Below are 57671 nucleotides of genomic sequence, written 5' to 3'. Positions count from 1 at the left end.
ATCCCCGGGACGATCCTGGGCTCGCGTCCCGCATCTGCTCCGAATATGCTGCACGTCGTGTCGAATCTGCGGATCAGTGAAGTAGCTGCCTTGATGGGTGTCAGTGATGACACGGTGCGCCGGTATATCGACCAGGGCAGGCTTACGGCGATTCAGCTCGACAGCGGTCGCAAGGGTGTCGACGGGCGGGAGCTGGCGGAGTTCCTGCGGGAGGGCGCGGACGCGCCCGATCCGGGAACCACCGTCGCGAGCTCGGCGCGGAACCGGATGCGCGGGATCGTCACGCGGATCGTCAAGGACACCGTGATGGCCCAGGTCGAGATGCAGGCCGGGCCGTTCCGGCTGGTGTCGCTGATGAGTCGCGATTCTGTCGACGAGCTCGGTCTCGAGGTCGGCAGTGTCGCGGTGGCCTCGGTCAAGTCGACTCATGTTGTTGTAGATATCCCGGAAAGCTGATGAGGTTGAACATGATTCGTACGGTGCGCGCGTTCGCGGTAGCCGGCGTGGTGGCGCTGGCCGCGGTCGGCTGTGGGACCGACAAGGCCGATGAGCCGGCCGCCGCGGGGGGCGAGGTCACCGGGACCGTCACCGTCTTCGCGGCGGCGTCGCTGACCGAGACCTTCACCGAGCTGGGCAAGCAGTTCGAGGCGGCGCATCCCGGCGTGAAGGTGGTCTACAACTTCGGCGCCAGTTCGGCGCTGGCCGAGCAGATCAAGCAGGGTGCGCCGGTCGATGTGTTCGCCTCGGCGGCGCCGAAGAACATGCAGCAGGTCGTCGACGCCGGTGAGGTCACCGCCAAACCGGTGACCTTCGTGCGTAACCGTCTCGAGATCGCCGTGCCCGCGGGCAATCCCGCGCACATCACCGGTTTGGCGGACTTCGGCAAGACCGAGCCCAAGATCGCGCTGTGTGCCGAGCAGGTTCCGTGCGGTGCCGCGGCGAAGACGGTGTTCGAAGCCGCGGGTGTCAGCCCGCAGCCCGACACCCGCGAATCCGATGTGAAGGCCGTGCTGACGAAGGTGACCCTCGGCGAGGTCGACGCCGCGCTGGTCTACCGCACCGATGTGCAGGCCGCCGGGACCAAGGTGCAGGGCATCGACTTCCCCGAGTCGGGCAAGGCTGTCAACGATTACCCGGTCGCGCCGCTGGCCAAGGCACCCAATGCCGCCGCCGCTGCCGCGTTCGTCGAGTTCATCGGCTCGGACCAGGCCAGCGCGGTCTTCACCGAGGCGGGATTCGACACCCCGTGACCCGGGTCGCACGACGGCGGGCGGCAACGGGTCGGCGTCCGCTGATCCTGATGGTGCCCGCCGTGTGCGGTGTGGTCTTCCTGACCCTGCCGCTCCTGGGGATGCTGCTGCGCGCGCCGTGGCGGACGTTGCCCGAGCGGTTGGCCAGCGCCGAGGTCGGCCAGGCGCTGCGGCTGTCGCTGGTCTGCGCCACCTCGGCGACCGTGGTGTGCCTGGTGCTCGGTATCCCGCTGGCGTGGCTGCTCGCGCGTGGCGATGTGCCCGGCCTCGGGTTCGTGCGCGCGCTGGTCACGGTGCCGCTGGTACTGCCACCGGTGGTCGGCGGTGTGGCGTTGCTGCTGGTGCTGGGGCGGCGCGGACTGGTCGGCCGGTACCTCTACGAGTGGTTCGGGTTCTCGTTGCCGTTCACCACCGCCGGGGTGATCGTGGCCGAGGCGTTCGTCGCGATGCCGTTCCTGGTGATCGCGGTCGAGGGCGCGCTGCGCGGGGCGGATCCGAGGTATGAGGAAGCGGCCGCGACACTCGGGGCGTCGCGGTGGCTGACCTTCCGCCGGGTCACGTTGCCCTCGGTGATGCCCGGAGTGGTGGCGGGTGCGGTGCTGTGCTGGGCTCGCGCCCTCGGCGAGTTCGGCGCGACGATCACGTTCGCCGGTAGTTTCCCCGGCACGACCACGACCATGCCGCTGGCGGTGTATCTCGCCCTGGAAACCGATCCCGAGGACGCGATCGTGCTCAGTGTCGTACTGCTCGCGGTGTCGGTGGCCGTGCTCGCCGCGCTGCGAGACCGGTGGACGCGAGGCCCCCTGTGACCCTGAACGCCGAAATCCGTATCACCCGTGAGTCTTTCGAGCTCGACATCGCCATCGAGGTCGCCCGGGGCGAGGTCGTCGCGCTGCTGGGACCCAACGGCGCGGGCAAGTCCACCGCCCTGCGGGCCCTGGCCGGGCTCACCCCGTTGAACGAAGGGCGGATCGTCCTCGACGACCACGTCTGGGACGCCCCACCGGACCGGTTCGTCCCGGCGGAACGCCGTGAAATCGGCGTCGTGTTCCAGGATTATCTGCTGTTCGCGCACATGAGCGCACAGGAGAATGTCGCGTTCGGCCTGCGTGCTCGCGGACAGCACCGCACCGAGGCGCGCGAACAGGCAGCGCGCTGGCTCGAACGAGTCGGCCTCGGTGCCCATCTGCACGCGAGACCCCGTGCGCTGTCGGGCGGTCAGGCCCAGCGGGTCGCGCTGGCGCGTGCGCTGGCCACCGACCCGCGGCTGCTGCTGCTGGATGAGCCGCTCGCCGCGCTCGACGCGGGCACTAGACTGCAAGTGCGGGCCGAACTGGCCCATCACCTCGCCGACTACCCCGGGCACACCGTCCTGGTCACCCACGATCCCTTCGACGCGATGGTGCTGGCAGACCGGCTGATCATCGTCGAGAACGGCGCCATCGTCCAGGAGGGTGCGCCGACCGATGTCGCCCGCAGGCCGCGCACCGATTATGTCGCCGACCTGGTCGGGCTGAACCTGTATCAGGGCACGGCACAGGGAAACTCGGTCGATCTCGGCGGCGGCGCGGTCTTCACGGTCGCCGAACCCGCGCACGGCGCCGTCCACCTCGCCTTCGCTCCCACCGCGGTGAGCCTGTACCCGGAACGCCCCAGCGGCAGTCCACGAAACACCTGGCAGGTCACCGTCACCGGCCTCGAACAGCACGCGCACACCACTCGGGTCCGGCTGTCGGGCACCCCGGCCGTCCTGGCCGAGGTCACCCCGGCCACCGTCGCGGACCTGCGCCTGCACAGCGGCTCCCAGCTGTGGGCATCGGTGAAAGCGACCGAAATCCACACCTATCCGGCGTGATCGACACCGGCCGGAGCCTCGGCCGCCAGGACGTATACCCAGGCCTTCGCGCCTGAGCGCAGCGGCAGCAGAACCCGGGTGTAGTCGTCGACTTCATAGGCGTCGGCGGCCGCGAGATCCGTTGTGGTGAGGGTGAATACGGCCCCAGGAACCCCGGATTCCGCAGCGGCGGGCAGCAGCACGGGGTGGACGGCGCTGCCGCTGGTCGCGATGACCGCCGGATCGGTGATGGTCACTTCACCGAGCCGGTATCCGGCGATGGCGTCGGGTCGGCCGTCGAGCTCGCGGCCGAACACGGTGCGCTGCACTTCGGGTTGACGCAAGGTTCCGTAGGAGAACAGCAGGATGTCGGTCATAGTGTCGACTCAAGCAGATCCGCATCCGCGGCCGAACGTGATCTGAGTCTCCTCTTCTGCGGTGTTCGCTCACCTTTGCGCCGATGGCGCCCAGGCAATACCGGCCGTGACCTCGCGATTCGAGGCCGTCGCCCGAGCGACCGCACAGTGGTTGGCAAGTGCGGGTGAGAAGTCGGTGATGAACGAGCAATTGCGGTGATATTGGCCAGAAATATCCGATAATGAGGATATTGGCATGGTCGGAGTCGATGGGTTGGAGCAGGTCGCGGCCGGTGCCGTGGGGAAAACCACCGCGGATCCGGTACCGGAATGCGTCCCGCAGATCTCGGTCCCGGACCTGGCGCCGGCGATCCGGCGCGGACTGCACCCGGTCGCACCGACGACTCGACTGCTCTGCGACGCGGTCGGCGCGACCTTGGCGCGGCCGCTGCAGGCCCAGACCGCCGAACCCTCCGTCGACGCCGCGGCGCGCGATGGCTACGCCGTCAGCGGTCCCGGTCCGTACTGGGTGGTCCGAGCAGGGAAAGTGAGCTCGACGACGCCGGCGCTCGCGGTGGGGGAAGCCGCACGGATCACGGCAGGGACACCGACACCGCTGTGCACCACCGCCGTGATCCGCGACTCTCACGTGGAGTTCGCACGCGTCCTGGGCCGGGCGGTGCTGATGCGAGCCGCGGGAGCGCCGAAGTCCGACGACACCCTGGTCCGTGGTGCGCAGTGGCACGCGGGAATGGTGCTGGCTTCGGCCGGTGTCCGGGTCGGCCCCGCGGTGGTCTCGGTCGGCTCGAGCGCACAGGTCGGTCACGCCGCGGTGCGCGGCCCGCTGTCGGCCGATGTGCTCGTCGCCGGTGGCCGATTGGGTCGGGGCATCAACCGCAGCGCGCGGTGGGCGCCCGATGCGGTCGCCCCCGTGATCTCGGATTTCCTGCGGGCGTGCGATATCCGGTCCGGGAAGGTGTGGCAGATGAGCGACGGCGAATTGCTGCGCTCGTGGTTCACGCTACCGACCGAAGCCGAGGTCGTGGTTGTCGTAGGCGCGCTCGAGGAAGTCCGTTTCCTGCTGGCCGAGATCGCCGCCGACATCATCGTCGATGGTGTCCGGATGCGTCCCGGTGGCAAACAGCTCCTGGCCCGGCTGCCCGATGGGCGCACGCTGCTCGCGGCACCGGCTGATCCGTTCGAAGCGATCGCCGCGCTCATGGTGACGGGACGGTGCGTGCTGGCGGCGTTGACCGCGCGTGATCCGGTGGCGCCGATGCTCGGGCGCCTGGTCGACCGATCCGCCGCGACCGAGGACCTGACCGAAGTCGTTCCGGTCGGACAGGTCGGTGGCGGGGTATGGCGGGCCACCGGCCCGGTCGGCATCCCGCACCTGGCCCACCTGGTCGAGGCACAAGCTCTCGCGCTGTTACCGCCGGGCGGTACCCGTGGCGCGCTCGCCGAACTGATCCCGCTGCCGCGATGACCGAACCGATCCGCACGGTGTGCTCCTACTGCGGCGTCGGCTGTGGCATCGCGCTCGAGGTCGAGACCGGTCCCGACGGCGCCACGCGCGTACGCAAAGCCCCTGGCGACAAACAACATCCGGCCAACGGTGGACGCCTGTGCACCAAGGGCGGCAGCCACCTCGACCTGCTCGGTGTCGACGGCCGCCTCGACACCGCACTCGTGCGCGCCGAGCGTGGTGCCGAGCCGGTCGCGCGACCGGTGGACGCCGCCATCGCCGACACGGCACAGCGGCTCAGGCAGCTGATCGACACCAACGGCCCCGACGCGGTGGCGCTCTACGTCTCGGGTCAGATGACGCTGGAAGCCCAATACCTGGCGAACAAACTGGCGAAGGGGTTCATCGGGACCAACCAGATCGAGTCGAACTCGCGGTTGTGTATGGCCAGCGCGGGCAGCGGCTACAAGCTGTCGCTCGGCTCGGACGGCCCGCCCGGTTCCTACGAGGACTTCGATCACGCCGACGTGTTCTTCGTGATCGGCGCGAACATGGCCGACTGCCACCCGATCCTGTTCCTGCGCATGATGGATCGCGTCAAGGCCGGTGCCAAGCTGATCGTGGTCGATCCCCGCCGGACGGCGACCGCCGACAAAGCCGACCTGTTCCTCCAGGTCACGCCGGGTAGTGACCTGGCACTGCTCAACGGCCTGCTGCACCTGCTCGTCGAAAGCGGGCACGTCGACGAGGAGTTCATCGCCGAGTTCACCGAGGGCTGGGCGGGAATGCCCGAATTCCTCGCCGATTACACCCCGGCGACCGTCGCCGCACTGACCGGAATCGCCGTCGAGGACCTGCGCCGCGCCGCCGAGCTGATCGGCACAGCGGGGGAGTGGATGAGCTGCTGGACAATGGGATTGAACCAGTCCACCCACGGCACCTGGAACTCCAACGCCCTGATCAACCTGCACCTGGCCACCGGTGCGATCTGCCGTCCCGGCAGCGGCCCGTTCTCCCTCACCGGTCAGCCCAACGCGATGGGCGGGCGCGAAATGGGGTACATGGGACCGGGTTTGCCGGGACAGCGGTCGGTCCAGGTCGAGAGCGATCGCGAGTTCATCGAGAAACTGTGGCAGGTGCCCGCGGGCACGCTGCGCACCGAGGTCGGCAGCGGCACCATCGACATGTTCGCGCGCATGGCGGCGGGCGAGATCAAGGCATGCTGGATCATCTGCACCAATCCTGTTGCGACAGTGGCGAACCGCAAGACCGTGCTGGCCGGGCTGGAAGCCGCGGAGCTGGTGATCACCCAGGATGTGTTCGCCGAGACCGAGACCAACGCCTACGCCGATGTGATCCTGCCCGCGACGCTGTGGATCGAAGGCGAAGGGGTGATGATCAACTCCGAACGCAATCTCACCTTGATCCCCAAAACCCTCCCGGCACCCGGCCAGGCCATCCCGGATTGGCAGATCATCGCCCGAATCGCCTGCGCGATGGGCTATTCCGAGGCATTCACCTACAACAGTGCCGAGGAGATCTTCGAGGAGATCAAACAGGCCTGGAATCCACGCACCGGCTACGACCTGCGCGGCGCCACCTACGACCGGCTGCGGGAAGGCTCGGTGCAGTGGCCGGTCGCCCCGGACGGCCCGCGCCGCAATCCCATCCGCTACCGCAACGACGGGATCAGCCAGGAACTACGCACCCGCGAGGACGGGACCACGCCACGGCTGTGGTTCCCGACCGCGTCCGGCCGGGCGGCGTTCTTCGCCCGGCCGAATCTGGAACCGGCCGAGCTCCCCGACGACGACTACCCGTTCGTGCTGAATACCGGTCGCGTGCAGCATCAATGGCACACCCTGACCAAGACCGGCAAGATCGCCAAGCTCAACAAGCTCAATCCCGGCCCGTTCGTCGAAGTCCATCCCGAAGACGCCGCCCGGCTCGATGTGTCGGCCGGTGACTGGGTCGAGGTCGCCTCGCGACGCGGTCGCGCGGTGCTGCCCGCCGTCGTCACCGACCGCGTACGGGTGGGGGATGTGTTCGCCCCGTTCCACTGGAACGACCTGTTCGGCGAATACCGGGCTGTCAACGCCGTCACCAACGACGCCGTCGACCCGATCTCCCAGCAGCCCGAATTCAAAGTCTGCGCAGTGCGGCTGATGAAGGTGCCCGCGCCGATCGTCGTCGAGCCCACTGCCGACGGCCCCGCCATCGTCGACTCCGCATCCGCACCACCGGCACCCACCACCGCGCCGCCGGTGACCGTGCCCGGCGTCAGGGCATCGGCAGGCTCGGTGGCCGATGCCGCCGCCGCGCTCGGCCTTGGTGACCTGGCCGTTCCGGCACTGTCGGACACCGACCGGGCCTACCTTGCCGGGTTCCTGTCCGGCATCGATCGCCTCGACGTGGCTGTACTGCCGGTGCTGCCACCGAGCGCACCACTACCGACACAGGCCACGTCCTGGGTGAACGGGATGCTGGCTGGGGTTTTCGGGCCGCATCAGAGCGTGACCTACCAGCTCGGGACCGCCGTCGAACACACCCGCCCGGTCGAGGTCGCCGACTCCGCGCCTGCGGAGACCGCGGTGCGGCCGTTGGTGGTGTTGTGGGCCTCGCAGACCGGCAACGCCGAGGACTTCGTCGCAGGCACCGCCGTTCCCGCGTTGGTGGGCACCGGCCGCACGCCGCAGGTTCACAGCATGGATTCCGTTGTGGCGGGTGAACTTCCGCCAGGATGCGATCTCGTTGTCGTGTCGAGCACCTTCGGTGACGGTGACGCCCCAGACAACGGTGCCGAGTTCTGGGAATCACTGGCCGCCGCCGGTGACGCGGCACTGATCGGGTTCCGATTCGCCGTCCTGGCCTTCGGTGACTCCAACTACGACGCCTTTTGCGGCCACGGCAAGCGCTTGGACGAGCGGCTCGCCGCCCTGGGCGCCGAACGGCTACTGGATCGCGTCGACTGCGAACCCGACTTCGAGGACACCGCGCGGGCCTGGCTCGACCAGTTGCTGCCCGCCCTGGCAGTGACGCGGCTCGCGGCGGAGTCGACGGCGGTTCCCCTTGCCACGCCCGATCCCGCTCCACGGCCGGGGCCGGGGACCACCCGAACCGATATCCGCACCGAGACACCGACAGGCCGCCTGGTCGGCAACCGATTGCTGAGCCTGTCCGGCGCGCAGAAAGAGGTGCGCCAGTTCACCTTCGACCTCACCGGTTCCGACCTGCGCTACGACGTCGGCGACGCCCTCGGCGTGCGCCCCGCCAACGACCTCGGCCTGGTCTGGGAATTCCTCGCCGTCACCGGAATGGATCCCGCGGCGGTCATCGAGGTCCCCACAGCGGGCCCGATGCCGCTGTCGATCGCGCTCGAGGGCTACCTCGATCTCACCCGGCCCACGACGGAGCTGTTGCGCTTCGTCGCCGAGCAGACCGGGGACCGACAGATGAAAACACTGCTGCGACCCGACAACAAAGGTGAACTGGCCAAATGGCTGTGGGGCCGCCAACCGGTCGACATCGCGACCGAATTCGCCTTGGCAGCGGACCCACAGCAGTGGGCGACCCTGTTCAAACGCCTTCAGCCCCGGCTGTATTCGATCTCGTCCAGCCCACTGGTCGACCCGGCCATCGTGCGGACCACCGTCTCGGTGATCCGCTACGACAGCCCGGCCGGCCGGCCGCGCGGCGGACTCTGCTCGGCCTACCTCGCCGACGCCGAGCTCGAACAGCCGCTGGTTCTCCATGTTCAGCCCGCCCCGCACTTCCGGCCACCAGATGATCCGGCGACCCCGGCCATCATGGTCGGACCAGGCACCGGGGTCGCGCCGTTCGTCGGTTTCCTCGAACATCGTCGTGCCCGCGGCGACCAGGCCGCGAACTGGCTGTTCTTCGGCGAACAACATCAAGCCACCGACTTCTACTACCGGGAAGAACTCGGCGAACTGCAGGCCAACGGTGTCCTCGACCGACTCGACGTCGCCTTCTCCCGCGATCAGCGAGCCAAGATCTATGTCCAGGACCGGCTGCGTGAACACGGTGCACAGGTGTGGGGCTGGCTCGAAAACGGAGCCCACTTCTATGTCTGCGGGGACGCGGCACGAATGGCCAAGGACGTCGACGTCGCACTCCGCGAAATCGTGTCCCACCACGGCAGCCTGACCACCGAGGAAGCCGATGCCTACGTGAAGAAGCTCGCCACGGACAAACGCTATGTCCGCGACGTGTACTGACCGGAACCGGAGACCGATCGATCTAGGCTGAGCTATGCGCCTGAGCACCCGGAACCAACTCGACGGCACGGTCCTTTCGGTCACTCGCGGCGAGGCCATGGCCGTCGTCCGCATCCGCCTCACCGGCGGCGACGAGATCACCTCCTCGATCACCCGCGCCGCCGTGGACGACCTGGAACTCGCCGAGGGATCCGCGGTAAAAGTCCTCATCAAATCGACCGAGGTCACCCTCGGCATCGAGTGACACTCCCGGCCGGGACTCACGCCTATGGTTCGGTAGGAGCGGGGTCGTGGTCGCGGAAACGCTTCACGTCCGCGTAGTGCGCGCACTGCTGCGTACACGATTGTCCTGGAAGAGGGCACCGGCCATCACCTGCGTGAGCTGATCAGTGGGCGGCTGCTTGTCGCCATTTGGGCCCAGATGCGTCCGGCGCGACAAGTCCAGGCGCTGTGGGAGCAGCGGTTTCCGCAGCTGCGCGCGGCTGCCTGATGGATCTTCGCCAACTCGAGTTGGCTCGCATCGCGCTTCACACGGTGGGCAACCGCGGGTTCGTGCTCGGTGGCGGACATGCGGTCGCGTTGCACGGGATGGGTTCGCTCCCGTCCGAGGACGTGGACCTCTCTCCGATCAGCGCGGCAGTCCGGGCGAGGTCGCCGATGATGTCGCCGCTGCCTTCGTGCACGCGGGTCTCGATGTTTCGGTCGTGCGCCGAACGCCTGATTTGGTGCAGCTGACGGTTGCTTTCGCAGACGGATACGTCGCCAAGGTGGATCTCGGAGTGTTTGGAGATCAAAGTCGCCGGTCCTGCTCGAAGTCGGGCCGGTCTTGCATCCTGATGATGCGGTCGCGGGCAAGATGGATGCGCTGTTCAATCGTTGGGCGCCGCATGATTTCCTGGATATCGACGCGATCTTGTCGGCCGCGAGAGAACGATCGCGCTTCCTGCGTAGCCCGTCGGGCTGTCCGGGGACGACACCACCCGTGGCAGCTCATCGCGCAGGTCGGCTACCACGGGACTCTGGACGGGGGAGTCCCGGTGCCGAGGTGACACTTCGGCACCGGGACTCGGTCCGGGACGGAACCGCCCGCAGCCGTCAGGCGGCGTCGAGGGCGGCGGCGATCTTACGGGCCATCGCTGCCACAGCCGGGGTGGGCTGACCCTTGTTGGCCTGGGTGGCCGCTTCGACGGCGACCAGGACGGTGTCGCGGAAGTTGCCTGCTTCGGCCGGGGCCTGCTCGGCGAGCAGGCTCATGGCCGCGGTCAGGCTCGGCAGCACCTGGTCGGCGAGTGCGGCGACGGACTTGCCGGGCAGGTGGATGTCCTTGGACTTGGCGGCGAGCACGTGCCCGACCAGGCCGGTCGCCGAGGTCAGGGCGATGGAACCGTGCGAGATCCCCTTGTGCGGCGCACCGGCGGCGGCGATCAGCGAGACGGCGCCGTAGGCGGCGGTGCGCAGGGTGCTCTTGTCCTGGTCGGTCAGGGTGATGGTGGTGGACATGGTGTGTACTCCTCGAAATCTGTTGTGGCACTGACGGTGTCGGTGCCCGCTGGTTTGTTCGATGTACACACTGTGGTCGGGCCGGCTGACACCGAGCTGACACACACCTGACGTCTCCACTGACAGCGGCACCAGGCCCTGCTGCCGACCGGCGCCTGGTGGTGGAAGTCGATCGTGCTGTCCCTGCTCAATATCGGCGCGTTCTTCCCGCTCGTATTCATCGCCGCATCCCGGGCTCGGCAGCAGCCTGCCGACACCTACTGCTCAGCGCTTGCGGGGCAGGTCGGCGGCGAACGCCACGCCGCGTTCGACCCACTCGCGCAGCACCGTGTCGTCGGCGACGAGTTCCGGTACCACGCGCAGCCAGCCGGTCATTTCGCGGCCGCCCATCGTCATCGGCGCGACCGCCGCACCGTCGATCAAGGTCTCGCTCGCAGTGGGGTCGACCCGCACGAGCAGCCCGCCCTTACCGCTCACCGCGACAGCCATATTGCCGCCGACCAGAAAAGCGAGTCCACCGAACATCTTCTTCTCGTCGACGTCGCCACGCGGATACACCAGCTCCCTGACCCGATCGGCAAGCTCCGCGTCATACGCCATGAGCGCCAGTATGCGCCAGGGCACCGACAACCCCCTGTGACCTGGCACGCACGCCGGAAAATCTGTGCCTCCGCCAGTCCACCCCGAATCGCGGTACGTTTGTTAGGTAACGCTAACTATTGGAGGTTTCCTTGGCTCGCCCCCGTACCACCCTGACGGTGCTGCGCACCGAACGTCTGTCCCCGCATATGGTGCGCGTGCACCTCCTCGCTTCCGGCCTGGCGGTCGGCGCGACCACCGATTCCTACGTCAAGCTCATCTTCCCGATAGACGGCGCCGAGGTGCTGCGCACGTACACCCTGCGCTCGATCGACCGGGCCGCCGAACAGGTCGCGATCGACTTCGTCTATCACGGTGACGAAGGCATCGCCGGACCGTGGGCAGCGCAGGCAGCCCCGGGCACCACCATCGATGTCTATGGTCCAGGCGGTGCCTATGCCCCACGCGCCGAGGCGGACTGGCATCTGCTGGCGGGTGATGATTCCGCGCTGCCCGCCATCGCCGCCGCGCTCGAGTCGATGCAGGCGACGGCCGTGGGTATCGCCTTTGTCGAGGTGGCTGGGCCCGAGGACGAGCTCCCTGTCGCCAAGCCCGACGGGGTGGAGCTGACCTGGTTGCATCGAGGCGACCGTGCGCCGGGCGAAGCGCTGGCCGAGGCTGTGCGCGCCGCGGCCTGGCGGGAGGGACAGGTGCAGGTCTTCATCCACGGCGAAGCGCACGCCGTCATGCACGATCTGCGCCGCTACATCCGCAGAGAACGGGAAGTTCCCGCCGAGTGGGCCGCATCCATCTCCGGTTACTGGCGGCGTGGCCGGACCGAAGAGGGATTCCGGGAATGGAGGGCCGATCTGGCCACCCGCGAGTCCGCGCCCACTTCCAGCTGAGCGGCCATCCATCGCCGGGGGAGGTCCCGTGCCGAGTCGCCGCATCGATCGGCCGGAAACCGTGGACGTGCCCCTACCTGCGGTGGGAAGCTCGAAGGAGCCGGATCCCGACCCGAGGGAGCGTGCGACATGGTGGACCGGACGAACGGGGCGCAGCGACCGGAGAGCATCCGGAACGTGGCGCTGGTTGGCAGCAGCGGTGCGGGGAAGACGACGCTGGTGGAGGCGCTGGCGTTGGCGACCGGGACGGTGAACCGGGCAGGCCGGGTGGAGGACGGGACATCGCTGTCGGACTACGACGAGGTCGAACGGCGACAGCACAGATCTGTGCAGCTGTCGGTGGTCCCGGTGATGTGGGGCGAGGTGAAGATCAATCTGATCGATACGCCGGGATGCCCGGATTTCGTCGGCGAACTGCGGGCCGGGTTGCGGGCGGCCGACGCGGCCCTTTTCCTGGTGTCGGCTGCCGACGGAGTGGAGGGCGTGGCGGGGCCGACGCGGGAACTGTGGGCCGAATGCGCGCGGGTGGGGATGCCGCGGGCGATCGTGCTGACACATCTGGACACGGCGCGGGCGGAGTACGCGGAACTGGTGCAGACCTGTCAGGCGCTGCTGACCGACGGCGCGAGCGATACCGTGCTGCCCCTGCACCTGCCGGTCTACGGGCAGAAGAGCCCCGACGGGCACCGGCCCGCGATCGGACTGCTGGAACTGCTCGAGCGCCGGGTCGCCGACTATCGCAGCGGGAAACAGGTGCGCACCGAACCTTCCGCGGAACAGCTCGCGGTGATCGACCCGGCCCGCGACCGGTTGATCGAGGCGATCATCGCCGAGAGCGAAGACGAAACGCTGATGGACCGGTACCTCGACGGCGAACCCGTCGAACTCGACACCCTGGTCGACGACCTGGAACGAGCCGTGGCGCGCGGAAGCTTCCATCCGGTGCTGTTCGCGGCACCGGCCGCCGAGGACGCGGAGCAGGGCCTCGGCACGCTCGAACTGCTGGAACTGGTCACGGCCGGGTTCCCGACGCCGATCGAACACCCGCTGTCGGCCGTGCCGCGCGGCGACGGCGCCGGCCCAACCGCACTGCGCTGCGATCCGGCGGGGGAACTCGCCGCGGAGGTCATCCGGACCTCGTCCGACCCGTATGTGGGACGGGTATCGCTGGTGCGGGTGTTCTCCGGCACGCTGCACAGCGAGGACACCGTCCGCGTCTGCGGACCCGACCACGATGCCGACGACCGGGTCGGCGGGGTCACCGCGCCGTTGGGGAAACAACAGCGGACACTGACCGAGGCTGTCGCCGGCGATATCGCGCTCGTGAGCAAACTCGGCCACGCGGAAACCGGCGACACCCTGTCCGGCACCGGGAATCCCCTGCTGATCGAGCCGTGGCAGCTGCCGGAATCCCTGCTGCCCGTGGCTATCCGGGCGCAGGGGAAGGCCGATGAGGACAAGCTCTCGCAGAGCCTGACCCGGCTCGTCGCCGAGGATCCGACCCTGCGGCTGGAAAACAACGAACACACCCATCAGCTGGTGCTGTGGTGTCTGGGGGAAGCCCACCGGGATGTCGCGCTGGAACGGTTGCGCGGGCGGTTCGGGGTGCGGGTGGACGTGGAACCGTATCGGGTGGCGTTACGGGAGACGCCCGCCGCGGCGGCCGAGGGACGCGGCAGGCTGGTGAAGCAGTCCGGCGGGCACGGGCAGTACGCGGTGTGCCAGATCGAGGTGGAACCGCTGCCGGCGGGGACGGGATTCGAGTTCGTCGACCGGGTGGTCGGTGGGGTAGTGCCGCGGCAGTTCATCGGATCGGTGGAGAAAGGGGCAAGGGCGCAGGCCGCGCGCGGGGTCACTCCCGGATATCCGCTGGTGGATGTGCGGGTGACACTGGTTGCCGGGAAAGCGCATTCGGTGGACTCCTCCGACGCCGCCTTCCAGACCGCGGGTGCCCTCGCCCTGCGCGACGCGGCGGACGCGTCCGGAACCCTGCTGCTCGAACCGGTTGCCGCGGTGCGGGTCACGGTCCCCGACGACCAGCTGGGCGCCGTCCTCGGCGACCTGTCCACCCGGCGCGGCCGCATTCTCGGCACCGAACAGGCCGAGACCGGCCGCACCCAGATCCGGGCCGAGGTACCCGAACTCGAACTGAGCAGGTATGTCATCGACCTGCGATCGCTCACCCACGGGGCGGGATCGTTCGCCCGCGGGTATCTACGGCACGAGCCGATGCCCGCCGCCGTCGCCGAACGGGCACGCAAGGAAAGCGCCGCGGCGTCGGCCTGAATCACGTGTTCTCCGCCTGGATCGCCCTGCCGAGTATGCGGAGCGGCGTGGCTACGATCCCCTGGTGAATGTGGATGTGATTCCAGGCCGGATGATCGAGGTGCCGACGGCGGATGCGAGTGGCATGGATCGGCGGGCATTCGGTGAATTCGTCGGGCCGCAGGGTGAACTGGCGTCCTACGCGCTGGGGTGGACCACCGGGTCCGATCCACACGCGGGGCGGATCACCATCGGCATCGGGGCGGGCAATCCCGGAGGCGCGACCTTCCACGCCGTGGTCTTTCCGCACCAAGGCTCGCACGCGTACGGTCTCGTGGACGATCCCTTCGAGCAGGTTCCGCAAGGTGGTCCGGATCTGACCGCCGAACAGGCACGGGCGCACGAAGATCTGCCGTTCGTGTGGTGGGTGGTCGACCGGGTGATGGAGCGGGATCCCCGCGCATGGTGGATGCGGCATTGGGTCGTCGGCACCCAATGCATCCAGACCGCACAGGTATTCGAGCAGCAGGAACCGATCCTGCACGTCGGTCACGACGAGGACGGGTGGTGGCAGCTGATCGGGTTGTCCGACGCCGGGCCCGGCGGCAAGATCGGGCACCTGTGGCACGCCATCGATGAGGACCCGACCCTGCAGGACGTGCTGGATCTCCCCGCAGGTAGTCGCGCGACCCGCGAGGGTGTCGCGCGGAGGTGGACCAAGACCTGATCCGCCGGGGAGGGCGGGGGGTGATTGCAAACGCCAGTGTTCATGGCGTTAACCATGCGCAAGTCGTTGACAAGGCGGCATGCATAGCGGAGGGTATGTTATCGCAAGTTTGACTAGCTTTAAATCGAGAGGATTGGTCGATGCTGACCAGAAGAAGCTTCATCGTCCGTGCGGCCGGGGCGACGGCCGCCACCGCGGCGGTTGCCTACGCCGGGATGGGAAGCGCCTTCGCCTCCCCTGGAACGCCGGCAGCCGGGCTGCGGACCTACATCGATGGTCTCTTGATCGATCAGGGCAAGGTCGCCGAGTGGGAACGCCGCCGGCTGTCGGTGGCCGCGGCGCGGCTGCGCAAGGACTACGTCGGCCTGCTGACCGGTGAGCTCGACTCACTGCTCGCCCGCTTCGAGGTGAGCGTCGACGACATTCCCGCCGCACGAGCGGCGATGGCACGGGCTCGCGTGCTGATCGGCCCCGACGGATTGCGTGAACTGCTCGCCGCCGAGCTCGTCGCCTCCGAGGCCGCCACCCGCGCCACGCTCGCGGCGTCGGATGGCCGCTGGGTGGTGGCGACCGTCGAGATCGCCAGTGATCGCGGTAGCGCGCAGGGTTTCATCGACACCTTCGACCGGGCGCGGGTGAACAACGACCTGGCGTTCTGGACCGACGCGTGCCCGGACCACTACATCATCGCGACCCTGGACGACGGGCGGCAGGAGGTCATCGAGGTAACCGGTGGAGCAGTGCTCCCCAGCCGGTTCCTCGTCGACTACGCCGACCAGTCGAAGGTGGTGGTCCCCGCGGATCCGGCGTATCCGCTCTCGGTCGCCGGTGCCGCCTTCCTCCCCGACGGTGAGCTCATCGGCGGGGTCCGCCATCAGTTCCGTGATGAACCCGGTGGCGGGTTCCGTAGCCAGCTCAAAGTCGCATTCCCCGCGGCGGTGCCGGGCCTGTATGTCAGCGAGCACCAGTGGCATCTCGCGACCGAATTCGGCAACTGGATCGAGGCATATCTGCGCTGACCCGGATCTCACCGGGCAGACGCGTTGGCGAGAGCTACCGTGAAATCTGCTCCGGTGGCCGCGCGGACGTCGGATTCGCCGACTCCCGGCGCGGTTTCGACGAGCGTCAGCCCGTCGGGACCGACGTCCAGCACGGCCATCTCGGTGATGATGCGGTGCACGCAACCCAGCCCGGTCAGTGGCAGGGTGCACTCCTCGACGATCTTGGGTTCGCCGCCGCGGGAACGGTGTTCCATCATCACGATGACCCGTTTCGCGCCGTGGACCAGGTCCATCGCGCCACCCATGCCCTTGACCATCTTGCCCGGGATCATCCAGTTCGCCAGGTCACCGCGGGCGCTCACCTGCATCGCGCCGAGCACGGCCACATCGACGCAGCCGCCGCGGATCATCCCGAAGGACTGGGCGGAGTCGAAGTAGGAGGCGCCGGGCGCGACGGTGATCGTCTCCTTGCCCGCGTTGATCAGCTCGGGATCGACCTCGTCCTCGGTCGGATACGGGCCGACGCCGAGCACGCCGTTCTCCGAATGCAGCACGACCGTGACGTCGTCGGGCAGATAGTTCGGCACCAACGTCGGCATACCGATGCCGAGGTTCACGTACTGGCCGTCGCTCAACTCGGCGGCCACCCTGGCTGCCAGCTCCTGGCGTGTCCACGTCATGCCCGTACCGTCCTGTTCTCGATTCCGACCTCGACCTTGCCCACGTGCACCACGCGCTGCACGTGGATGCCGGGGGTGTGTACTTCGTCCGGGTCCAGTTCGCCGGGTTCCGCCAGCTGCTCGACCTGGGCGATGGTGATCCGGCCTGCCGCGGCCGCCGGTGGATTGAAGTTGCGTGCGCTGCGCCGGTAGACGAGGTTGCCGTGCCGGTCGCCCTTCCACGCGTGGATCAGCGCGAAGTCGGTGACGATCGCGTGTTCGAGCACGTAGGGCACGCCGCCGAAGACCCGCGTCTCCTTCGCCGGGCTGGCCAGCGCGATGCCGCCGTCGCCGTCGTAGCGCAGTGGCAGACCGCCGTCGGCGACCTGGGTGCCGACACCCGCCGGGGTGTAGAACGCCGGAATGCCTGCCCCGCCCGCCCGCATCCGCTCGGCGAGGGTGCCCTGCGGCGTCAGCTCCACCTCGAGTTCGCCCGCGAGGAACTGGCGCGCGAACTCGGCGTTCGAACCGACATAGGAGCTGGTGGTGCGCCGGATCCGGCGTGCCTCCAGTAGCACGCCCAGTCCGACACCGGCTGTGCCGCAGTTGTTGCTGACGACCTCGAGATCGGTGGCGCCGTGGGCGAGTACGGCGTCGATGAGTACCTGGGGCACTCCGACCAGGCCGAACCCGCCGACCGCGAACGACGCACCGTCGTGAATATCGGCGACGGCCTCCGCGGCCGTCGCAATGACTTTGTCCATCACGCCAGCGATGCTAGACGAGATGTTCGCATGGCGCACCTACGTTCGTATTGCGAACACTTGCGCCGAGCGGAGTCATGGACGTAGCGTGTTCGATATACGGACAAACGTTCGCATTGTGAACAACGATGCTTCGCGCATGCCGAGCCGCCGATCGGACCGTCGCGACGTAGCCTCGGGCCCGGCCCGGTGCACCGACGTCCGCCGCGGGGTGGACGCCATCGGGCCGACAGGGAGAAGGAGTTACGGCAGCCATGACAGAACCGTCGCCGGATTACGTGCAGTCCCTCGGACGCGGCTTGGCCGTCATCCGGTCGTTCGACGCCGAGCATCCCCGCCGCACCCTCAGCGAGGTCGCCCATGCCACCGACCTGACCCGCGCCACCGCGCGGCGTTTCCTGCTCACCCTCGTCGAACTCGGCTACATGCGCACCGACGGAAACCAGTTCTGGCTCACGCCAAGGGTTCTCGAGCTCGGCTACAGCTTCCTGTCCAGCCTGAGCCTGCCCGACCTGGCGGGCCCGCACCTCGAGGCGCTGGCAGAGAAGGTCCGTGAGTCGACCTCGGTGTCGATCCTGGACGGCGCTGACATCGTCTATGTCGCCCGCGTTCCCGTGAGCCGGATCATGACCGTCTCGATCAACATCGGTACCAGGTTCCCCGCGTTCGCCACCTCGATGGGCCGGGTTCTGCTCGCCGACCTCGACGCCGGCGCACTGTCGGAGTACCTCGCGGGGATCGAACTGACGCCGCTCACCGACACGACCGTGACGACGAAGCGGCAACTGCGCGCCGAACTGGCCCAGGTGCGCGCCGACGGGTACTGCGTCGTCGACCAGGAGCTGGAACAAGGACTGCGCTCGATGGCGGCACCCCTGCGCGACCAGCACGGCACCGTCGTCGCCGCGGTGAACATCTCGACCCAAGCGGCCCGCTACACCCTGCGCGAGGTCCGCGACTCCCTCATTCCCGCCCTGCTCGAGACCAGTGCCGCGATCGAGCACGACCTGACCCAGATCCGATCCAACACCTGACGTCGACGAGGAATATCCATGCCCGAAGCTGTTATCTGTGAACCTCTGCGCACCCCGGTCGGCCGGTTCGGCGGAGTGTTCAAAGACATCGCCCCCCAGGAACTCGCCGCGACCGTGATCATCGAACTGATCGCGCGCACCGGCCTCACCGCCGAGGCCGTCGACGACGTCATCCTCGGTCAGTCCTCGCCCAACGGCGAGGCGCCTGCGATCGGCCGCATCGCCGCGCTGGACGCGGGGCTCGGCATCGGCGTGCCGGGTGTCCAGGTGGACCGGCGTTGTGGATCTGGTTTGCAGGCCGTGCTGCAAGCCTGCATGCAGGTGCAATCCGGGGGCAGCGATCTCGTCCTCGCTGGCGGCGTGGAATCCATGAGCCGCGCCGAGTTCTACGCCGACGACATTCGCTGGGGCATCCGTGGTGACGGGCCTGTCCTGCACGACCGCCTCGCTCGTGCGCGAATCACCGCTGGTGGCAAGAACTTTCCGGTCGACGGCGGCATGATCGAGACCGCGGAGAACCTGCGCGCCCAGTACTGCATCAGCCGCGCGGACCAGGACGCGCTCGCCGTGCAGTCGCACCAGCGCGCCGTCGCCGCGCAACGCGACGGCCGCTTCGCGGCAGAGCTCGTGAGTGTCGCTGTGCCACAACGCAAACGGGAACCTGTGCTGGTGCACGCCGATGAGCACCCGCGAGCCGATACCGACTTCGGCACGCTGGCCCGGCTACGCCCGATCCGCCTCGGCGTCGATCCCGAATCCACCGTCACCGCGGGAAACTCCAGCGGGCAGAACGACGGCGCGGCCGTCTGCGTTGTGACGACACCGCAGCGTGCGCGGGCGCTCGGGCTGCGCCCGCTGGCTCGGCTGGCCTCGTGGGCGGTCGCGGGTGTGCCGCCTGCGATCATGGGCACCGGACCGGTGCCCGCCACCGAAAAGGCGCTGGCGCGACTGGATCTCACGCTCGACGACATGGACGTGATCGAACTCAACGAGGCCTTCGCCGCGCAGACCCTGGCCGTGCTGCGGACCTGGAAGATCGAACCCGACGACCCGCGCGTCAACCCCAACGGTTCGGGGATCTCGCTCGGACATCCGGTCGGCGCCACCGGCGCCCGGATCCTGGCCACCCTGCTGCGCGAACTGACCCGCCGCGAAGGCAGATTCGGCCTGGAGACGATGTGCATCGGTGGCGGACAAGGTTTGGCCGCCGTTTTCGAACGCCTCTGATCCGGTAGCGCCGGGCCTGATTCAAAGTCCGCCTACTGCTTCGAGATAGGTCCTAGCTGTCGCGGCCGTGTCTTGTGGCGGGTGGTCGCACGGTGGTGGCACCGAGCAGATCCAGTGCGTCGACCGCATTCGTCACGCGCAGGGGTGATTCGGTGCCGGTCTCACCGAGCTGTGCGGCGACCCACGCCCGGGTGGGGCCGGACTCGTGGCGGCCCGCGACGAACCACACACCCCGCGCGGGTTCGTCCGACTGGTTCACGTACATGTGTGGCCGGGTGGAATCGAAGCACAGCGAGTCGCCCGCGCCGATGGTGTACCTGTCGAAGTCGAGCAGCAGCGTCAACTCCCCGCTGAACAGGTAGGCGTATTCGGTTCCGGAGTGACGCATCGGCATTCGGTCCACCGAGCTCGCGGCACCCGGCTCGTAGGTGACCAGCAGGGCGTCGACGCCCGCGTCGGGGGCGACCGCCAGCTTCTCCCACCGGACCCCGTTGGCCATCTCCAGCACAGGGTTGTCCACGGCGCGTTGCACCACCCCGCCGGACCGGCTCGTGCCCGGCTCCCCGGACGATCCGGCGCTCGGTCCCGCGGCGGAATCGTTGCGGCCGTACCGGATCCCGAGCAACTCGTCGAGGGAGACCTCGAGGTGGTTGACGAGGGCATACAACGTGCTCACAGACGGCTGGGACTTGTTGTTCTCGATCTGTGACAGCTGGCTGGCGGAGATCCCCGCCGCGGCCGCCAGCCCGCGCAGGCTCAGCCCCCGATCCAGGCGCGCCTGCTTCAACGCCGGCCCGATCCTGTCCTGCATCAGCGCACCTCTGTCCACTCGCCGAATCAAATCAACTATCAGTGAACGCTACGTGTTCACTTTCTATGAACAGTACCGGCGGCTGGTGTGGACCGCGAGACCTTGCCCGGACCGGCGAGTATGGCGACGTCATTAGCGCTCATGGGTGCCGGGTCGCCCGCTTCTTGGTGCAAGCAACTGTTGTGTAGTGGTTGACATCACTCGCTGAATGTTTAATTATACTGAACACATTCTCGGTGGCTTCCGCCCCGTTCCCCGTCACCGACGACGAAGGAGATCCGTGTCATTCTCGATTGCGCGACTTCGGTCGACCTGCCCGCCACCACTGTCCGCGGCCGCTCGCCGGTTCGGCGCGACGACTGCCGCAGCGGGGGAGATGCGGCAGTGCTGATCGGATTCGCGGGCCTGGGCCGAATGGGCAAGCCGATGGCCGAGCACCTTGCCGCGGCAGGGCATACCGTCCTCGCCTACGACCCACTGGCCCACCCGGGGCTCGAGCGGGTCACCCGCGCCGACACCGCCGACGCGCTGGCCGGGACCGAGCTGTCGATCAGCATGCTTCCCGACGGCGACTCCACTCGCGCCCTGGTCGTCGATGACCTGCGCGCTGCCGCGCCCGGCCACCTGCACATCGTGATGGGCACCGTCGGCCCGGAAGTCGTCCGCGAACTCGCCGGCCTACCGCATCTCGCGGTGATCGACGCACCTGTGTCGGGCAGTGTGTCGATGGCCGAAACCGCCTCCATCACCACGATGGTCGGTGCAACGCCCGACCAGTTCGAGCGGGTGCGACCCGTGCTGGCGGCGATGACCGCGGCGCAATTCCACGCCGGTCCGGTCGGTGCGGGATCGACGGCCAAGCTCGCGGTCAACGCGGTGCTGGCCGGCCTGAGTCAGGCTGTCGCGGAAGGGGTTCTGCTCGCCGAGGCCGGAGATCTCGACCCCGCCACGTTCTACGACATCCTGCGCAACAGTGCGGCCGGGGCACCCTACGTCGGCTACAAGCAGCAGGCCTTCCTCGCACCGGAGTCGACCCCGGTCGCGGCGCCTGTCTCGCTCATCCGCAAGGACCTCGGCTTGGCGCTGGAGCTGGCCCATCGCCGCCGGCTGACGCTGCCCGGCGCCGAAGCGGCGCTGGCCGTGCTCGACGACGCTGTCGCCGTCGGGCTGGCCCAGGCGGATATGGCCGAGGTTCTCACCGCTCTGCGCCGCAGCAACCAGCTGGTGCTGCGCGAAACCCTCTCCACCCCACAGCAGACAGGAGCACGCTCATGACCGGCGACACCCTCGCCACCGTCGAGATCGAATCGACGATCCGCTCGCTCGAGGACGCCCGCTACGCCGCCGTGGTGGCCGGTGACATCGACGGCTTCGCCGCCCTCGCTCATCCCGGCCTCGTCTACACCCACTCCAACGCCGAAGTCGACACCCTCGACAGCTACCTGGCCAAACTCCGTGCGGGACACTACGTCTACCACCGCATCGACCACCCGGTCGACCGGATCGTCGTGGTCGGCGACACTGTCGTGGTCTCCGGGGAGATGCACGCCGACATCACCGCGGGTGGAGTGCGCAAGCGACTGGCCAACCGTTCGGTCGCGGTCTGGGTACGCGAGGGCGACCGGTGGCTGCTGCTGGCTTACTGGCCGACCGTCATCCCGGGGGAGATCCGCTGATGGCGTTCACCTATGACGGCCTGCCCGGCCGGGTCGTGTTCGGCGCGGGCGTTGCACGCACCAGGCTGCTCGGCGAGCTCGATCTGCTCGGCGCCGACCGTATCCTGCTCATCGCGTCCGGCGCCGAAGCCGAGATCGCCACCCAGCTGTGCGCGTCGTTCACCGACCGCGTGGCGGCCACCTTCACCGAGGTCCGCCCGCATGTTCCGGTCGAGGTCGCCGAGCTCGCCAGAAAGACGGCCGCCGAAGCCGACGTCGACCTGGTGCTGTCGGTGGGCGGCGGATCCACCACGGGCACGGCCAAAGCCGTCGCGCTGACGACCGGGCTGCCAGTCCTCGCCGTCCCGACGACCTACGCCGGTTCCGAGGTCACCCCGGTGTGGGGCATGACAGAGCGGGGCCGCAAGACCACCGGGACCGAGCGCCGGGTGCTGCCGCGCACGGTGATCTACGACCCGGAGCTGACGCTCACGCTGCCCGTGGATCTTTCGGTGGCCAGCGGCCTGAACGCCATGGCGCATTGCGTCGAAGCGTTCTGGGCACCCCGGCGCAGCCCGATCTCCAGCGCGGTCGCCGAAGACGGCATCCGCCACCTCGTCACCGGGCTGACCACGATCGGTGCCGCCCCGACCGGCCTGGCCAGTCGCGGTGAGCTCCTGCTCGGTGCCTATCTCGCCGGATCGGCGTTCGCCGTGGCCGGTTCGGGCCTGCACCACAAGATCTGCCATGTACTCGGTGGCGCGTTCGATCTGCCGCACGCGCAAACGCACGCGATCGTCCTGCCGTATGTCCTGGCCTACAACGCCCCCAACGCCGACGACGCCACCGACCGGATCGGCCGGGCACTGGGCCGCACCGACATCGTCGAGGCGCTGCGCGAACTGGGTGCCGGACTCGGCGGCCCCGCTGGCCTGCGCGAACTCGGCATGGACGAATCCGACATCGACACGGTGATCGACGACATCCTGGCGATCGCCCCCGCCGACAACCCGACGCCGGTCACCTCCGACGGGGTACGCGCGATCCTGCACGGGGCGTGGGCCGGATCCGGCCCGGCGGGGCCCGCGTCATGAGCGGCGACCACACCATCGCCATCGATCGGGAACATGCCGTCACCGCCGAGGTGCTGGCCAGCTTCGACGCCACCCCCGATCCCCGGCTGCGCGAAGTCCTGCACAGCCTCGTGCGGCACCTGCACTCCTTCGCCCGCGAGATCCGGCTCACCGAGACCGAATGGACGATCGCGATCGAATTCCTCACCCGCGCCGGGCATATCACCGATGACCGGCGCCAGGAGTTCATCCTGCTGTCCGACGTACTCGGCCTGTCCATGCTCACCGTCGCCATCAACGAAGCCGCCGCGCCCGGCGCCACCGAGTCGACGGTGTTCGGGCCGTTCTTCGTCGACGACGCCCCCGAGATTCCGCTCGGCGGCGATATCGCCCGGGGCGCAACGGGTCTGGCCTGCTACGTGTCGGGCCAGGTGCGTTCGGTGACAGGGGAGCCGATCGCGGGTGCGCGGATCGAGGTGTGGGAAGCCGACGCCGACGGCTTCTACGACGTCCAATACCCCGACGGCCGCTCGGCCGGTCGCGGCAGGCTGCGCTCCGGCGCGGACGGCGAGTACCGGTTCTGGTCGGTCCTGCCCGCGCCCTATCCGATTCCCCACGACGGTCCGGTCGGCGATCTGCTGGCGGCCACCGGCCGCGGACCCATGCGGCCCGCGCATCTGCACTTCATGGTCACCGCACCGGATTTCCGGCCGCTGATCACCCACATCTTCGTCGCCGGTGACCCTTATCTGGACTGCGACGCGGTGTTCGGTGTGAAGGAGAACCTCGTCGTCGAGGCCGTGCACCACACCGACACTCCCGCCCCCGACGGTTCCCATCCGCGGGGCGGCTGGACGAGCATCACCTTCGACCTGGTGCTCGCGAGCCACTAGCGCGGCGATAAATATCCCGGGATTCGCACCCCGGTTCGCACACGACCGGACCCGTCGAGGTCCGGAACTTCGAAGATCACCGCTGCCAGGGCCCGAGCCCGGCAGCTCACACTGGAGGTACAACGATGCGACGTACTCGTTGGATCGTGCTCGGCGGGTGTTTCCTCGCCTACCTGTTCGATGCCCTGGAGATCGTCCTGCTGTCCATGGCGCTACCGTCCATTCGCGAGGACTTGGGCCTGACGATCACCCAGGGTGGGCTCCTCGCTACCGCCACCCTGGTCGGCATCGGCGTCAGCAGCGTCTTGGGCGGTTATGTGGCCGACAACTTCGGTCGCAAGAAGGCACTGCTCGCCTCACTGGCCACCTTCGGCGCCTTCACCGCGGCGATCGCGGTCGTGCCGAACTTCGAGCTGTTCCTGCTGCTGCGGTTCCTCGCCGGTATCGGGCTCGGCGCGGTGTGGAGCGTGGTCTCGGCGTATGTGGTCGAGACCTGGCCGGAGAAGCACCGTGGCCGCGCGGCCGCGTTCGTGATCAGCGCCTTCCCCGCCGGCGGCGCGATGGCCGCCACCATCTCCGGCTGGTTCCTGCCGGATTGGCGGCTGATGTTCCTGGTGGCGGGCACCGCGGTGGTGCTGCCGATCGCGATCGTGGTGATCTTCTTCGCCGAATCCGCCAGCTGGGCGGCGCAGAAGGCAGGCAATGCGGGCGACGTCGTCTCGGTGCGCGATGTCCTCGGCTCCTCGCTGCGCCGCCGAACCCTGCTCGGCACCCTCATGGCGGCGCTGGCGCTGTTCGGTTACTGGGGAGCGATGACCTGGCTGCCCACCTACCTCACCACCGAGCGTGGGTTGCCGTCGACCTCGGTGGCCCTGTTCGTCACGATGGTGAATCTGGGAATGTTCGCCGGCTACAACGGTTTCGGTTACCTCGCCGACCACATCGGCAGGCATCGCACGATCATCATCACTTTGCTCGGCGTCGCGCTGACGCTGCCGATCTACGCGCTCACCACCCAGGAGACCGCCCTGTTGTGGATGGGACCGCTGTTCGGCGCGTTCACCGCCTTCTTCGGCCTCTTCGGCTCCTACCTCGGCGAATTGTTCCCGACCAGGGCTCGCGCCACCGGTGCCGGATTCTGTTTCAACGTCGGTCGCGGCGTATCGGCGCTGGCGCCGTTCGCCCTGGCGGGGCTGGCGGCGAGCATCGGTTTCCAGGGCGGGCTGATTGTGTGCGCGGGCTTCTTCGGCCTCGCCGCGGTGGTGGCATTGTTCTTGCCTCGCAGCAGCACTGTCGCCGATGACCGTCTCGCCCAACCGGTTACCGACCCCCGCGACGACGCACCCGCCACGGTGTGACACCGCTGACCCGGGTCGGTCGACCGGCCCGGATCACGCACCGGCGCCCGACTCCGATCCACCATCTCGACGAGGAAGACACTGCTGTGCCATCGACGATGCAAGCCGCCGTCTATTACGGCGCCCGCGACATCCGGCTCGAAGAAGTCGGCATCCCCACCCCGGGAACCGGGGAAGCGCTCGTGCGCGTGCTGCGATCGGGAATCTGCGGGACCGACGCCTCCGAGTGGACCGCCGGGCCGAAAACCTTTCCCGTGCACCGCCGTCACCCCAGCAGCGGTCACGTCGGCCCCATCATCCCCGGCCACGAATTCGTCGGCGAGATCGTCGCGGCGGACCCGCGATCCGACCTACCTGCGGGCGCCCTGGTCGCCAGCGGTGCCGGGGTCTGGTGCGGGGACTGCAGGCGATGCCGCGAAGGTCGCACCAATCAGTGCGCGCGGTACCGCACCCTCGGACTCAATGTCCACGGCGGCATGGCCGAATACGTTGCGGTGCCGACGAAGACGCTGCGCCCGTTGCCCACCGGGCTGCCGGTGGACCACGCCGGACTCGCCCAGCCTCTCGCCGTCGGCATCCACGCGGCCCGCCGGGCCGGTGCGCACGAGGGCGACAACGTCGTCGTCATCGGCGCGGGCGCGATCGGCTCCTTCGTCCTCGCCGGTCTGCGCCACCTCGGCGACTTCGACATCACCGTCGTCGACTTTCCCGGCAGCCGCCTCGAACGCGCGCGACGCCTCGGCGCCGATCGCACTCTCGTTCCGTCGGAGTCCATCGCGGCCGATGTCGCCGACGCGCTCGGTGGCCGCAAACCCGACGTGGTGATCGAGGCGAGTGGGGCGCCGGGCCAGCTGGCGGCGGCACTCGAGATGGTCGTCGACGGTGGCCGTGTCCAAGCCGTCGGCATTCCCAAGGAGAAGCCCGCCCTCGACCTGCACTCGATGATCTTCCGGGAGGTCACCCTCGACACAACGCTGGCGCACGTCTGCGAGACCGATCTGCCTGCCGCGCTGCACATCCTGGCAGGGCATCCCGTGCTCGGCACCGAATTCGCCGAAGCCCCGGTAGGACTCGCACATCTCGGTGCGTCGCTCGACCGGCTGGCCACGGGCCGGGTGGAAGGCAAAATCCTCATCGATCCCGGAGCCTGACCGCGGCTCACCTCGCCCGGCCGGACCGATGCGCTACGACGTGGCTGTGAACGGGGCGGCCGCGATGATCCAGTTGCTGAATTCGCAGGCCAGGTGCCACTCGTGCTGGGTGATCAGCCGGCCGGGCAGCGTGGCGGGGAACTGCACGGTCAGCTTCGCTTGGAGGGTGCCGTCGCGGTCGCGGAACTGGTGGCGGACACCGCCGATGGCCAGGCCGTCGTCGAGCAGGGCGACACCGGCGATCTGAAGGGGATAGCCGGGGTCGATCGGGATCGTCAGGGAGTCGGTCCGGGTGTAATCGACGACGAAGCGTGAGGCGGCCGGGGATCCGCCGGTGGTCTCGACGACTTCCTGGCGGCCGTCGTCGAGCCCGCGCAGCAGATAGTGGTCCGGGTGCGCGTCGACCATCTCGGTTTCGGCGTTGTGGGCGACGAGGTTGTCGAACCAGGTGGCGAAGAGTTCGGCGGAGCAGCCGGGGACTTCGAGGTGGGTGATGGATTGCTTGGTCCGGCCCCGGCTTGCCGCGATGCCGACGCGCGCCATTCGTTCGGACAGCGCGAGTTCGTGCCGGAGCATCGCGTAGACGCCCGCGTGTCCGAGCCTGGTCTTCATGGTGGTCAGTGCCCCGCGTCGCGCGTCGAGCGGGCCGGCGAGCAGCTCGTCGAGGGTCTGCTCCGGCATGACCTCGGCCATCCCGTAGCCGCCCAGCCGCGAGGCGAACTTCTTCAGGACCGTGTTGGCCCGGCGGGATTCCCATGCCCTGACCTGGTCACGGGACACCTGCTGGTTTCCCACGATCGCGTGGATCTCGATGGGATCGGCCATGGCGATTCTGCCTCTCTCGTTGTGGCTCAACTCGGCGAGTGACGCCTATTGTTAAAGCTAGCACAACTTGCATTAGCGGCCTGGCGGGCGCGCGCCGGTCTCCGGGTGGTCCGCGGCGGTGGGCATCGAGTAGAACGGGTCCATGGTCGAACGAGAGCCCAGCCTGGAGAGCGACTCGCCCCCCGAGCCGCGACGGCGGACCGGCGGGCGCTCGGCCCGGGTGCGTGAAGCCGTGCTCGCGGCGGCGCTGGATCAGGTCGCCGAGCACGGCATCGAAGGATTGACGATCGGCGACGTCGCGGCCCGCGCCGGGGTCGCCGAGACGACGATCTACCGCCGCTGGGGCACCCGCACCGCACTGCTCGCCGACGCCGTCACCGAACTCGCGGCCGTCGGCAACCCGGCACCCGACACCGGAAGCCTGCGATCGGACCTGCGACAGCTCGCCGACCAGATCTCGCACCTGATCTCGCGCCCCGGCATCGCCAGGCTGCTCGGCACGGCCATCGCGCTGTCGGTCGACCCCGAGGTCGCCACCGCCCGCCGCCGCTTCTGGGACAACCGCTTCGAACGCACCGCACCCGTCATCGACAAGGCGGTCGAACGCGGCGAACTCCCCGCAGGCACCGACCCGAGTGAGGTCATCGAAACCCTGTCCGCCCCACTGTATTTCCGCCTGATGGTCACCGACCTACCCCTGGACGACACGTTCGTCACCCGCTGCATCGACCAGACCATCGCCCTGTACGGGAAGACAGACTGACCCGGACCGCCTCCCGACGTGATGGCCCCCGCGACCACCAGCTTGCGGTCAGCGCCGGGATCGAGGCGACGGGCCGCAGTATGGCCCCCCGCGGTGAAATCCAGGGCACAGCGGGCAGGTCTTCGGACTCGCGGGCACCGGCCTGGCTCGGCCGACCTACTGGCCGTCGCTTCCCGGGGGAGGCACCGAGGCCGTTCGGTATCCCGGCCCCTCCGGGTATCGGGGCGCGGATGGCCGTATGCTGTCCGGGCAGCTGGTTCGCCGGTGGCGAGGACGACGGGAGCCCCCGCGCCGCCGCCGGTGTCGACACCTGGCGCGACAGAACTGTCGTGTGGTGGAGAGGGAACCCGGTGGAAATCCGGGACTGTCCCGCAGCGGTGAGCAGGAACGAACGCCGTCAACGGCACTGGGCTACCCATGCCCGGGAAGCGATGGTCAGTAGGTCGGCCCGGGGGAGCCCCGGTCGGCGCCCGCGAGTCCGAAGACCTGCCACTGTGCCGGGCGCGCCGCGTCCGGCGGTCGTCGCCTCGTGGATCGGGCGTACACCGGCGAACTCTCGAATCGTGTTGTGCGAGTGAGGTTCGCTGTGGTGCGTCGCTAGGGCGGCGGCCGTTGCTGCCAGTCGACGGAGAACACATCGTGGCCAAGTTCGCTACCACCGCCCGCTCGGTGAATACCCAGTCTCTCGGTGAGCTCGATCCCGAGTTGGCCGCCGCGATGGCGGGCGAGCTCGCCCGCGAACGCGACACCCTCGAGATGATCGCTTCGGAGAACTTCGTGCCGCGCGCGGTCCTGCAAGCGCAGGGTTCCGTGCTCACCAACAAATACGCCGAGGGCTACCCGGGCCGCCGCTACTACGGTGGCTGCGAAGCCGTCGACGTGGTGGAAACCCTGGCCCGTGACCGCGCCAAGGAACTCTTCGGTGCCGAGTTCGCCAACGTCCAACCCCACTCCGGCGCCCAAGCCAACGCCGCGGTGCTGATGGCGTTGATGAACCCGGGCGAAACCCTGCTCGGCCTGGACCTGGCCCACGGCGGTCACCTCACCCACGGTATGCGCCTGAATTTCTCGGGCAAGCTTTATGACGTGCACTCCTACGGTGTGTCCAAGGAAGATCACCGCATCGACATGGACGAGGTCCGTGACATCGCGGTCAAGGCCAAGCCGAAGGTGATCGTGGCCGGTTGGTCGGCGTATCCGCGGCATCAGGACTTCGCGCGGTTCCGTGAGATCGCCGACGAGGTCGGTGCCTACCTGTGGGTCGACATGGCGCACTTCGCCGGTCTGGTCGCCGCCGGTCTGCATCCGTCGCCGGTGCCCTATGCCGATGTCGTGTCCTCCACCGTGCACAAGACCCTCGGCGGCCCGCGTTCGGGTCTGATCCTGGCCAAGCAGGAATTCGCCAAGAAGCTGAACTCGGCGGTGTTCCCGGGTCAGCAGGGCGGCCCGCTCATGCACGTGATCGCCGCCAAGGCCGCCGCGTTCAAGATCGCCGCGACCGAGGAGTTCGCCGACCGTCAGCAGCGGACCCTGTCGGGCGCCCGGATCCTGGCCGAACGTTTGACCGGCGCCGACGTCAAGGACAAGGGTGTCTCGGTCCTGACCGGCGGCACCGACGTGCACCTGGTCCTGGTCGACCTGCGTAACTCCGAACTCGACGGTCAGCAGGCCGAAGACCTCCTGCATGAGGTCGGTATCACCGTCAACCGCAACGCGGTCCCGTTCGACCCGCGTCCGCCGATGGTGACTTCGGGTCTGCGGATCGGTACCGCCGCCCTGGCTACTCGTGGTTTCGGTGATACCGAGTTCAGCGAGGTCGCCGAGATCATCGCCGCTACCCTCGCGGGCACCTCGGACACCGAGTCGCTGCGGGCGCGGGTGTCCAAGCTGGCTCAGAGTGTCCCGCTTTACCAGGGCCTCGAGGACTGGGCGCTCATCTGAACCGCTGCGCACTGCCCGATGCCGGCCGAGCGAGTACGGGCGAGCCGAGGACACGATGGGGCTGAGGAGACCAATCATGACGACAACCAGTTCGGGGCGGCCGTACTGCGGTGAAACCGGCGGCGGCACCGGCCATTCGGTGGCCGGTAGCCTGCGGATCCACGCCGGCGCGATCGGGCGCGTGCCGTTCTCCGTGGAGTTCAACCCGCCACGCGATGCCACGGGGGAGGCCCGGCTGTGGCGAGCGGTGCGCGAATTCGAGCGGATGCACCCGGCTTTCGTCTCGATGACCTACGGTGCGGGTGGCTCGACCAAGGACCGCACCGTCCGGATCACCGGGGAGCTGGCGCGTGAGACGACGCTGCTGCCCGTGGCGCATCTGACCGCGGTCGGGCACAGCGTCGAGGAGTTGCGCGCGCTGGTCGGTTCCTACGCCGACTCCGGCATCCGCAATCTGCTCGTCCTGCGTGGGGACCCGCCAGGTGACCCACTCGGCGACTGGACCAGGCACCCCGACGGCGTGGAGTACGCCGAGGAACTCGTGCGGATCGTGCGCGATCTGGGTGACTTCCACGTCGGTGTCGCCTCGTTCCCGCAGGGGCATCATCGCTCACCGGATCTGGACCACGACACCCGCTTCCTCGCCGCGAAACTGCGTGCGGGCGCGGAGTATTCGATCACCCAGATGTTCTTCGACGTCGAGCACTACCTGCGGCTGCGCGACCGGGTGGTGGCCATGGACCCGATCGAGGGCGCCAAGCCGATCATCCCGGAACTGATGCCGATCACCTCGCTGCGCACGGTCACCCGTGCCGAGGAGCTGTGCGGTCGCCGGTTGCCGGCCGCGGTCATGACCAGGCTCCGCAAAGCCGCGGGTGATGGACCGGAGGAGAACCGCGCCGCCGTGCGTGCCGAAGGCATCGAGATCGCCACCGAGATGGCGCAACGTCTGATCAGCGAGGGCGCGCCCTGTCTGCACTTCATCACGCTGAACTTCGCCAAGGCGACCAGCGAGGTGCTCACGAACCTCGGCTACGGCGTGACGGCGGCCCCGATCGGCGCCTGACGCGTCGACCACCGGGCTGATCACGCACGGGCAGTTGCTGATTCAGCTCTCGTCGCCGGTCCGGTGGTCCGCGGGCGTGTACGGGACATTGGTGGCCCGGTTGTCGTCGACCCGGATCGAACGGCCGAGCTGGGGGAAGGCGCGCTGCGCGCAGTTGGGGCGCTCGCAGACCTTGCAGCCTGCCCCGATCGGCACGGCCGTCGACTCGTCGTGCAGCGGTAGTCCGCTCGAATAGACCAGACGCTCGGCGTGCGCGATGTCGCAGCCGAGCCCGATCGCGAAATCGCGTTTGGGAGAGAGGAATCCGGGAGTGCTCTCGTCGGTCGTGCGAGCCAGCCACAGATATTTGCGGCCGTCGGGCATCTCCGCGATCTGGGTACGGATCCGTCCCGGCGTGGTGAACGCGTCGTGCACCACCCACAGCGGACAGCTACCACCGACCCGGGAGAAGTGAAAAGCGGTGGCGGACTGTCGCTTCGAGATGTTTCCCGCGCGGTCGGTGCGGACGAAGAAGAACGGAACGCCGCGCTGATTCGGGCGTTGCAGCGTCGAGAGCCGATGGCAGACCGTCTCGAAACCGACCTCGAACGTCGACGACAGCAACTCGATGTCGTAGCGCAGTTCCTCGGCGGCAGCGCGGAACCGGCCGTAGGGCAGGATCAGCGCGCCCGCGAAGTAGTTCGCCAGCCCGATCCGCAGCAGATCCCGTGACTCGGCGGGCATACTCACCGTCGACGTGATGGCCTCGATGGTGTGGCTATGCGACAGGAAGGCGAGCTGCGTGGCGAGCTGGAACGCGCGCTGCCCGGCCGAGAGCCTGCGCGCCAGCACGATGTGCCTGGTCACCGGGTTGTAGACGCGCTTGGGTCCCGGGTCGGCGGGATTGTCGGAGCGGATCGTGACGGTGACGCCGTATTGCTCGCTGAGCAGCCGCGACAATTGCAGGTCGAGCCCGCCGATGCCGAGCCGGTTCTCGGTGAACAGGGCCTCCGCGGCGAGATCGAGTTCGGGGATGTGGTTGCGGCGGTCGTAGAAGAAATCGCGCACGTCCTCGTACGGAGTGACGGCCCCGCCCGGTGGTGACTCGATCCCGGCGGCGAACTGCTCGATCTGCTGGGTGCTGCTGCGCAGCCGGCGATGCAGGCTGACCAGCAATCGAGCCGCGGCGGGGACCCGCACGGTGAGATCGTCCAGTTCGGCGTTGGTGATCGTGGTGGCGTCCGGATCCTCGGCGAAGATGTCGTGCAGGTCGGCCAGCAGTCGCGCGTCGGTATCGGCCGCGAAGAAACCCATGTCCAGATCGAAGGTGGCATTGAGTTTGAGCAGGACCGGCACAGTCAGCGGGCGCTGGTCGTTCTCGAGCTGGTTGATATAGCTCACCGATAGCTCGAGCAATTTCGCCATGGCCGTTTGCGACAGGCCACGCTGGTCGCGCAATGTGCGCAGCCGGGCGCCCGCGTACATCTTCTGCATACGGCCAATCTAGCACCGGCGACTTTCACAACTTTCACAGATTCACCGGTCACGTTCCGCAAATTTAGGCATTTGTGAGGCATTTTGCTGGGGTTCTGTGCTGTGTAACGTGCGAAATGTCCGGTGAATATTCGACGTCTTGGAGGCCACCGCTGTGAAGCATCACCTCGTTCGCACCTACCGTTCCGCTGAGGACTTCCCGCGCACGGAGCACCTGGCCTGGCGGATCGCCGAGGTAGCGGCCGACCCGGTCGCGGTCCCGGCGGACGCCGAGGAGATGATCGTCAACCGCATCATCGACAACGCCTCGGTGGCCGCGGCCTCGATCACCCGCAGGCCGGTCGCCAACGCCCGCGCTCAGGCACTGGCCCACGCGTACGGTCCTGGCGCGACCGTGTTCGGCGTGCCCGGCCGGTTCTCGCCGGAATGGGCCGCCTGGGCCAACGGCGTCGCGGTCCGCGAACTCGATTTCCACGACACCTTCCTGGCCGCGGAGTACTCGCACCCTGGCGACAACATCCCGTCGATCCTGGCCGCCGCCCAGCACACCGGCCGCAGCGGCGCCGACCTGATCCGCGGTCTGGCCACCGGGTACGAGATCCAGGTCGACCTGGTCCGCGCGATCTGCCTGCACGAGCACAAGATCGACCACGTCGCCCACCTCGGCCCCTCGGCCGCGGCAGGCATCGGCACCCTGCTCGCCCTGGACACCGAGACGATCTACCAGGCGATCGGGCAGGCCCTGCACACCACGACCGCCACCCGTCAGTCGCGCAAGGGCGAGATCTCGAGCTGGAAGGCCTACGCACCGGCCTTCGCCGGGAAGATGGCCGTCGAGGCCGTCGATCGCGCGATGCGCGGTGAAGGCGCCCCCTCGCCGATCTGGGAGGGCGAAGACGGTGTCATCGCCTGGCTGCTCGGCGGCCCGAACGCGGAGTACTCGGTGCCGCTGCCCGCACCCGGGGAGGCCAAGCGCGGCATTCTCGACACCTACACCAAGGAGCACTCGGCCGAGTACCAGAGCCAGGCGCCGATCGACCTGGCGTTCCGCCTGCGCGAGCGGGTCGGTGATCTGGACCAGATCGCGACCGTCGTGCTGCACACCAGCCACCACACGCACTACGTGATCGGCACCGGCTCGAACGATCCGCAGAAGTTCGATCCCCAGGCCTCGCGCGAGACCCTCGATCACTCGATCATGTACATCTTCGCGGTCGCCCTGCAGGACGGCACCTGGCACCACGAGCGTTCCTACGCCCCCGAGCGCGCGCAGCGCCCCGACACCATCGAGCTGTGGAACAAGATCTCCACCGCCGAGGACCCGGAATGGACCCGGCGCTACCACTCCACCGACCCGAACGAGAAGGCCTTCGGTGCCCGCGCCGAAATCACCTTGAAGAGTGGTGAAGTCATCGTCGACGAGCTGGGTGTCGCCGACGCGCATCCGCTGGGCGCCCGTCCGTTCGCGCGGGAGCAGTACATCGCGAAGTTCCGCACCCTGGCCGATGGCGTCATCGACCCCGCCGAGCAGGACCGCTTCCTCGACGTCGCCCAGCGCACGCCGGAGCTGACCGCCGAGGAGCTGGGCCAGCTGAACTTCACCGTCTCCGACGAGGTCCTCGCCCGCGCGCCGAAGCTGCCGAAGGGGCTGTTCTGATGAGCGGCCTGCTGGCATCGCCGACCTCGGCCGCCGACAAGCGCAGCGCGTTCAGGGCAGGCCTGGCTTCGGACCGGATCCAGCGCATCCCCGGCGCGTTCAATCCGCTGGTGGCCAAGCTGATCCAGGAGATCGGCTTCGAGGGCGTCTACGTCTCGGGCGCGGTGGTCTCCGCCGATCTCGCGCTGCCCGATATCGGGCTCACCACGCTGAGCGAGGTCACCGAGCGCGGGCGCCAGATCGCCCGGGTCACCGACCTGCCGGTCCTCATCGACGCCGACACCGGCTTCGGTGAGCCGATGAGCGCGGCCCGCACCGTCACCTTCCTGGAAGACGCGGGCATCGCCGGTGCCCACTTCGAGGACCAGGTCAACCCGAAGCGGTGCGGTCATCTCGACGGCAAGGCCGTTGTCCCCGTCGAGGAAATGGTGCGGCGCCTCCGGGCAGCGGTCGCGGCGCGGCGCGATCCGAACTTCGTCATCTGCGCCCGCACCGACGCCGCGGGCATCGAAGGCATCGACGCGGCGATCGACCGAGCGAAGGCCTACACCGACGCGGGCGCGGATCTGATCTTCACCGAAGCCCTGCACACCCCGGCGGATTTCGAGAAGTTCCGTGCCGCGGTGGACATCCCGCTGCTGGCGAATATGACCGAATTCGGCAAGTCCGAGCTGATCCCGGCCTCGACGCTGGAGAAGATCGGCTACAACGCGGTGATCTACCCGGTCTCGACGCTGCGGCTGGCGATGTTCGCCGCCGAGGCCGGGCTGCGCGAGATCTTCGAACAGGGCACCCAGTCCGGTCTGCTCGACCGGATGCAGCACCGCAGCCGCCTCTACGAACTGCTGCAGTACGAGCGCTACAACGAATTCGATTCCGACATCTTCAATTTCGCGCTGAGAAGGGATCAGTGATGACCGACATCGCTGTACCGACCATCTACAAGGGACTCGCCGGCGTCGTCGTAGACACCACCGCGATCTCGAAGGTGGTGCCCGAGACCAACTCACTGACCTACCGCGGCTACGCCGTGCAGGATCTCGCCGCGCACTGTTCCTTCGAGGAGGTGGCCTATCTGCTCTGGCGCGGCGAGCTGCCCAGCCACCTCGAGCTGGAGCGGTTCTGTCAGCAGGAGCGGGCGTCCCGGCGCGCGGATCGGTCGCTGCTGTCGCTGGTGTCGAAGATGCCCGACAACTGTCATCCGATGGACATCGTCCGCACCGCGATCAGCTACCTCGGCGCCGAGGACCCGGCCGAGGACGACAACTCGGCAAAGGCCAACCGCGCCAAGGCTCTGCGGATGCTCGCGGTACTGCCGACCATCGTCGCGGCCGACCACCGGCGTCGCCGTGGCCTCGACCCGATTCCGCCGCACTCGCACCTGGGGTACGCGGAGAACTTCCTGAACATGTGCTTCGGCAGCATCCCGTCGCGGGAGCTGGTCAAGGCGTTCGAGGTCTCGCTGATCCTCTACGCCGAGCACAGTTTCAACGCTTCCACCTTCGCGGCTCGGGTCGTCACCTCGACGCTGTCCGATATCTACAGCTCGGTGACCGCCGCGATCGGCGCGTTGAAGGGTCCGCTGCACGGCGGCGCCAACGAGGCGGTCATGCACGACATGCTCGAGATCGGCGATCCCGCCCTGGCCGAGGAGTGGTTGCGCGACAAGCTGGCCAAGAAGGAAAAGGTGATGGGGTTCGGCCACCGGGTCTACAAGAACGGTGATTCCCGGGTGCCCACGATGAAGAACACGTTCCTCGACATCGCCGCCGCGACCGACGGCGGCAAGTGGGTCCAGATGTACGAGATCCTCGAACGCACCATGAACGAGGCCACCGGCATCAAGCCCAACCTCGACTTCCCGACCGGCCCCGCCTACTACCTGCTCGGCTTCGACATCGAGGTGTTCACCCCGATCTTCGTGATGAGCCGGATCACCGGCTGGACCGCGCACATCATCGAGCAGGGCGAATCCAACGCCCTGATCCGGCCCCTGAGCGAGTACGTCGGGGTGCCGCAACGGTCGGTCGTGGCCTGACCCGCGGCTAGTCCCTCGTCGGCGGTCCGCACCACTGTGCGGACCGCCGTCCCGTTCCGGCGCACCACCCCTCGCGCCCCCGACTCGACAAGGTCGACCGAGCAGATGTTTTCCCAAGTCCTGGTAGCCAATCGCGGCGAGATCGCCATCCGTGCCTTCCGCGCGGCATACGAACTCGGCGCCGGAACGGTCGCGGTGTTCCCACACGAGGATCGCAACTCACCGCACCGGCACAAGGCCGATCAGTCCTACCAGATCGGGGAACCCGGTCATCCCGTGCGGGCGTATCTGTCGATCGAGGCGATCATCGACGCGGCCAAGTCGGCGGGTGCCGACGCGATCTATCCCGGTTACGGGTTCCTGTCGGAGAACCCTGATCTCGCGGCGGCCTGTGAGCGTGAGGGCATCACCTTCATTGGCCCCTCGGCCTCGGTGCTCGAGATGGCCGGTAACAAGGCCACCGCCATCGCCGCCGCCAAGGCCGCCGGGCTGCCGGTGTTGAAGTCGAGTGAGCCTTCCGCCGATATCGACGCGTTGCTGGCGGCGTCGCAGGAGTTCGAGTACACATGGCGGGCCTGCTGCGGGCTCCGTCGGCCGCGAAACTCGTGACGGCACTGCGCAGCAACTTCGACCTTCCCGTCCATGTCCACACCCACGACACACCGGGTGGTCAGCTCGCCACCTACCTGGCGGCGTGGCAGGCGGGTGCCGATGCCGTGGATGGAGCCAGCGCGGCGTTGGCAGGGACGACCAGTCAGCCTGCCTTGTCGGCGATTGTCGCGGCCGCCGCACACAGTGAATTCGATACCGGCCTGAACCTATGGAAGCGGCGATCACCGCGCCGCGCGCCGGGACTGTGCGTCGACTGGCGATCAGCACCGTCCAACAGGTCGAAGGCGGTGACTTGCTGGTCGAACTCGGCGAGTAGTGGACCTCGGCGTCGCGTTACATCCTGGAATACAAGGCCATGCTGGGCGCCCGTGAATGAGCTGCGGCCCACGCATGGGCAGGCTTTTCACCGTGTCGCCGCGGTGAAAAGCCTGCCTGTGTGGAAGCGCTAGGAGCTTGCGATGGTGAGCTGCTTGGTCACCCGGAGCACCTCGTTGCCGTCTCCGTCGTCGAGCCGGACGCTGAAGTTGCCGGTGTGCCTGCCGCGAAGCTGTCCGAGCGGGGAACATGGTGCCAATCATCTGTGTTGGCCGTCGTCGCCCTTCTTGTCACAGCCGAACGGTAGCGTCCCGAATGGAATGATCGTTCGTGGCGAGCCATCTCGGACCAGGGACCCATCTTTCCTACCGGCACAGCGCATTTCGATTCCCAGAAAGACCCCATGGACCTGCATCAATCCGCCACCCGCTACTTCGGCGTGCCCGTACCCGCTCGTGTGGCCGGCGCCATCGACGATCGGCTGCTCGAGTACTGGGTGGGCGACCGCGGCTCGCTCGTGGACGCCCACGTGGCGATCAACTACCCGTACTTCGGAGCGATCGACAAATCGCTGAGCGGCTTCGTCGTCATCGATGACGAAGGAGACGACTACACGCTGCTGGATCTTCGCGGCAGCGGCGGGGTGTGGTGGCAGAATCACGAAACACGGGAACTGGAACTGTGGTTCGGCTCTTTCGACGACTGGCTGGCCTACCGGGACGAGCTCGAGCGCGCCGAGGCGAACGACGAAGACGAGCGGTCGACATTCGATATTCGCGACTCCTTCCGCCCGCCGACGTCCGCCGCTGACTCCGAACCCGCCCCGACCAGCGCCGAACTCGCGGAGCGCTATCAGTGGCTCGTGTGGCTGCTGGCGCAGCCGTTGCTGCGCGACGGAAAGCCCATGCAGTCCGCGGAGGACCTGACCTCCAGCGCCGCAGGGCACTTCACGCACCTGTGGAGCGACACCGACGCCGCACGGAAGGTGTTCGAGGCGGAATTGCCACTGCTGCACCAGGATCCGCATCTGGCGATCTATTGGCTGCTGCACACCTCCCTGCTCGTGCAGGACGACGAACGCGCCCGCGTACTCGCCGAGATCGGCCGCGCCGGAGATCGTTCCGATCTGCTTGGCGCCTTCGCCGAGGTCTTCGGCACGCTGGCGATCGACGGCGACGTGGCGTCCGTGCCGGAGTTCCGCGTCCGCCGTTCGCTGCTACAGCAGTTCGTCGCCTCCGGTGACGACGCGCGAACGCGGGCCGCGCTCACGGCCATGGAGATGGCACCGGAGCACCTCCCGCTGAGCCGGGCGAGCTGGATCGTTCACGGCCTGAACAACGGAACGCTCACCGCCGAACAGGTGGGCACCACCCTGGATCGTCTACCCGTCACGACGGGCACGGCACTGACGCGCGCCGAAGCGGATCGGCAGGCGGGCCGCGATCACAGCCCGGCCGCGGACACCCTCGTCCGTTTGCTGCCCGCGTCCACCTGCGCCTGGCCGCTCCGTGTGTGGGCGCTGTCCGCGGTGACGCCGCTGGTACGCGACGGCGCCGCGCTCGCCGCGGCGGCCGGAGAGCTGCTCGGCAAAGACCCGTACAGCGGCGCGTGCCTGACCGCCCTGCGTCGAGCCCACGAACTGTGCGAGACCGAACCGGTGCTGACCCGTGCGGAGCTCGACCTCCGGCTGGCCGACGCCCAGACTTCGTCCTCCTACCTGCAGCGGCTTGGCGAAGGCGACCACGCCGCCGTTCTGGCCGAGATCGAGGGTGCCGGTCTGAGCGAGCTTGTCGCACACCGTGTTCTGCTGCGCGCGGACATCGATGAATCGCACGCCGAAGTGATCGAATGGGCGCTGAACGCCATGCTCGGCAGTGCGCACCCCGATCGGGCCGCGCTGGCCGCGACCGGTATCGAGTACCTGCCCGCCCCGGTGCGCACCCGCGTGGTCCAGGGGCTGCGGGTGGACTCCCCGGACAGCGCCTTCGTTCCGGTGCTGCTCCGGCTGCTCGAGCACACACCGGAGCCGGATGCCTCCGACATCGTCGCCGAGATGCACAACGACGAACTGAAGAAGGCGGTCTGCCTCGCACTGGCCCCGGTGGCGCATCATCCGCCGGTGTTCGATGAGCTGCTGCGGCTGGCGGACCTGCCCGCTCCCGCCAGCACGGTCGAAGCGCTGTGGCAGCAGCTGTTCGATTCGCTCGACGAGCAGTCTGTGCTGCACCGGGCGTCGCCCGAGCAGGCCGTGCGGGCCGCCGCCGCCATGATCGACACCATCGTGTCCCATCCCGGGATAAGCGCTCGCAATGTCGCGGGCCACCAGCTGTATCGCTTCCGGCACCCTGGTGCGCAGGACTTTCTCATCGCGGCGCTCGACGACTACGGACGTCGCTACGCCGATTCCGACCGCGCTCACAGCGTGGTGCTCAGCCACGGGCGGACGGTGGACGATCAGCTCGAGGATGTGGTCGCCAACCTGTATTCAGCGGTGCGGAATCTGAACTCCGACACCGCGCGCACGGCGTTGATCGAGCGGCTGTTCACCGAACGACGCAGCATCTGGCGGATGGGAAACGCGCTCGGCGAGATCTTCTCGGCGGAGGTGCACCGGGATGTCATGGAGCGGTTGAGCGATCGGTACGACCATCGCGCTGCCGCGCACTACGCCAATGCCGTCACCGATCACGTGAAGCAGCGATGGCCCCTGGTCGAACTGCTGCGTGAGATCATCGACTGGACCACACCGCTGGACGAGACCGAACAGCGGGTGTTCAAGTACGCGCTGGCCGTCGGCATCATCGCCGCGGTGGAAGCCGATGAGTACGACCTGGTCCGCATCGCCTACGCCAGGTGGGAATCCCTCGCGGTCGACGCCATCGAGCCCGACAACCTGTCCCGTGGACGGGGGTGGGACGATCCGCTCATCTCCGACGACATGCGCGCCCGGCTCGCCGGCGTGCTGTCGGGAGAGGCCGATTCGGCACGGCGCGCCCTGCTCGGCAAGGGCGAGCGAGCCCGTGCGGCGGGGCGGCCGCTCGCCCGGATCAGTGACGACGACCTCGGGACCTTGGCGGGCACCACCGTGCGGCGACGTCTGCTCACCGACCGTGGCACGGGAGAGGTGTGGTTCCTCGACTCGGACGGCGATATCCACGCCTTCGACGGATTCGGAATGTGCGACGTTCCCTTCCAGCCGAGTCCGATCGGTTATCACGGGATGCAGGGCTTCCTTGGCGAGAGCAGCGAGCAATCCGAGCGCGCGTTGCTGTGGACAGCGTCGGGCAACGAATTCGTCGAATTGGTGCGCTATCTCGACCAGATCGTGTACCGGTGGGGCGTCAACAACGGCCGCTTCGACACGATCGGGCTCACTTTTCCTGGCGAGGCAGCCGCCGAAAACGCCTTCACCCGAATGAAAGCCACCTGCGTGGCGGCGAAATACGCCGAGTCCGATCCGTGGTACCTACCAGGTCGGGCGGCGATCATGCGCACCTTCTACCGGCCCGAGGCCGACAGTGAGCTCCTGGTCGCCTTCGACCGGCTCCACTTCGCGGTGGACGCGGAACTCGCGGCGGCTCACGAACGCCGGGAGCTGGAGTTGTACCGCGCCGGTGCGGCGCTGTCGACCCTGGAGTGGGTGACTTGGAAGGGCTATCGGACACGCGAGGAACTGACTGTCGCCGAATGGGTCCGCGCTCGCATCCGCGACGACAATCGCGACCCGGCCTGGCATGTCGCCGCCCTCGGCGAGATCGCCGAATACCTTGTGGCACAGGGATTCACCGAGCATTCGCCCGGTCTGCACGGGTTCGAGGTGGAAATCGGCCCGCCCGCCACGCCAGCGGATATCGACGCTCTCGAAGCCGAGCTCACGGCACCGCTACCCGCGACACTGCGCACGCTGTGGGAGCACATCGGCTACGCCGGGTGGCGGATCGGAGAGATCGGTCTGCGGCTCCTCGGCCCCGCCGAGGTGCGGCAGGAGCGGGGGCGCATGCGCGAACTCGGGGCGAAGTACACGGCCGCACTGCGCCCTGACGAGCAACTCGGGTGGGACCCCGTGCTGTCGACCCTGAGCGCGCTGGTGGTCGGCCGCGACGGGACGGTCGACACCGTATTCTCCGATGTGTCGCCGAGTTCCGACGGCCGGGTCTTCACGCACACGGATGGGCCTCCGTCCGAAGCGTGGTGGGAGAAGTCGCTGTCATGGATCCTCGCGACCTCGTTCCTGAGTCTCTTCGCCGACCACCTCGAACAGGCCGCGCCCGAAACCATGATGCTCTTCGGCGGCCAGCGGCGCGGCCCCGGACTCACTCGCCGATACTTCGAAGCCGCCGGTCCGCACGGCACCAAGTTCTGGGAGATCGTCACCGATCCCGGCCTCGATACCGTCGCCACCCGGCACGGCAAAGAAGGCACCGTAGGCACCGTCAACACCAAACGCCACCGCACCCCGGCCGATGCCGCCGCCCATGCCGCGAAAACAATTGCCGCCAAGGAGAAGAGCGGATACCAGGAGGCTGTCGGCTAGGCCCTCTTCTGGTCGGTGAACTCGGCCTCGAAGACGGCACCACCCTCATCTGGATCGCGAGGGTGGCTGGTCTGACGCTCTGATCGATGTTCGACCGTGGGAGGAAGTCCGAATGCGGCAGTGGAGCACATTGATTCGACAGACCACGATTGCCATCTTGTTGTTGAGCGTGATGAGCTGCGGTGTGCTGGACGATCCGCAGCCAGCTTTCCAGACAACCGCGGTCACCTTCGTAACCGCGGACGAGGGCTGGATTCTCGGCTACCGGGAGGGCTGCGGCAAGGCTACGTGCAAGGAGTTGTTCCACACCACCGATGGCGGGCAAAGCTGGCGGAAGTCGACACCGCCACCGTTCGCCGTGACTCGCCTCGTGTTCGCGGATTCCCGTAACGGATGGGCCTATCACCCCGGCACAGGCGTAGAACGCGAGCGCGAGTTGTACTCCACTCATGACGGCGGCGGCAGCTGGCACCGGGTCGGTGTGCCGGTGGGAATGGCACCGACCGAGTGGACCGACCCTGTGATCTCGGACGGCACCGTGCAGATCGCGCTCTTCGACCCGCGCACCAGTGAGGTTCGAATGCTCAGCAGTCCGGTCGGCGTCGATACCTTCACAGCCTCGCAACCGTTCCAGATCGATGTCGCCTCCAGCGCTCACCGATCAACCTATGTCGAGCTGGGACTGACGCGAGCCGGATCGTCGAGCTGGTTCGTTGTCATGGTCAGCAGCCCTGACAATTCCCAATCTCCCGCCGGTGGCGCACGTTTCGTCGATGGCAGCTGGTCGTCGTGGACTTTGCCGTGCGTCAATCCGAACCCTCCGCGGCTGGCGGCGGTCTCGCAGGCCGAACTGATAGCGACATGCGCGGTGGCGGGTGAGGCTGATCCGTCGTCCGGGGAATTCCATCTGTTCTCCTCCACCGACAGTGGCGTGACATTCACCGACCTCGGTGCTCTCGCACCCCCGCGCATTCCTGCCAAATTGATCGGAGCCACCAGCACTCACGACCTGGTCGTGGTAATGCCGACTGGTGACGGCGATGCCCCGACGGCGCTGCGCACTACCCACGACGGCGGGCGCACCTGGGCGACAACACTGAACCCGCGCACGGACATGTATCAGACACCGACCCTCGCGAAGGGGGGATTCTTCACGCCTGAACTAGGATTCGCGGTCCTGGAGTACGCCTCGGTTCCTGACCGCGAGGATCGCCTATACCTGACCCACGACGGCGGCGACACCTGGACGCAGGTCACCCCGGACTGACCCGCCAGTGCACGGTAATCGGCATGAGCGTGCGTTCGGCAGGCACGCCGACGCAGTGGGGACACGCCAACCGATGACGTCAGTTTTCGCCGATGCCAACGGACCTCAACCGTGCAGCGCGACGTCACAGGTGAGGTTGTCCACCCCGGGCGCTACGACCACGCCACCAAGGCGCGGTGGGACCGGTAGTGCGGAGGCGGCTTCGTGCGAGTCGGATAGCCTCGCGCCATCGACAACTCAGGGGGAGTCCCCGTGCCCATCGAGCACGAAGCGAAGATCCTCGATATCGACCTCAACACGATACGAGAACTGCGCGTCTAGCGACTGCTCCCGCCTCCCGCCGCAAAGCTCACGAACAGCACAACCCCAAAGTCTCGGGTCGCTCATCACAGCGTGAGCATCCGGCGCCTCTGTCGTGCAACGGCTACGGCGAACACTCATCATGGTTGTGCTGGTCAATTCTGGCGCAGTTTGTCGGTGAATCGGTCAGCTTGGCGGCCGCGGCAGGCACGGGCCATCAGTGGCGCGCGAGCCCCATCGATCTCGACCCTCACGAACGCCGCAGTTCGTGACGGTCTTTGCCGTGACCCCAAGACTTTTGGGGCGACCTCGCGTCCATGCGCTGCGGTATCTTCCATGCGATCGCCGCACCTGGTCGGCGCGCAGAGGAAGCACACACCACATGTTCAACAAGTCCTTTGCGGCCGCCGCGCTCTCGGTGAGCGCCGCTGCCGTCCTCGTGGCACCGCCCGCCGCCGCCGACCCGGTCAACTGGGGCGCCGCTTCCCTCAGCGTGTGGGGCAACGTCTACGCGTTTTCGGTCAACCACCCGACGGAAGCCGACGCCATTCGAGCCGCCGACCGAGCGTGCAAGGGTCAAGGCATCATCGACTGCCGGATGGTGGTGACGTTCGCGAACGGCTGCGGTGCAGTCGTGACGAGTCCGCTCGCGATCGTCGCAGGGTTCCCGATCGTGGGCTTCGGTAAAGGGACGACCCCAGGGGAGGCATACGCAGACGCCACCCGTAACCTCCCCACCGGCACCGGAAGCGCCGGCTCGTTCAATGGCGACCACGCCTGCACCCGGCCTTGATCCAGTTCCCGCACGGTCCTCGATAAGAATGTCGGGCTGACACCCCTCCATACTCGGCGCACGGCCGCTCACGACCCATCTTCTGCGTCACCATCAAATGGCAACGGACACTGGCATCGGCCGAACAGCAGAAGTCACTGTGCATGAACCGCGCCAGCCAGCGCACTTGGATTTCACGCCGTCGATGCGCACCTGAGCGAGTGAAGCCGAGGGCGGTGGGCTCGGTCAAAGACCGTTCCGGCCACAGTGATTTCGAGTAGATCGAAAGGGGTTCCGTAGGTACGCGCGGTACCCGCCGACAAACGTGCCCGGACGCGCGGGATCACCTCGGCGAAGGTCGGGGCTGCTGGTGCGGTGTCGACGAGGTCGGCGGCAGTGATTGCCATCGGTCGCCTCGCGCACGAGAATCAGCCGGTCCTCCGGACACGACACCGTCAGCCGGGTGCCCGGTAGCCAGCCCAGCGCCGCGAGCGCCGCGCGGTCGGTGACGCGGCCCGCATCACCCACGACAGCGAAGCCGTAGATGATCTCCGGGTCGGTTGTGTGGCGGATGAAACGCACCGGCAGCGGGCCGTGGATGCGTTCCTGAAGAGGGGTCCGCGGCGGGATGACGGGCTCGATCACCGGCGTCCACCGGACCCGGCACCGAGGGCGCCGAACAGGCTGAAAGTGGCATAGCTGCCACCTGTGTTTTACGTACATGCAGGTCAAGGACGTGCAAGGTGTTCTGCTTCGTGTGCGAGTGCACTCGAACACGCTGGAGCCCCGAAAGTGGCACGTGTGCCAGGAATCTGTGCGCGAGAGGGGACTTGAACCCCTACGTCCGTGGACACCAGAACCTAAATCTGGCGCGTCTGCCAATTTCGCCACTCGCGCTGGATGTGTACGACCGTCCAAACTCTACCGGGCAAATCCGGCTACGCGAAGCGTTGGGGCGGCATGTCGTACTCGTCGGTAACACGACCTGGGATTATAACGATTTGGTAACCCTCAATGTGAGGGCCACTCATGTTTGCGAAGCGAAGTAACAGGCCCCACCTGCGCGTTCAAACATGAGGCGGGGTCATGTTTCAGATAATTTTGGTACGGACGTGCCTAAATACTCGGCGGTAGCCGGCGTAGGGGCGGGAAACGTGAGGCTTTCCTCATGATTTTGTGCGATCGTGGCTCTCAACAGGCCCGAGGGGCTGCCGGATACGTGTGCGTGCCGTCGGTGGGCGGAGCGCCAGGAGAAGGAAGTCGAGCGTCTTGACGATCAACGAGAGCACCGAGATGGGCATGGAGTCGACCGCGAAAGCTGGTCGTGGCCAGGCGTCGGGTGTCCGTGCGGCGCTGGTGGAGCAGCTGTGCAACGGGGCCGGATATGCGTTGGCCTTCGGTGGGCAGGGTGCGCAGTGGCTGAGCGAGCTCGAGGAGATCGGTCGCGACAGCGCGCTCGAACCCGAGCTGACCGCGCTGGTGCACGAGGCCGCGACGCTGATCGAGCCGGTTGCTTCGCAGTTGCTGGTGGTGCGTCCCGGTGGCTTCGATCCGATGGGCTGGATGCTCGAGAGTGAGCTGGACGAGCCGGAAGAGCCCTCGTCGGTGCCCGCGGACTCCGTGCTCCGTTCGGCCGCTGTGTCGATGCCCGGCGTGCTGCTCGCCCAGCTCGCGGCCACCAGGGCGCTGCGTCTGCAGGGTCTCGACACGGCCGAGCACCCGCCGGTCGCGATCGTCGGGCATTCGCAGGGTCTGTTCGCCGCCGCCGCGGTCGAGGCGGGTGGCGCGCGCGACGCGGAGCTGCTGGCCATCGCCCAGCTCGTCGGTGCAGCCGCCGGGCTCGTCGCGCGCAGGCGCGGGCTGATGCCGGTGGGCGAGCGCTCGCCGATGGTCGCGGTGTCCAATGTCGATCCCGAGCAGCTGCGGGCGATCGTCGCCGAGGTCGCCGATGGTGTCGATCCCGCGCTCGCCGCGGTGGTGTCGATCCGCAACGGCCGCAGGCGGGTCGTGCTGTCGGGCGCTCCCGCCCAGCTCGATCGGGTGCGGGCCAAGTGCGCGCAGCTGCACGACGAGCAGACTCGCGAGCGGGAGAGCAAGATTCGTGGCGGTGCGGTGTTCGCGCCGGTGTTCGAGGACGTCGCCGTCGACATCGCCTTCCACCACCCGGCCCTGGCCGAGACCGTCGACCTGGTCGCTGGCTGGGCCCGGCAGTGTGACCTCGACGCCGAGCTCGCCGCCTCGCTGACCCAGCAGATCCTGGTCGACTCGATCGACTGGGTCGCCACCGTCGACTCCGTCGTCGAGGCAGGCGCGGAGTGGATCCTGGATCTCGGCCCCGGCGACCTGCTCTCGCGGGTCACCGGCGGTTCGCTCAAGGGCACCGGCGTCGGCGTTGTCGCCGCCGCCACCCGCCCCGGCCAGCGCAGCCTGCTCACCCCCGGCGCTGCCCCCGAGGCCGCCACCCCGTGGTCGGCCTTCGCGCCGAAGCCGGTGCGGCTGCCCAACGGGCGCATTGTCGTGGAGACCGCGTTCACCAAGCTCACCGGCCGCTCGCCGATCCTGCTCGCCGGCATGACCCCGACCACCGTCGACGCGAAAATCGTCGCGGCCGCGGCCAATGCGGGTCACTGGGCCGAGCTGGCCGGTGGCGGTCAGGTCACCGAGCAGATCTTCGCCGACCGGATGACCGAGCTGCGCCAGCTGCTGCAGCCGGGCCGCGCGGTGCAGTTCAACTCGCTGTTCCTCGACCCCTACCTGTGGAAGCTGCAGCTCGGTGGCAAGCGCCTGGTGCAGAAGGCGCGCGCGGCGGGTGCGCCGCTGGACGGCGTGATCGTCACCGCGGGCATTCCCGAGCTGGACGAGGCCGTCGCGCTGATCGAGGAGCTGACCGAGGCCGGCATCAGCCACGTCGCGTTCAAGCCGGGCACCGTCGCCCAGATCCGCGCGGTGCTGCGCATCGCGGACGCCGTGCCGGACTACCCGGTGATCATGCACATCGAGGGCGGCAAGGCCGGTGGGCACCACTCCTGGGAAGACCTGGACGACCTGCTGCTGGCCACCTACGCCGAGCTGCGCAACCGCGCCAATGTGGTGGTCTGCGTCGGCGGCGGCATCGGCACCCCAGAGCGGGCCACCGACTACCTGACCGGCACCTGGGCCACCAACCACGGCTACCCGGCGATGCCGCTGGACGGCGTGCTCGTCGGCACCGCCGCCATGGCGACCCTCGAGGCCACCACCGCCCCCGAGGTCAAGCAGCTGCTCGTCGACACCCCCGGCACCCCCGACTGGGTCGGTGCGGGCACCGCCTCCGGCGGCATGGCCTCGGGCCGCAGCCAGCTGGGCGCCGACATCCACGAGATCGACAACGCCGCCTCGCGCACGGGCCGTCTGCTCGACGAGGTCGCCGGTGACGCCGAGGCCGTCGCCGCCCGGCGCGCGGAGATCATCGCGGCGCTCGACGCCACCGCCAAGCCCTACTTCGGCGACGTCGCCACCATGACCTACCAGCAGTGGCTGGAACGCTATGTCTCGCTCGCGGTCTCGAGCGAGGTCCCGATCTCGTTCGACTGCGGCAGCGACATCGGCGACGCGATCCGCGAGGCCACCCGCTCGGACTGGCTCGACATCAGCTGGCGCGACCGGTTCGCGGAGATGATGCGGCGCACCGAAGCCCGGCTGCACCCCGCCGACAGCGGCGAGATCGAGACGCTGTTCGCCGACGACGAGGCCTTCGAGCACCCGGTGCAGGCGCTGTGTGAGCTGAAGAAGCAGTACCCCAGCGTCGCCGAGACCGTGCTGCACCCGGCCGACGTGCCGTTCTTCGTCTCGCTGTGCAAGACGCCGGGCAAGCCGGTGAACTTCGTGCCCGTCGTCGACGCCGACGTGCGTCGCTGGTGGCGCTCGGATTCGCTGTGGCAGGCCCATGATCCGCGCTACTCGGCCGACCAGGTGTGTGTCATCCCCGGCACCGTCGCGGTCGCGGGCATCACCCGGGTCGACGAGCCGGTGGGCGAGCTGCTCGACCGCTTCGAGCAGGACACCGCCTACAGCTTGGTCCGGGCGGGCGTCGTGCCGTCGCCGGTGGACGCGCGCCGCGTCGCCGGTGTCGTGACCGGCCCGATCGACACCGTGCTCGCCGCCCCCGACGTGCAGTGGGCCGGCCGCACCACCGTCAACCCGGTGCACCGCCTCGGCGCCGTCGGCGAGTGGGTCGTGGAGCAGGGGAGCGCGGTGCATCAGGGCACCGGCGCGACGCTGACCGAGATCTCCGGTCCCGAGGCCGATTTCGGCTACGTCGAGCTGGCGGTGCCGCTGCTGGGCCGGGACGCGGTGAAGATCCGCATCACCGTGCCGGTGAGCATCTACTCCGGTGGCGCGCCGGTGATCACCGAAGCCGATGCCGAGACCGCCATGTCGGCGCTGCTCGGCGTGGCCGCCGGTCAGTCGCTGCCCGAGGTGAAAGCCGGTGTGGCGCACCTCAACCTGGCCTGGATGCCCGACCTGGTCGCCGACCACGCCGGTGTCACCGGTTCGGGTCTGCCCGCCACGCTGAGCACCCTCGGCCGCACCGCGCCCGACGTGCTCGTCGGCGCCTGCTGGCCCGCGGTGTTCGCGGTGCTCGGCGCGGCGCGCACCGGCAAGGGCGGTTCGGTGATCGAGGGCATGCTGGATCTGGTCCACCTGGACCACCAGATCGAGCTGCTGAGCGAATTGCCCGCGGAGACCGGCATTCTCGTGGTGCGGGCCGAGAGCGGCGCGGTCGTCGACACCGATATGGGCCGGGTCGTCGAGGTGGCCGTCACGGTCGGCCTGATCCTCGATCAGGGGCTCGAGGCGGCGCCGCTGGCCAGGCTGGTCGAGCGGTTCGCCATTCGCGGCCGCAACGGCGCGGGCGAGCTCACCGATCCGCCGCGCGCGGCCGGTGCGGTGTCCGACGAGGCCACCGACACCCCGCGCCGCCGTCGCCGCGACGTCACCATGGCCGCCCCGCGCGCCATGCACGCCTTCGCCGCGGTCTCCGGCGACCACAACCCGATCCACACCTCCGATGCCGCGGCCAAGCTGGCCGGCCTCGGCAGCCCGATCGTGCACGGCATGTGGCTCTCGGCCGCCGCCCAGCACGCGGTCGTCGCGGTGGATCCCGAAAGCTCCGTTCCCGCACGCACTCTCACGGCATGGACCACCCGGTTCCTCGGCATGGTGCGCCCCGGCGCGACCGTGGACGTGCGGGTGGAGCGGATCGCGGTGGACGCGGGCAGCGAGATCGTCGAGGTCTCCTGCCGCGTCGACGGTGACCTGGTCATGACCGCGACCGGGCGCACCGCCGCCCCGAAGACCGTCTACGCCTTCCCGGGCCAGGGCATCCAGCGCAAGGGGATGGGTCTGGACGCGCTGACCCGCTCGAAGGCGGCCAAGCAGGTGTGGGAGCGTGCCGACGCGCACACCCGCGAAGCCCTCGGTTTCTCGATCCTGGCGGTGGTGCGCGACAACCCGACCTACCTCAAGGCGCGCGGTGTCGAACACCGGCACCCGGACGGCGTGCTGCACCTGACCCAGTTCACCCAGGTCGCCATGGCGACCCTCGGCGTCGCCCAGGTCGCCGAGCTGCGCGAGGCGGGCGCCTTCGTCGAGGGCGCGATGCTGGCGGGTCACTCGGTCGGTGAGTACAACGCGCTCGCCGCCGTCGCCGGGGTGCTGCCGCTGGAGGCCGTGCTCGAGGTGGTGTTCCAGCGTGGCTCGGCCATGCACGAGCTGGTCCCGCGCGACGCGCAGGGCCGCAGCGACTACCGGATGGCCGCCATCCGCCCGTCGCAGATCGGGCTGCCGGATGCCGAGGTCATCGACTTCGTCAACGGCATCGGCGCGGCCACCGGTGAGTTCCTCGAGGTCGTTAACCTGAACCTGCGTGGCTCGCAGTACGCCATCGCGGGCACGGTCGCCGGGCTCGAGGCGCTCGAGACCGAGATCGACCGGCGTCGCGAGGAATTCGGTGGCAAGCGGGCGTTCATCCTGGTGCCCGGCATCGACGTGCCGTTCCACTCCTCGGTGCTGCGCGACGGTGTCCCGGAGTTCCGGCACAAGCTCGAGCAGCTGCTGCCGACCGAGGTGCGCCCGGAGGTGCTCGTCGGCCGCTACATCCCGAACCTGGTGCCGCGCCCGTTCTCGCTGGAACGTGAATTCCTCACCGAGATCGCCGAACTCGTGCCGTCCGAGCCGCTGGCCGCGGTGCTGGCCGACTTCGACAGCTGGGCGGCGCGCGAGGCCGAACTGTGCCGCGTGGTGCTGATCGAGCTGCTGGCCTGGCAGTTCGCCAGCCCGGTGCGCTGGATCGAGACCCAGGACCTGCTGTTCACCGATCCCGCGCACGGCGGCCTCGGCGTGGAGCGGTTCGTCGAGATCGGCCTCGGCGCCACCCCGACGGTGGCCAACCTGGCCTCGCAGACGCTGAAGCTGCCCGCGTTCGGCGGGGCGACGGTCGAAGTGGTCAATGTCGAGCGCGATGCCGCGGTCGTCTACGCCACCGACACCGATCCCGCCCCGGTCGACGACATCGAGGAGACCCCGGCCGAGGCGCCTGCGGCAGCCCCTGCCGCCGCACCGGTAGCCGCGGCCCCGGTCGCCACCGGTGGCCCGCGTCCCGACGACATCTCCTTCTCCGCCGCCGACGCCACCCGCGTGCTCATCGCGCTGTGGACCAAGCTGCGGCTCGACCAGATCGGCCCGGTCGACACGATCGAAGGCCTCTGCGACGGCGTGTCGTCGCGCCGCAACCAGCTGCTGGTCGACCTCGGCTCCGAGCTCTCGCTCGGCGCCATCGACGGTGCCGCCGACGCCGACATGGGCGCCCTGTCGGCCACCGTCGAGCGCCTGGCCCGCACCTACAAGCCGTTCGGCACCGTGCTCACCGATGCCATCGGCGACCACCTGCGTAAGGTCTTCGGCCCCTCCGGCAAGCGGCCCGCCGCCATCGCCGACCGGGTCAAGAAGGTCTGGGAACTGGGCGACGGCTGGGCCAGCCACGTCACCGCCGAGGTCTCGCTCGGCACCCGCGAAGGCGCCAGCGTGCGCGGCGGTGACCTCGGCGGGCTCGTCGGCGGTGCGCTGAGCGACGCGGCCTCGGTCGACGCGGCCATCGACGCCGCCGTGCAGGCCGTCGCGGCGCGACGCGGTGTCGCGGTCTCGCTGCCCTCGGCGGGTGGCGCGTCCGGCGGCACCGTCGACGCGGCGGCGCTGGGCGAGTTCACCGAGCAGATCACCGGCCGGGACGGCGTGCTCGCCACCGCGGCCAGGGTGATCCTCGAGCAGCTCGGCCTCAGCGAGCAGGTCAGCGCGCCCGAGGCGACCGAGGACACGCTCGTCGACCTGGTCTCGGCCGAGCTCGGCACGGACTGGCCGCGGCTGGTCGCCCCGGCGTTCGACGCCCGCAAGGCCGTGCTGATCGACGACCGCTGGGCCACCGCCCGCGAGGACCTGGCCACCCTGTGGCTCGGCGACGACGCCGCCACCGCCGGGCAGCCGATCACCGGCTACGCCGGCGCGGGCGAAGCCGTTGCCGCGCAGGCGAACTGGTGGCGTCAGCGGGCCATGCACGAGGCCCGCTCGGTGCTGGCAGGCGTGTACGCCCAGATCGCGGAAGCCGCGCTCGACACCACCGATGCCGGTCTGTGGTCCGACGACGTCGCCGTGATCACCGGCGCCAGCAAGGGTTCCATCGCGGCCGCGGTCACCGGCAAGCTGCTCTCCGGTGGCGCCACGGTCGTGGTCACCACCTCCCGCCTGAACGACGAGCGGCTGCGGTTCTACCGTTCGCTGTACCGTGACAACGCCCGCCACGGCGCGGCGCTGTGGGTCGTCCCGGCGAACATGGCTTCCTACCAGGATCTGGACGCGCTGATCGAGTGGGTCGGCACCGAGCAGGTCGACAACGCGGGCGGCGCCAAGATCAAGGTCAAGGACGCCATGACCCCGACGCTGCTGCTGCCGTTCGCGGCACCGCGCGTCGCCGGTGATCTCGCCGACGCCGGCGCTCGCGCCGAGATGGAGATGCGGGTCCTGCTGTGGTCGGTCGAGCGGCTGATCGGCGGGCTGTCCGCCCTCGGCGCCGATCACGACGTCGACGCGAAACTGCATGTGGTGCTGCCGGGTTCGCCCAACCGTGGCCTCTTCGGCGGCGACGGCGCCTACGGCGAGTCCAAGGCCGCGCTCGACGCGGTGGTCACCCGGTGGCGGGCCGAGAAGTCGTGGTCCGCGCGGGTCACCATGGTGCACGCGCTGATCGGCTGGGTGCGCGGCACCGGGCTGATGGGCCACAACGACCCGATGGTCGAGGCCGTGGAGAAGGCCGGTGTGCACACCTGGTCGACCACCGAGATGGCCGACGAGCTGCTCAAGTGGTGCACCTCGCGGGCCCGTCAGGTGACCGAGACCGGGCCGCAGCAGATCGACCTCACCGGTGGTCTGGCGCGCGCCAAGCTCGACCTGCCCGCGCTGGCCAAGCAGGCCCAGGAGGCCGCGGCCGCGAGCGAGGAGGAAGCGGCCACCGCCGCGACCATCGCCGCGCTGCCCGCGCCGCCCACCCTGAGTTCGGTACTGCCCGTGCCGGAATGGGGTGCGGTGACCGCCGACCTCAGCGACATGGTCGTCATCGTCGGCGCCGCCGAGCTCGGCCCGTACGGCTCCTCGCGCACCCGCTTCGAGATGGAGGTCGAGGACAAGCTCTCGGCCGCGGGCGTGCTCGAGCTGGCCTGGACCACCGGTCTGATCCGCTGGGAGAACGACCCGAAACCGGGCTGGTACGACACCGAATCCGGGGACTTCGTGCCGGAGGGCGAGCTGGCCGAGCGCTACCACGACACCGTCGTCGAGCGTTGCGGCGTGCGCCGCTACGAGGACGACGGCGCGATGCTCGACAACGCGGCGCCGCTGCTCACCTCGGTGTTCCTCGACCAGGACCTGACCTTCACGGTCGCGGGCGAGGCCGAGGCGCGTGCCTTCCACACCGCCGATCCCGAGCACACGGTGATCAGCCCGGTCGCCGATTCGAGCGACTGGACCGTCACCCGTCAGGCGGGCACCGAGATCCGGGTGCCGCGCAAGGCGAAGCTCTCGCGCGTCGTCGGTGGTCAGATCCCGACCGGCTGGGACCCCACGATCTGGGGTGTCTCCGCGGATATGGCCGCCTCGATCGACCGGGTCGCGCTGTGGAACATCGTCTGCACCGTCGACGCGTTCGTCGGCGCAGGCTTCAGCCCCGACGAGCTGATGAGCTGGGTGCACCCGAGCCTGGTGGCCAACACCCAGGGCACCGGCATGGGCGGCATGTCCTCGATGCGCTCGCTCTACGTCGACAACCTGCTCGGCGAGCCGCGCCCGAACGACATCCTCCAGGAGGCGCTGCCCAACGTCGCGCTGGCGCACGTCGTGCAGTCCTACGTCGGCAGCTACGGCGCCATGGTGCACCCGGTCGCGGCGTGCGCCACGGCGGCGGTGTCGGTGGAGGAAGCCGTCGACAAGATCCGGCTCGGCAAGGCCGAGGTCGTGGTCGCCGGTGGTTTCGACGATCTCGGCATCGAAGGCATCGTCGGCTTCGGTGACATGTCGGCCACCGCGGACTCGGCGGCCATGCGCGCCAAGGGCATCAGCGACCGCTACTTCTCCCGCGCCAACGACCGCCGTCGCGGCGGGTTCGTGGAATCGCAGGGTGGTGGCACCGTGCTGCTGGCCCGCGGTGACGTGGCCGTGGAGATGGGTCTGCCGGTGCTCGGCGTGCTCGCCTTCGCGCAGTCCTTCGCCGACGGCGTGCACACCTCCATCCCCGCGCCGGGTCTCGGCGCGCTGGGCGCGGGCCGTGGTGGTAGCGGCTCGCGCCTGGCCGCCGAGCTGCGCAAGCTCGGTGTCACGCCCGACGACATCGCGGTGATCTCCAAGCACGACACCTCCACCGCGGCCAACGACCCCAACGAGTCGGAGCTGCACGAGCGGCTCGCAGGCGCGCTGGGCCGCACCGACGGCGCTCCCATGTTCGTGGTCTCGCAGAAGAGCCTCACCGGCCACGCCAAGGGCGGCGCGGCGGCCTTCCAGCTCATCGGCCTGTGCCAGGTGCTGGAAAACGGTGTGGTGCCGCCGAACCGGAGCCTGGACTGTGTCGACGAGAAGATGGCTGCCTACCCGCACCTGGTGTGGGCGCGCGAACCGCTGCGCTTCGGTGACAAGTTCGCGCTGAAGGCGGGTCTGGTGACCTCGCTCGGCTTCGGCCATGTGTCCGGTCTGCTCGCGGTGGTTCATCCGCAGGCGTTCCTGGCCGCGATCGAACCGGCTGCCAGGGCCGAGTACCAGGAGCGGGCGCAGGCGCGTCAGCTCGCGGGCAGGCAGCGTTTCGCCGAGGCCATGTGCGGTGGCGCGGCGCTGTACGAGAAGCCCGCGGATCGTCGCCTGGGCGCCGACGGCACTCCGGCCAAGCAGATCCGTCAGCTCGAGGCCGACATGCTGCTCTCGCCGGAGGCCAGGCTCGACAGCGAGGGTGTGTACCGGGCGAACGGATGGGGTTGCGGCGCTGGGCAAATCGCTCCGCAGCCGACCGAAGCGTCGTAAGCTGCCGCTTCGTGACGATTCTCGGTATCGGTTTGGACTTGGTGACCATCTCCGAGTTCGCCGAGCAGCTGCAACGGTCGGGGACGACGATGCTCAGGGAGAGCTTCACCGCTGGTGAACGCCGCTACTGCCAGAGCAAGCAGACGGACCCGGCCCGCAGCTTCGCCGCACGCTGGGCCGCGAAGGAGGCGGTGCTCAAGGCTTGGGCATCGTCTCGCTTCGCGCGCAGCCCGCAGATCGGGGACAACCCGTATCCGCTGATCGAAGTCGTCAACGACGCGTGGGGCAGGCCGAGCATCAAACTGCACGGCCTGGCCGCGGAGTTCCTGCCCCGCGCGCGAGTCCACCTGTCCCTGACCCACGACGGTGACACAGCAGCCGCGATGGTGGTGCTGGAAGACCCGGGCGAACTCGCCGACCTGATCGAGGGGCGACACTGACCGCGGGCCGCCGCAACAACTGATCTCGTGAGTACATGGGTAACTCGCCGGGAACGCCCAGAACCCGGCGAGTTGTTCACCGCAGGCCCGGTCGCCGACGTGCGGCGCGACCTAGCTGTCGGCCGAAGACTCGGGGTGGCGGTCGGTCCGCGATTCTTTTTCCGCGACAAGCAGGTATGCGACCATCAGCCGCTTCAGCTCGGCGACCGCGTCGGCATTGGACTGCTCGTCCTGCACGGAGAAGTTCAGCATCGAGTAGACGACGTGCACGAGCACCTCGGCCATCATCGTGCGCCGGGCGCGCGGGGTGCGCGGGGTCAGTGGCCGCAGCATCTGCGAGACCACCTCGGCGAATTCCTTCTCGTGCAGCGCGCCCGTCGCCCGGGTGGACGGGGTCGACTGCATGGCAAGCCACACTTCGCGCCGCGAGGGATCGGTGGTCCACAGATTCGCCAGATGATCGACGAACTGGTTCATGTGCCGCAACCAGTCCAGCGACGGGATCTCGCCGTGGAAGTCGGCCAGCTCACGGGAAACCGCAACCAGGTCTTGCCGATTGAGCTCGCAGACGATCACGTACTTGTTGGCGAAGAACTGGTAGAGCGTGCCGATCGGCACCTCGGCGCGTTGCGCGACCTCTTCACAGGTGAACGATTCGAAGCCGACCTCGACGAGCAGTTCCCGCGACGACTGCAGCAGCGCGTCGAACTTGCGCTTGCTGCGCTCCTGGGTCGGCCGCTTGCGCGGCATCAGCTCCTGCGGGTCGTCCTGCAACTCCAGCGCAGGGTCCGGACGGCTCTGCTTGGACCGGGCCTGCGCGTGTACTTCCACCCATCCAGGCTAGCGGTATCCACACATCCGCGACACGCGTCTACCGACAGCGTGTCAACAACTGGGCGAAATTCCTCCCATCCGGGCCCGGGCTGGTGACGAATCATCAGATGAGCGTGCGTGCATCCGCACGCTAATTCGCGGTGATCTCTCGCCGCAACCGACCTACCGCGAAGTTATCTGCCCCCGTGGGAAGGCAAGACTTGTGGCTGCAGGATCTGTGATCACTCTCGGCGTCAGCACCGAGCGAGGCGCCGTGCACGCGGTGGCCTTCGCGGAGACGGGCGACACGCTCACCGACCGGATGCTGCTGCGGCGCACTGTGCGTGCGGGCGGGGACAGCAAGGCGGAGATCGCCGCGGCGGTGCAGGTGGCACTGGACACGATGGCCGCCGAACTCGACGACGAGCACGAGATCGCCGGGGTGGCAGTGAGTTACCGCGATTCCGTCGAGCGGCGCGCGATCGTCACCCGGCTCGCGGCCACGCGATGGCACACGGCCTCACTGGTCTCGGCCAAGTCGGCGCATCTGTTCGTCGCGGGCGCGATGACCTGGCTCGACGAGTTCGACAACCTGCTGGTCTACGAGGCGGTGCCCGGCTACCAGGCGATGACACTGCTCGATCCCGGCAGGCACCGGGTACTCGCAGCCTTCTCGCAGACCGGCGCGCCCACTCCGGACGCGCTGCGCACGGGGGTGTCGGCGGCCCGGGATCAGTTCGAGGCGGCCTCGGTGCGGCCGGGCGCGGTGGTGCTCGTCGGCTCGTCCGCCGACGCGCCCGCGGTACGCGAGGCGGCCGCCGGATTCGGCGTGCCGGTGCTGCCGTGTCGGCTGGCGCCGTTCGCCCCGGCCGCGGGCGCCGCGCTGGTCGCGCTCGGTGACGCCACCGACGTGCCGGTCGCGGTCGCGGCGCACTCCAAACGGGGTGCGGCGATCGTCGTCGCGGCGGCGAGCCTGCTGGCGGGTGGTCTGGTCGCGGGCGGCGCGTACGCGGTGATGAACGACGGGACGCAGGGGGTCGACAACACCGCGGTCTCGTCGGAGCCGGGTGCGAGCCCCGCCGGTTCGATCGCGCCGCTGGGCCCCGGCATGCACGAGACCGCCGACACCGGTCCGGCGGAGACCGGCTCGGCGGGCGGTATCGGCTCCGGCAGCGGGCTGGAGGTGAGCCCGGCGACCGAGCCGACGGACACCTCGCCGTACGAGACGGTGTCGCCGAACCCGCAGCTGATCGACCCGAGCCAGTTCCCGCTCGGTTACCCCACCCAGCTGTACGGCGATGCGCCGCAGGATGATCCGCTGCCCCTGGAACCGGCGGCCCCGGTCGTCCCGCAGACGCCCGCCGCGGCGCCGACCCTGCCGGGCACGGGAATACCGATGGGGATGCAGCCCGCCCAGGCACCGGTGCCGGAGATCCCGCGCACGGAATCGGCCTACTGACACCCGCATCCGGCAACGGCCGAACGAGTCAGCTCCCGCGAGGGGCCGCGCGAAATAC

Annotated in this window: 41 protein-coding genes, 1 tRNA gene, 2 pseudogenes and 1 riboswitch; of the genes and pseudogenes, 33 read left to right on the top strand and 11 right to left on the bottom strand. The window is 68.6% G+C overall.

What is annotated here, in order from left to right; translation table 11 throughout:
• Window positions 1–57 precede the first annotated feature (57 nt).
• From ACWF82_RS28240 to ACWF82_RS28225, 4 genes are read left to right on the top strand one after another with little or no spacing between them, the layout of a single operon-like run.
• Window positions 58–456 (top strand): TOBE domain-containing protein, encoded by a 399-nt coding sequence (locus ACWF82_RS28240; RefSeq protein ID WP_452506007.1) that lies wholly within the window; start codon window positions 58–60, stop codon window positions 454–456.
• 11 nt (window positions 457–467) lie between these two features.
• Window positions 468–1250, top strand: coding sequence for a molybdate ABC transporter substrate-binding protein (gene modA / locus ACWF82_RS28235; RefSeq protein WP_452506005.1), 783 nt, complete (start codon window positions 468–470; stop codon window positions 1248–1250).
• The gene (gene modB / locus ACWF82_RS28230) at window positions 1247–2059 is read left to right on the top strand and encodes a molybdate ABC transporter permease subunit (RefSeq protein ID WP_452506003.1); all 813 of its coding nucleotides are present in this window, start codon (window positions 1247–1249) and stop codon (window positions 2057–2059) included. The genes modA and modB overlap by 4 nt, the downstream gene beginning before the upstream one ends.
• Window positions 2056–3105, top strand: a complete 1050-nt coding sequence (locus ACWF82_RS28225) for an ABC transporter ATP-binding protein (protein WP_452506001.1) — start codon at window positions 2056–2058, stop codon at window positions 3103–3105. The genes modB and ACWF82_RS28225 overlap by 4 nt, the downstream gene beginning before the upstream one ends.
• Here the strand turns inward: ACWF82_RS28225 and ACWF82_RS28220 are convergent.
• Window positions 3093–3461 (bottom strand): gamma-glutamylcyclotransferase family protein, encoded by a 369-nt coding sequence (locus ACWF82_RS28220; protein WP_452505999.1) that lies wholly within the window; start codon window positions 3459–3461, stop codon window positions 3093–3095. The genes ACWF82_RS28225 and ACWF82_RS28220 overlap by 13 nt on opposite strands.
• Window positions 3462–3696: 235 nt before the next feature.
• Between ACWF82_RS28220 and ACWF82_RS28215 the strand changes: the two genes are divergently transcribed.
• From ACWF82_RS28215 to ACWF82_RS28205, 3 genes are read left to right on the top strand one after another with little or no spacing between them, the layout of a single operon-like run.
• Complete coding sequence (locus ACWF82_RS28215; protein WP_452505997.1) at window positions 3697–4926, top strand: molybdopterin-binding protein; 1230 nt, start codon at window positions 3697–3699, stop codon at window positions 4924–4926.
• The gene (locus ACWF82_RS28210; protein ID WP_452505995.1) at window positions 4923–9143 is read left to right on the top strand and encodes a molybdopterin-dependent oxidoreductase; all 4221 of its coding nucleotides are present in this window, start codon (window positions 4923–4925) and stop codon (window positions 9141–9143) included. Before ACWF82_RS28215 ends, ACWF82_RS28210 begins: the two co-directional genes overlap by 4 nt.
• A 34-nt stretch (window positions 9144–9177) precedes the next feature.
• Window positions 9178–9387, top strand: a complete 210-nt coding sequence (locus ACWF82_RS28205) for a TOBE domain-containing protein (RefSeq protein ID WP_452505993.1) — start codon at window positions 9178–9180, stop codon at window positions 9385–9387.
• Window positions 9388–10238: 851 nt separating this feature from the next.
• Here ACWF82_RS28205 and ACWF82_RS28200 read toward each other — a convergent pair.
• Together ACWF82_RS28200 and ACWF82_RS28195 are read right to left on the bottom strand one after the other, a co-directional pair.
• Window positions 10239–10643, bottom strand: a complete 405-nt coding sequence (locus ACWF82_RS28200; RefSeq protein WP_452505991.1) for a hypothetical protein — start codon at window positions 10641–10643, stop codon at window positions 10239–10241.
• Window positions 10644–10907: 264 nt separating this feature from the next.
• Window positions 10908–11243 carry a TfoX/Sxy family protein gene (locus ACWF82_RS28195; RefSeq protein WP_452505989.1) on the bottom strand — a complete coding sequence of 112 codons (336 nt, stop codon included), beginning with the start codon at window positions 11241–11243 and terminating at the stop codon, window positions 10908–10910.
• Window positions 11244–11374: 131 nt separating this feature from the next.
• Between ACWF82_RS28195 and ACWF82_RS28190 the strand changes: the two genes are divergently transcribed.
• The 4 genes from ACWF82_RS28190 (at window position 11375) to ACWF82_RS28175 (ending at window position 16138) form a co-directional block, all read left to right on the top strand.
• Window positions 11375–12127 carry a siderophore-interacting protein gene (locus tag ACWF82_RS28190; RefSeq protein ID WP_452505987.1) on the top strand — a complete coding sequence of 251 codons (753 nt, stop codon included), beginning with the start codon at window positions 11375–11377 and terminating at the stop codon, window positions 12125–12127.
• A 129-nt stretch (window positions 12128–12256) separates the two neighbouring features.
• Window positions 12257–14413 carry an elongation factor G-like protein EF-G2 gene (locus ACWF82_RS28185; protein WP_452505985.1) on the top strand — a complete coding sequence of 719 codons (2157 nt, stop codon included), beginning with the start codon at window positions 12257–12259 and terminating at the stop codon, window positions 14411–14413.
• 64 nt (window positions 14414–14477) lie between these two features.
• Window positions 14478–15119: a hypothetical protein gene (locus tag ACWF82_RS28180; protein WP_452505983.1), complete on the top strand. Its 642-nt coding sequence runs from the start codon at window positions 14478–14480 to the stop codon at window positions 15117–15119.
• A gap of 140 nt (window positions 15120–15259) precedes the next feature.
• On the top strand, window positions 15260–16138 hold the full coding sequence (locus ACWF82_RS28175) for a hypothetical protein (RefSeq protein WP_452505981.1): 879 nt from the start codon (window positions 15260–15262) through the stop codon (window positions 16136–16138).
• 8 nt (window positions 16139–16146) lie between these two features.
• Here the strand turns inward: ACWF82_RS28175 and ACWF82_RS28170 are convergent, their stop codons facing one another.
• Both ACWF82_RS28170 and ACWF82_RS28165 read right to left on the bottom strand, forming a co-directional pair.
• Window positions 16147–16800: a CoA transferase subunit B gene (locus tag ACWF82_RS28170; RefSeq protein ID WP_452505979.1), complete on the bottom strand. Its 654-nt coding sequence runs from the start codon at window positions 16798–16800 to the stop codon at window positions 16147–16149.
• Complete coding sequence (locus tag ACWF82_RS28165; protein ID WP_452505977.1) at window positions 16797–17543, bottom strand: CoA transferase subunit A; 747 nt, start codon at window positions 17541–17543, stop codon at window positions 16797–16799. The genes ACWF82_RS28170 and ACWF82_RS28165 overlap by 4 nt, the downstream gene beginning before the upstream one ends.
• Window positions 17544–17797: 254 nt before the next feature.
• Here ACWF82_RS28165 and ACWF82_RS28160 point away from each other — a divergent pair, with 254 nt between their 5' ends.
• A complete protein-coding gene (locus ACWF82_RS28160) occupies window positions 17798–18577 on the top strand; it encodes an IclR family transcriptional regulator domain-containing protein (RefSeq protein WP_452505975.1) in 780 nt (259 codons plus the stop codon).
• 18 nt (window positions 18578–18595) lie between these two features.
• The gene (locus ACWF82_RS28155) at window positions 18596–19804 is read left to right on the top strand and encodes an acetyl-CoA C-acetyltransferase (RefSeq protein ID WP_452505973.1); all 1209 of its coding nucleotides are present in this window, start codon (window positions 18596–18598) and stop codon (window positions 19802–19804) included.
• Window positions 19805–19856: 52 nt separating this feature from the next.
• Here the strand turns inward: ACWF82_RS28155 and ACWF82_RS28150 are convergent, their stop codons facing one another.
• A complete protein-coding gene (locus ACWF82_RS28150; protein ID WP_452505971.1) occupies window positions 19857–20615 on the bottom strand; it encodes a helix-turn-helix domain-containing protein in 759 nt (252 codons plus the stop codon).
• A gap of 384 nt (window positions 20616–20999) precedes the next feature.
• On the opposite strand from ACWF82_RS28150, the gene ACWF82_RS28145 reads away from it, so the two are divergent.
• From ACWF82_RS28145 to ACWF82_RS28120, 6 genes are all read left to right on the top strand, one after another.
• Window positions 21000–21890 (top strand): NAD(P)-dependent oxidoreductase, encoded by an 891-nt coding sequence (locus ACWF82_RS28145; protein ID WP_452505969.1) that lies wholly within the window; start codon window positions 21000–21002, stop codon window positions 21888–21890.
• Entirely contained in the window at window positions 21887–22291 is a 405-nt protein-coding gene (locus ACWF82_RS28140) for a nuclear transport factor 2 family protein (RefSeq protein WP_452505967.1), read from the top strand. The genes ACWF82_RS28145 and ACWF82_RS28140 overlap by 4 nt, the downstream gene beginning before the upstream one ends.
• A complete protein-coding gene (locus ACWF82_RS28135; protein ID WP_452505965.1) occupies window positions 22291–23364 on the top strand; it encodes a maleylacetate reductase in 1074 nt (357 codons plus the stop codon). Before ACWF82_RS28140 ends, ACWF82_RS28135 begins: the two co-directional genes overlap by 1 nt.
• Complete coding sequence (locus tag ACWF82_RS28130) at window positions 23361–24236, top strand: intradiol ring-cleavage dioxygenase (RefSeq protein ID WP_452505963.1); 876 nt, start codon at window positions 23361–23363, stop codon at window positions 24234–24236. The genes ACWF82_RS28135 and ACWF82_RS28130 overlap by 4 nt, the downstream gene beginning before the upstream one ends.
• 125 nt (window positions 24237–24361) lie before the next feature.
• On the top strand, window positions 24362–25594 hold the full coding sequence (locus tag ACWF82_RS28125) for an MFS transporter (protein WP_452505961.1): 1233 nt from the start codon (window positions 24362–24364) through the stop codon (window positions 25592–25594).
• Window positions 25595–25680: 86 nt separating this feature from the next.
• Complete coding sequence (locus tag ACWF82_RS28120; RefSeq protein ID WP_452505959.1) at window positions 25681–26745, top strand: zinc-dependent alcohol dehydrogenase; 1065 nt, start codon at window positions 25681–25683, stop codon at window positions 26743–26745.
• A 33-nt stretch (window positions 26746–26778) separates the two neighbouring features.
• Here ACWF82_RS28120 and ACWF82_RS28115 read toward each other — a convergent pair whose 3' ends face one another.
• Window positions 26779–27570: a hypothetical protein gene (locus tag ACWF82_RS28115; RefSeq protein ID WP_452505957.1), complete on the bottom strand. Its 792-nt coding sequence runs from the start codon at window positions 27568–27570 to the stop codon at window positions 26779–26781.
• 142 nt (window positions 27571–27712) lie between these two features.
• On the opposite strand from ACWF82_RS28115, the gene ACWF82_RS28110 reads away from it, so the two are divergent.
• The 3 genes from ACWF82_RS28110 (at window position 27713) to ACWF82_RS28100 (ending at window position 31340) form a co-directional block, all read left to right on the top strand.
• Window positions 27713–28333 (top strand): TetR/AcrR family transcriptional regulator, encoded by a 621-nt coding sequence (locus tag ACWF82_RS28110; protein ID WP_452505955.1) that lies wholly within the window; start codon window positions 27713–27715, stop codon window positions 28331–28333.
• 311 nt (window positions 28334–28644) lie between these two features.
• Window positions 28645–28825: riboswitch (cobalamin riboswitch) on the top strand.
• A 147-nt stretch (window positions 28826–28972) separates the two neighbouring features.
• A complete protein-coding gene (gene glyA / locus ACWF82_RS28105) occupies window positions 28973–30274 on the top strand; it encodes a serine hydroxymethyltransferase (RefSeq protein WP_452505953.1) in 1302 nt (433 codons plus the stop codon).
• 76 nt (window positions 30275–30350) lie between these two features.
• A complete protein-coding gene (locus tag ACWF82_RS28100; RefSeq protein WP_452505951.1) occupies window positions 30351–31340 on the top strand; it encodes a methylenetetrahydrofolate reductase in 990 nt (329 codons plus the stop codon).
• Window positions 31341–31382: 42 nt separating this feature from the next.
• Here the strand turns inward: ACWF82_RS28100 and ACWF82_RS28095 are convergent, their stop codons facing one another.
• The gene (locus tag ACWF82_RS28095; RefSeq protein ID WP_452505949.1) at window positions 31383–32813 is read right to left on the bottom strand and encodes a short-chain fatty acyl-CoA regulator family protein; all 1431 of its coding nucleotides are present in this window, start codon (window positions 32811–32813) and stop codon (window positions 31383–31385) included.
• Window positions 32814–32967: 154 nt separating this feature from the next.
• Between ACWF82_RS28095 and prpD the strand changes: the two genes are divergently transcribed.
• The 8 genes and pseudogenes from prpD to ACWF82_RS28055 all read left to right on the top strand — a co-directional run bounded on the left by prpD (window position 32968) and on the right by ACWF82_RS28055 (window position 44329).
• Window positions 32968–34470, top strand: a complete 1503-nt coding sequence (prpD, locus tag ACWF82_RS28090) for a 2-methylcitrate dehydratase PrpD (RefSeq protein ID WP_452506046.1) — start codon at window positions 32968–32970, stop codon at window positions 34468–34470.
• Window positions 34470–35384, top strand: coding sequence for a methylisocitrate lyase (gene prpB, locus ACWF82_RS28085; RefSeq protein ID WP_452505947.1), 915 nt, complete (start codon window positions 34470–34472; stop codon window positions 35382–35384). Before prpD ends, prpB begins: the two co-directional genes overlap by 1 nt.
• A complete protein-coding gene (locus ACWF82_RS28080) occupies window positions 35384–36508 on the top strand; it encodes a bifunctional 2-methylcitrate synthase/citrate synthase (RefSeq protein ID WP_452505945.1) in 1125 nt (374 codons plus the stop codon). The genes prpB and ACWF82_RS28080 overlap by 1 nt, the downstream gene beginning before the upstream one ends.
• A 105-nt stretch (window positions 36509–36613) precedes the next feature.
• Window positions 36614–37072, top strand: a pseudogene (locus ACWF82_RS28075) (biotin carboxylase N-terminal domain-containing protein); the annotation flags it as partial.
• 2 nt (window positions 37073–37074) lie between these two features.
• Window positions 37075–37329, top strand: a pseudogene (locus ACWF82_RS28070) (hypothetical protein); the annotation flags it as partial.
• Window positions 37330–37838: 509 nt separating this feature from the next.
• On the top strand, window positions 37839–41969 hold the full coding sequence (locus ACWF82_RS28065) for a WGR domain-containing protein (protein WP_452505943.1): 4131 nt from the start codon (window positions 37839–37841) through the stop codon (window positions 41967–41969).
• A 112-nt stretch (window positions 41970–42081) separates the two neighbouring features.
• Window positions 42082–43236, top strand: coding sequence for a hypothetical protein (locus ACWF82_RS28060; protein WP_452505941.1), 1155 nt, complete (start codon window positions 42082–42084; stop codon window positions 43234–43236).
• A gap of 682 nt (window positions 43237–43918) precedes the next feature.
• Entirely contained in the window at window positions 43919–44329 is a 411-nt protein-coding gene (locus ACWF82_RS28055; RefSeq protein ID WP_452505939.1) for a DUF4189 domain-containing protein, read from the top strand.
• Window positions 44330–44554: 225 nt separating this feature from the next.
• Here ACWF82_RS28055 and ACWF82_RS28050 read toward each other — a convergent pair whose 3' ends face one another.
• Window positions 44555–44953, bottom strand: coding sequence for a hypothetical protein (locus ACWF82_RS28050; protein WP_452505937.1), 399 nt, complete (start codon window positions 44951–44953; stop codon window positions 44555–44557).
• Between the two features lie 170 nt (window positions 44954–45123).
• A tRNA-Leu gene (locus ACWF82_RS28045) sits at window positions 45124–45205 on the bottom strand.
• 372 nt (window positions 45206–45577) lie between these two features.
• On the opposite strand from ACWF82_RS28045, the gene ACWF82_RS28040 reads away from it, so the two are divergent.
• A complete protein-coding gene (locus ACWF82_RS28040) occupies window positions 45578–54901 on the top strand; it encodes a fatty acid synthase subunit beta domain-containing protein (RefSeq protein ID WP_452505935.1) in 9324 nt (3107 codons plus the stop codon).
• 11 nt (window positions 54902–54912) lie between these two features.
• Window positions 54913–55341 (top strand): holo-ACP synthase AcpS, encoded by a 429-nt coding sequence (gene acpS, locus ACWF82_RS28035; protein WP_019045582.1) that lies wholly within the window; start codon window positions 54913–54915, stop codon window positions 55339–55341.
• 111 nt (window positions 55342–55452) lie between these two features.
• On the opposite strand, the gene ACWF82_RS28030 is transcribed toward acpS, so the two are convergent.
• On the bottom strand, window positions 55453–56091 hold the full coding sequence (locus ACWF82_RS28030; RefSeq protein ID WP_452506044.1) for a TetR family transcriptional regulator: 639 nt from the start codon (window positions 56089–56091) through the stop codon (window positions 55453–55455).
• A gap of 286 nt (window positions 56092–56377) precedes the next feature.
• Between ACWF82_RS28030 and ACWF82_RS28025 the strand changes: the two genes are divergently transcribed.
• Window positions 56378–57613 (top strand): hypothetical protein, encoded by a 1236-nt coding sequence (locus ACWF82_RS28025; protein ID WP_452505932.1) that lies wholly within the window; start codon window positions 56378–56380, stop codon window positions 57611–57613.
• Window positions 57614–57671: the final 58 nt, after the last annotated feature.

The sequence above is a fragment of the Nocardia sp. NPDC055053 genome, from assembly GCF_053608285.1.
The sequence above is the reverse complement of the archived record's forward strand: the minus strand, read 5'-3'. Positions and strand labels throughout refer to the sequence as shown.

Excerpts from the sequence above, each read along its gene's own strand:
- ACWF82_RS28060 (WP_452505941.1), top strand. The coding sequence starts at position 42,082 with ATGCGGCAGTGGAGCACATTGATTCGACAGACCACGATTGCCATCTTG.
- ACWF82_RS28175 (WP_452505981.1), top strand. The coding sequence starts at position 15,260 with ATGCTGACCAGAAGAAGCTTCATCGTCCGTGCGGCCGGGGCGACGGCC.
- ACWF82_RS28185 (WP_452505985.1), top strand. The coding sequence starts at position 12,257 with ATGGTGGACCGGACGAACGGGGCGCAGCGACCGGAGAGCATCCGGAAC.
- ACWF82_RS28135 (WP_452505965.1), top strand. The coding sequence starts at position 22,291 with ATGGCGTTCACCTATGACGGCCTGCCCGGCCGGGTCGTGTTCGGCGCG.
- ACWF82_RS28080 (WP_452505945.1), top strand. The coding sequence starts at position 35,384 with ATGACCGACATCGCTGTACCGACCATCTACAAGGGACTCGCCGGCGTC.
- ACWF82_RS28195 (WP_452505989.1), bottom strand. The coding sequence starts at position 11,243 with ATGGCGTATGACGCGGAGCTTGCCGATCGGGTCAGGGAGCTGGTGTAT.
- ACWF82_RS28130 (WP_452505963.1), top strand. The coding sequence starts at position 23,361 with ATGAGCGGCGACCACACCATCGCCATCGATCGGGAACATGCCGTCACC.
- ACWF82_RS28115 (WP_452505957.1), bottom strand. The coding sequence starts at position 27,570 with ATGGCCGATCCCATCGAGATCCACGCGATCGTGGGAAACCAGCAGGTG.
- ACWF82_RS28205 (WP_452505993.1), top strand. The coding sequence starts at position 9,178 with ATGCGCCTGAGCACCCGGAACCAACTCGACGGCACGGTCCTTTCGGTC.
- ACWF82_RS28150 (WP_452505971.1), bottom strand. The coding sequence starts at position 20,615 with ATGCAGGACAGGATCGGGCCGGCGTTGAAGCAGGCGCGCCTGGATCGG.
- ACWF82_RS28210 (WP_452505995.1), top strand. The coding sequence starts at position 4,923 with ATGACCGAACCGATCCGCACGGTGTGCTCCTACTGCGGCGTCGGCTGT.
- ACWF82_RS28100 (WP_452505951.1), top strand. The coding sequence starts at position 30,351 with ATGACGACAACCAGTTCGGGGCGGCCGTACTGCGGTGAAACCGGCGGC.
- ACWF82_RS28140 (WP_452505967.1), top strand. The coding sequence starts at position 21,887 with ATGACCGGCGACACCCTCGCCACCGTCGAGATCGAATCGACGATCCGC.
- ACWF82_RS28095 (WP_452505949.1), bottom strand. The coding sequence starts at position 32,813 with ATGCAGAAGATGTACGCGGGCGCCCGGCTGCGCACATTGCGCGACCAG.
- ACWF82_RS28220 (WP_452505999.1), bottom strand. The coding sequence starts at position 3,461 with ATGACCGACATCCTGCTGTTCTCCTACGGAACCTTGCGTCAACCCGAA.
- ACWF82_RS28200 (WP_452505991.1), bottom strand. The coding sequence starts at position 10,643 with ATGTCCACCACCATCACCCTGACCGACCAGGACAAGAGCACCCTGCGC.
- ACWF82_RS28155 (WP_452505973.1), top strand. The coding sequence starts at position 18,596 with ATGCCCGAAGCTGTTATCTGTGAACCTCTGCGCACCCCGGTCGGCCGG.
- ACWF82_RS28170 (WP_452505979.1), bottom strand. The coding sequence starts at position 16,800 with ATGACGTGGACACGCCAGGAGCTGGCAGCCAGGGTGGCCGCCGAGTTG.
- ACWF82_RS28030 (WP_452506044.1), bottom strand. The coding sequence starts at position 56,091 with ATGCCGCGCAAGCGGCCGACCCAGGAGCGCAGCAAGCGCAAGTTCGAC.
- ACWF82_RS28065 (WP_452505943.1), top strand. The coding sequence starts at position 37,839 with ATGGACCTGCATCAATCCGCCACCCGCTACTTCGGCGTGCCCGTACCC.
- ACWF82_RS28160 (WP_452505975.1), top strand. The coding sequence starts at position 17,798 with ATGACAGAACCGTCGCCGGATTACGTGCAGTCCCTCGGACGCGGCTTG.
- ACWF82_RS28055 (WP_452505939.1), top strand. The coding sequence starts at position 43,919 with ATGTTCAACAAGTCCTTTGCGGCCGCCGCGCTCTCGGTGAGCGCCGCT.
- ACWF82_RS28215 (WP_452505997.1), top strand. The coding sequence starts at position 3,697 with ATGGTCGGAGTCGATGGGTTGGAGCAGGTCGCGGCCGGTGCCGTGGGG.
- modA (WP_452506005.1), top strand. The coding sequence starts at position 468 with ATGATTCGTACGGTGCGCGCGTTCGCGGTAGCCGGCGTGGTGGCGCTG.
- ACWF82_RS28125 (WP_452505961.1), top strand. The coding sequence starts at position 24,362 with ATGCGACGTACTCGTTGGATCGTGCTCGGCGGGTGTTTCCTCGCCTAC.
- ACWF82_RS28110 (WP_452505955.1), top strand. The coding sequence starts at position 27,713 with ATGGTCGAACGAGAGCCCAGCCTGGAGAGCGACTCGCCCCCCGAGCCG.
- prpB (WP_452505947.1), top strand. The coding sequence starts at position 34,470 with ATGAGCGGCCTGCTGGCATCGCCGACCTCGGCCGCCGACAAGCGCAGC.
- ACWF82_RS28165 (WP_452505977.1), bottom strand. The coding sequence starts at position 17,543 with ATGGACAAAGTCATTGCGACGGCCGCGGAGGCCGTCGCCGATATTCAC.